General features: G+C 61.0%; 57 protein-coding genes and 1 pseudogene (2 of these 58 only partly in view). 46 read left to right on the top strand and 12 right to left on the bottom strand.

Annotated elements, in window-relative coordinates:
• The 21 genes from HNQ36_RS08970 to HNQ36_RS26550 all read left to right on the top strand — a co-directional run.
• Positions 1–310: the end of a ShlB/FhaC/HecB family hemolysin secretion/activation protein gene (locus HNQ36_RS08970; RefSeq protein WP_081758536.1), read on the top strand. 1,412 nt of this gene lie to the left of the window's left edge; the window shows 310 of its 1,722 coding nt (coding positions 1,413–1,722); its start codon lies off the left edge, out of view; it ends in the stop codon at positions 308–310.
• Positions 310–2,343: a DUF2341 domain-containing protein gene (locus HNQ36_RS08965; RefSeq protein WP_024921621.1), complete on the top strand. Its 2,034-nt coding sequence runs from the start codon at positions 310–312 to the stop codon at positions 2,341–2,343. Before HNQ36_RS08970 ends, HNQ36_RS08965 begins: the two co-directional genes overlap by 1 nt.
• 5 nt (positions 2,344–2,348) lie before the next feature.
• Entirely contained in the window at positions 2,349–2,753 is a 405-nt protein-coding gene (locus HNQ36_RS08960) for an ExbD/TolR family protein (RefSeq protein WP_024921620.1), read from the top strand.
• 62 nt (positions 2,754–2,815) lie between these two features.
• Positions 2,816–2,953: a hypothetical protein gene (locus HNQ36_RS08955; protein WP_160166490.1), complete on the top strand. Its 138-nt coding sequence runs from the start codon at positions 2,816–2,818 to the stop codon at positions 2,951–2,953.
• Between the two features lie 19 nt (positions 2,954–2,972).
• Positions 2,973–3,542 (top strand): hypothetical protein, encoded by a 570-nt coding sequence (locus HNQ36_RS08950; protein WP_024921619.1) that lies wholly within the window; start codon positions 2,973–2,975, stop codon positions 3,540–3,542.
• Entirely contained in the window at positions 3,539–4,288 is a 750-nt protein-coding gene (locus HNQ36_RS08945; protein ID WP_184083900.1) for an energy transducer TonB, read from the top strand. Before HNQ36_RS08950 ends, HNQ36_RS08945 begins: the two co-directional genes overlap by 4 nt.
• 41 nt (positions 4,289–4,329) lie before the next feature.
• A complete protein-coding gene (locus tag HNQ36_RS08940) occupies positions 4,330–6,207 on the top strand; it encodes a putative porin (protein WP_024921617.1) in 1,878 nt (625 codons plus the stop codon).
• Positions 6,208–6,209: 2 nt separating this feature from the next.
• Entirely contained in the window at positions 6,210–6,821 is a 612-nt protein-coding gene (locus tag HNQ36_RS08935; protein WP_034459607.1) for a hypothetical protein, read from the top strand.
• Between the two features lie 26 nt (positions 6,822–6,847).
• Positions 6,848–7,867: a peptidylprolyl isomerase gene (locus tag HNQ36_RS08930; protein ID WP_244434405.1), complete on the top strand. Its 1,020-nt coding sequence runs from the start codon at positions 6,848–6,850 to the stop codon at positions 7,865–7,867.
• Positions 7,868–7,875: 8 nt separating this feature from the next.
• The gene (locus HNQ36_RS08925) at positions 7,876–8,640 is read left to right on the top strand and encodes a hypothetical protein (RefSeq protein ID WP_152544212.1); all 765 of its coding nucleotides are present in this window, start codon (positions 7,876–7,878) and stop codon (positions 8,638–8,640) included.
• A 41-nt stretch (positions 8,641–8,681) separates the two neighbouring features.
• A complete protein-coding gene (locus HNQ36_RS08920) occupies positions 8,682–9,197 on the top strand; it encodes a YbjN domain-containing protein (protein ID WP_024921613.1) in 516 nt (171 codons plus the stop codon).
• Between the two features lie 49 nt (positions 9,198–9,246).
• Positions 9,247–21,555 carry a filamentous hemagglutinin family protein gene (locus HNQ36_RS08915; RefSeq protein WP_184083898.1) on the top strand — a complete coding sequence of 4,103 codons (12,309 nt, stop codon included), beginning with the start codon at positions 9,247–9,249 and terminating at the stop codon, positions 21,553–21,555.
• Positions 21,545–22,012 (top strand): hypothetical protein, encoded by a 468-nt coding sequence (locus tag HNQ36_RS08910; protein WP_024921611.1) that lies wholly within the window; start codon positions 21,545–21,547, stop codon positions 22,010–22,012. The genes HNQ36_RS08915 and HNQ36_RS08910 overlap by 11 nt, the downstream gene beginning before the upstream one ends.
• A 40-nt stretch (positions 22,013–22,052) precedes the next feature.
• Positions 22,053–22,781, top strand: a complete 729-nt coding sequence (locus HNQ36_RS08905; RefSeq protein ID WP_081758550.1) for a lytic transglycosylase domain-containing protein — start codon at positions 22,053–22,055, stop codon at positions 22,779–22,781.
• Between the two features lie 118 nt (positions 22,782–22,899).
• Positions 22,900–23,355 carry a hypothetical protein gene (locus HNQ36_RS26150; protein WP_024921609.1) on the top strand — a complete coding sequence of 152 codons (456 nt, stop codon included), beginning with the start codon at positions 22,900–22,902 and terminating at the stop codon, positions 23,353–23,355.
• 59 nt (positions 23,356–23,414) lie between these two features.
• Positions 23,415–24,362 (top strand): DUF2167 domain-containing protein, encoded by a 948-nt coding sequence (locus HNQ36_RS08895; protein WP_024921608.1) that lies wholly within the window; start codon positions 23,415–23,417, stop codon positions 24,360–24,362.
• A gap of 388 nt (positions 24,363–24,750) precedes the next feature.
• A complete protein-coding gene (locus tag HNQ36_RS26145) occupies positions 24,751–24,894 on the top strand; it encodes a hypothetical protein (protein ID WP_244439025.1) in 144 nt (47 codons plus the stop codon).
• Between the two features lie 452 nt (positions 24,895–25,346).
• Positions 25,347–26,090 carry an STN domain-containing protein gene (locus HNQ36_RS08885; protein WP_184083896.1) on the top strand — a complete coding sequence of 248 codons (744 nt, stop codon included), beginning with the start codon at positions 25,347–25,349 and terminating at the stop codon, positions 26,088–26,090.
• Positions 26,087–26,767, top strand: a complete 681-nt coding sequence (locus tag HNQ36_RS08880) for an energy transducer TonB (protein ID WP_184083894.1) — start codon at positions 26,087–26,089, stop codon at positions 26,765–26,767. The genes HNQ36_RS08885 and HNQ36_RS08880 overlap by 4 nt, the downstream gene beginning before the upstream one ends.
• A gap of 152 nt (positions 26,768–26,919) precedes the next feature.
• A complete protein-coding gene (locus HNQ36_RS08875; protein WP_024921604.1) occupies positions 26,920–27,462 on the top strand; it encodes an RNA polymerase sigma factor in 543 nt (180 codons plus the stop codon).
• 299 nt (positions 27,463–27,761) lie between these two features.
• Positions 27,762–28,739, top strand: coding sequence for a FecR family protein (locus tag HNQ36_RS26550; protein ID WP_024921603.1), 978 nt, complete (start codon positions 27,762–27,764; stop codon positions 28,737–28,739).
• Between the two features lie 155 nt (positions 28,740–28,894).
• On the opposite strand, the gene HNQ36_RS08865 is transcribed toward HNQ36_RS26550, so the two are convergent.
• The 5 genes and pseudogenes from HNQ36_RS08865 to HNQ36_RS08855 all read right to left on the bottom strand — a co-directional run bounded on the left by HNQ36_RS08865 (position 28,895) and on the right by HNQ36_RS08855 (position 31,164).
• Positions 28,895–29,557: a hypothetical protein gene (locus tag HNQ36_RS08865; protein ID WP_210311955.1), complete on the bottom strand. Its 663-nt coding sequence runs from the start codon at positions 29,555–29,557 to the stop codon at positions 28,895–28,897.
• A gap of 158 nt (positions 29,558–29,715) precedes the next feature.
• Positions 29,716–30,267: pseudogene (locus tag HNQ36_RS08860) on the bottom strand (haloacid dehalogenase type II); the annotation flags it as partial.
• Positions 30,268–30,279: 12 nt separating this feature from the next.
• Complete coding sequence (locus HNQ36_RS26420; protein WP_283814021.1) at positions 30,280–30,414, bottom strand: hypothetical protein; 135 nt, start codon at positions 30,412–30,414, stop codon at positions 30,280–30,282.
• Between the two features lie 56 nt (positions 30,415–30,470).
• Entirely contained in the window at positions 30,471–30,680 is a 210-nt protein-coding gene (locus HNQ36_RS26135; protein ID WP_081758540.1) for a GDCCVxC domain-containing (seleno)protein, read from the bottom strand.
• A 25-nt stretch (positions 30,681–30,705) separates the two neighbouring features.
• Positions 30,706–31,164 carry a DUF6789 family protein gene (locus tag HNQ36_RS08855; protein ID WP_024921600.1) on the bottom strand — a complete coding sequence of 153 codons (459 nt, stop codon included), beginning with the start codon at positions 31,162–31,164 and terminating at the stop codon, positions 30,706–30,708.
• Positions 31,165–31,318: 154 nt separating this feature from the next.
• On the opposite strand from HNQ36_RS08855, the gene HNQ36_RS08850 reads away from it, so the two are divergent.
• Positions 31,319–31,648 carry a hypothetical protein gene (locus HNQ36_RS08850; RefSeq protein ID WP_184083892.1) on the top strand — a complete coding sequence of 110 codons (330 nt, stop codon included), beginning with the start codon at positions 31,319–31,321 and terminating at the stop codon, positions 31,646–31,648.
• Positions 31,645–32,277, top strand: coding sequence for a TlpA disulfide reductase family protein (locus HNQ36_RS08845; RefSeq protein WP_184083889.1), 633 nt, complete (start codon positions 31,645–31,647; stop codon positions 32,275–32,277). Before HNQ36_RS08850 ends, HNQ36_RS08845 begins: the two co-directional genes overlap by 4 nt.
• A 14-nt stretch (positions 32,278–32,291) precedes the next feature.
• Here HNQ36_RS08845 and HNQ36_RS08840 read toward each other — a convergent pair whose 3' ends face one another.
• On the bottom strand, positions 32,292–32,852 hold the full coding sequence (locus HNQ36_RS08840; RefSeq protein WP_024921597.1) for a peroxiredoxin-like family protein: 561 nt from the start codon (positions 32,850–32,852) through the stop codon (positions 32,292–32,294).
• A gap of 154 nt (positions 32,853–33,006) precedes the next feature.
• Here HNQ36_RS08840 and HNQ36_RS08835 point away from each other — a divergent pair, with 154 nt between their 5' ends.
• The 11 genes from HNQ36_RS08835 (at position 33,007) to HNQ36_RS26130 (ending at position 39,668) form a co-directional block, all read left to right on the top strand.
• A complete protein-coding gene (locus HNQ36_RS08835; protein ID WP_184083887.1) occupies positions 33,007–33,387 on the top strand; it encodes a thioredoxin family protein in 381 nt (126 codons plus the stop codon).
• A 1-nt stretch (position 33,388) separates the two neighbouring features.
• On the top strand, positions 33,389–34,108 hold the full coding sequence (locus tag HNQ36_RS08830) for a cytochrome c biogenesis CcdA family protein (RefSeq protein ID WP_024921595.1): 720 nt from the start codon (positions 33,389–33,391) through the stop codon (positions 34,106–34,108).
• 397 nt (positions 34,109–34,505) lie between these two features.
• Positions 34,506–35,246 (top strand): DUF6969 family protein, encoded by a 741-nt coding sequence (locus tag HNQ36_RS08825; RefSeq protein ID WP_184083885.1) that lies wholly within the window; start codon positions 34,506–34,508, stop codon positions 35,244–35,246.
• Between the two features lie 126 nt (positions 35,247–35,372).
• Positions 35,373–35,714: a BufA1 family periplasmic bufferin-type metallophore gene (locus HNQ36_RS08820; protein WP_184083883.1), complete on the top strand. Its 342-nt coding sequence runs from the start codon at positions 35,373–35,375 to the stop codon at positions 35,712–35,714.
• 49 nt (positions 35,715–35,763) lie between these two features.
• Positions 35,764–36,651: an MNIO family bufferin maturase gene (gene bufB / locus HNQ36_RS08815; RefSeq protein ID WP_184083881.1), complete on the top strand. Its 888-nt coding sequence runs from the start codon at positions 35,764–35,766 to the stop codon at positions 36,649–36,651.
• Positions 36,635–37,423, top strand: coding sequence for an HvfC/BufC N-terminal domain-containing protein (locus HNQ36_RS08810; protein WP_184083879.1), 789 nt, complete (start codon positions 36,635–36,637; stop codon positions 37,421–37,423). The genes bufB and HNQ36_RS08810 overlap by 17 nt, the downstream gene beginning before the upstream one ends.
• Complete coding sequence (locus tag HNQ36_RS08805; protein WP_024921589.1) at positions 37,420–37,929, top strand: DoxX family protein; 510 nt, start codon at positions 37,420–37,422, stop codon at positions 37,927–37,929. Before HNQ36_RS08810 ends, HNQ36_RS08805 begins: the two co-directional genes overlap by 4 nt.
• Positions 37,926–38,558 carry a sigma-70 family RNA polymerase sigma factor gene (locus HNQ36_RS08800; RefSeq protein ID WP_024921588.1) on the top strand — a complete coding sequence of 211 codons (633 nt, stop codon included), beginning with the start codon at positions 37,926–37,928 and terminating at the stop codon, positions 38,556–38,558. Before HNQ36_RS08805 ends, HNQ36_RS08800 begins: the two co-directional genes overlap by 4 nt.
• Positions 38,555–39,223 (top strand): NrsF family protein, encoded by a 669-nt coding sequence (locus HNQ36_RS08795; RefSeq protein WP_024921587.1) that lies wholly within the window; start codon positions 38,555–38,557, stop codon positions 39,221–39,223. Before HNQ36_RS08800 ends, HNQ36_RS08795 begins: the two co-directional genes overlap by 4 nt.
• A gap of 15 nt (positions 39,224–39,238) precedes the next feature.
• Positions 39,239–39,364, top strand: a complete 126-nt coding sequence (locus HNQ36_RS26415) for a hypothetical protein (RefSeq protein ID WP_283814020.1) — start codon at positions 39,239–39,241, stop codon at positions 39,362–39,364.
• 13 nt (positions 39,365–39,377) lie between these two features.
• Positions 39,378–39,668 (top strand): carboxymuconolactone decarboxylase family protein, encoded by a 291-nt coding sequence (locus HNQ36_RS26130; protein WP_246395319.1) that lies wholly within the window; start codon positions 39,378–39,380, stop codon positions 39,666–39,668.
• A gap of 628 nt (positions 39,669–40,296) precedes the next feature.
• Here the strand turns inward: HNQ36_RS26130 and HNQ36_RS08785 are convergent.
• The 3 genes from HNQ36_RS08785 to HNQ36_RS26125 all read right to left on the bottom strand — a co-directional run bounded on the left by HNQ36_RS08785 (position 40,297) and on the right by HNQ36_RS26125 (position 42,284).
• A complete protein-coding gene (locus tag HNQ36_RS08785) occupies positions 40,297–40,905 on the bottom strand; it encodes a hypothetical protein (protein ID WP_184083877.1) in 609 nt (202 codons plus the stop codon).
• A 190-nt stretch (positions 40,906–41,095) separates the two neighbouring features.
• A complete protein-coding gene (locus HNQ36_RS08780; protein WP_184083875.1) occupies positions 41,096–41,872 on the bottom strand; it encodes a hypothetical protein in 777 nt (258 codons plus the stop codon).
• Between the two features lie 100 nt (positions 41,873–41,972).
• Positions 41,973–42,284, bottom strand: a complete 312-nt coding sequence (locus HNQ36_RS26125; protein WP_246395318.1) for a hypothetical protein — start codon at positions 42,282–42,284, stop codon at positions 41,973–41,975.
• A 925-nt stretch (positions 42,285–43,209) separates the two neighbouring features.
• On the opposite strand from HNQ36_RS26125, the gene HNQ36_RS26545 reads away from it, so the two are divergent.
• The 12 genes from HNQ36_RS26545 (at position 43,210) to HNQ36_RS08715 (ending at position 55,839) form a co-directional block, all read left to right on the top strand.
• Complete coding sequence (locus HNQ36_RS26545; RefSeq protein WP_160166489.1) at positions 43,210–44,541, top strand: beta strand repeat-containing protein; 1,332 nt, start codon at positions 43,210–43,212, stop codon at positions 44,539–44,541.
• A gap of 93 nt (positions 44,542–44,634) precedes the next feature.
• Entirely contained in the window at positions 44,635–46,170 is a 1,536-nt protein-coding gene (locus HNQ36_RS08765) for a beta strand repeat-containing protein (protein WP_152544209.1), read from the top strand.
• A 111-nt stretch (positions 46,171–46,281) separates the two neighbouring features.
• Positions 46,282–47,469, top strand: a complete 1,188-nt coding sequence (locus HNQ36_RS08760; protein ID WP_024921582.1) for a hypothetical protein — start codon at positions 46,282–46,284, stop codon at positions 47,467–47,469.
• Positions 47,470–47,637: 168 nt separating this feature from the next.
• On the top strand, positions 47,638–48,294 hold the full coding sequence (locus HNQ36_RS08755) for a hypothetical protein (protein ID WP_184083873.1): 657 nt from the start codon (positions 47,638–47,640) through the stop codon (positions 48,292–48,294).
• 116 nt (positions 48,295–48,410) lie between these two features.
• Positions 48,411–48,731 (top strand): curli-like amyloid fiber formation chaperone CsgH, encoded by a 321-nt coding sequence (gene csgH, locus HNQ36_RS08750; RefSeq protein WP_024921580.1) that lies wholly within the window; start codon positions 48,411–48,413, stop codon positions 48,729–48,731.
• A complete protein-coding gene (locus HNQ36_RS08745) occupies positions 48,728–49,354 on the top strand; it encodes a hypothetical protein (RefSeq protein ID WP_024921579.1) in 627 nt (208 codons plus the stop codon). The genes csgH and HNQ36_RS08745 overlap by 4 nt, the downstream gene beginning before the upstream one ends.
• A gap of 306 nt (positions 49,355–49,660) precedes the next feature.
• Entirely contained in the window at positions 49,661–50,239 is a 579-nt protein-coding gene (locus HNQ36_RS08740) for a curli assembly protein CsgF (RefSeq protein WP_347339950.1), read from the top strand.
• An 80-nt stretch (positions 50,240–50,319) separates the two neighbouring features.
• A complete protein-coding gene (locus tag HNQ36_RS08735; protein ID WP_152544213.1) occupies positions 50,320–51,369 on the top strand; it encodes a CsgG/HfaB family protein in 1,050 nt (349 codons plus the stop codon).
• Positions 51,370–52,684: 1,315 nt separating this feature from the next.
• Positions 52,685–53,296, top strand: coding sequence for a cation-translocating P-type ATPase (locus HNQ36_RS08730; RefSeq protein ID WP_184083871.1), 612 nt, complete (start codon positions 52,685–52,687; stop codon positions 53,294–53,296).
• Between the two features lie 80 nt (positions 53,297–53,376).
• The gene (locus HNQ36_RS26645; protein WP_081758546.1) at positions 53,377–53,535 is read left to right on the top strand and encodes an HAD family hydrolase; all 159 of its coding nucleotides are present in this window, start codon (positions 53,377–53,379) and stop codon (positions 53,533–53,535) included.
• Positions 53,536–53,679: 144 nt separating this feature from the next.
• Positions 53,680–54,330, top strand: a complete 651-nt coding sequence (locus tag HNQ36_RS08725) for a cation transporting ATPase C-terminal domain-containing protein (RefSeq protein ID WP_210311954.1) — start codon at positions 53,680–53,682, stop codon at positions 54,328–54,330.
• A 543-nt stretch (positions 54,331–54,873) separates the two neighbouring features.
• A complete protein-coding gene (locus HNQ36_RS08715) occupies positions 54,874–55,839 on the top strand; it encodes a LysR substrate-binding domain-containing protein (RefSeq protein WP_210311953.1) in 966 nt (321 codons plus the stop codon).
• On the opposite strand, the gene HNQ36_RS08710 is transcribed toward HNQ36_RS08715, so the two are convergent.
• The 3 genes in view from HNQ36_RS08710 to trbG are tightly spaced (at most 11 nt apart) and all read right to left on the bottom strand, a layout consistent with a single transcriptional unit that may run on beyond the window.
• Positions 55,763–56,008, bottom strand: coding sequence for a DUF2274 domain-containing protein (locus HNQ36_RS08710; protein ID WP_024921573.1), 246 nt, complete (start codon positions 56,006–56,008; stop codon positions 55,763–55,765). The two genes, HNQ36_RS08715 and HNQ36_RS08710, sit on opposite strands and share 77 nt — an antisense overlap.
• A gap of 11 nt (positions 56,009–56,019) precedes the next feature.
• The gene (locus HNQ36_RS08705; protein WP_184083865.1) at positions 56,020–57,216 is read right to left on the bottom strand and encodes a TraB/TrbI/VirB10 family type IV secretion system protein; all 1,197 of its coding nucleotides are present in this window, start codon (positions 57,214–57,216) and stop codon (positions 56,020–56,022) included.
• On the bottom strand, positions 57,201–57,671 hold the final stretch of the coding sequence (gene trbG / locus HNQ36_RS08700) for a P-type conjugative transfer protein TrbG (RefSeq protein ID WP_024921571.1). Its footprint extends 516 nt past the window's final position; only the last 471 of its 987 coding nucleotides appear in the window; the start codon falls outside the window, past its right edge; the stop codon is at positions 57,201–57,203. Before trbG ends, HNQ36_RS08705 begins: the two co-directional genes overlap by 16 nt.

Genomic DNA, 57,671 nt, shown 5'->3' with positions numbered 1-57,671 from the left:
GCGCAGCCCCAATATAGGCCAATTGTTGCAAAGCCATGTAAAGGACGAGACCGGGCAGGGGGCGCCGCGCTTCACGACCTTCAACGACTGGCGGTTCTTTGCCTTCGCCGATGGCGCGCGTGCGGAGACGTTGAAACCATTGCCGGACCAGCAGTCGCACTTCAACCTGTGGAGCTACGGCGTCGGCACGCGCTTCAAGTTGTTCAATTACGTCAATGGCGTCGTCGCCTATTCTGTGCCGATGGTCACGCAAGCGTACACGCGCGCCAACGATCCGCGTTTCAATTTCCGCATTTGGGGTGAATTCTGATGACAACGAAGCTGGGTCGGTGCCGGGGTGAGATGCGTCCGCGTAAACCAGGTTTTATTCGGCGGGCGACCGGAAGGGGCATCGCCGCGATGTTGTTCGGGCTTGTTGGCGCGCTGACATTGTCGTCACCGGCGAAAGCGTGGTGGAACGATGAATGGTCGATGCGCAAGAAGATTACCATCGACGCCAGCGCGTCGGGCGCCAACATCACCGATCCGATCGGGACTACACCTGTTTTGATCCGGCTGCATGCGGGTAACTTCCGTTTCGCCTCGGCGAAGGATGACGGCAGTGATCTTCGCTTCGTGGCCGGCGACGACAAGACGCCGCTCAAGCACCACATTGAGAAGTATGATCCGCTGCTGGCCGAGGGCCTGATGTGGGTCTCGGTGCCAAATGTACAGGCGGGTGCCAAGATCGAGATCTGGCTCTACTCTGGTAACAAGAAGGCGGCTTCAACGAGCGACGCCAAAGGTACCTATGATCCAGACACGCTGCTGATCTATCACTTCAACCAGCGCGGCACCCCCTCGCTGGATTCTTCGGTATGGGCCAATAACGCGCAGAGCGTGGGGCAGCCTGCAGACGGGTCGATCATCGGCACGGGTCTTCGTCTGACGGGGGCTGCGCCGCTTGCACTGCCGGCGTCGCCGTCGCTGGTACTGCCTTCGGGCAGTCCCTTCACCTTCTCGGCCTGGATCAAACCGGCTGTGTTGCAGCCGAATACGGCACTTTACAGTCGCCGTGATCCAGGCGCCGGCAATGCGCTCGTGATCGGACTTGATAGCGGCGTGCCGTTCGTCGAGGTAACCAATGCCGGCACCGTTCAGCGTAGCGGCGCGGGCGCGCCGGTTGCGCCGAACAGCTGGCATCATCTCGCGGTCATTGCCAGCAACGGTCAAGTCACGCTGTCCCTTGACGGAGCGCCTTACGCGTCGGTGGCGGCATCGCTACCGGCCCTGAATACGATTTCCCTGATCGGGGGTGACACCGCGACCTCCGGTGCCGCGCCCGTGGCGGTGCCGTCCGCAACCGAGCAGCCCGATACCCCAGCTGCGCAGGGGGCGGACGGCAGCGCGGCGCCTGCGGCAGATGTGCCTGCGACCACTATCGTTCCAGGTATGGCAGGCTTCATCGGCGATCTCGACGAACTGCATATCGACAAGGTGGCGCGGCCGGCAGGCTTTATCAGGTTCGCTGCTATCGGGCAGGGGCCGGAAACGGCCAAGCTGATTGCCTTTAGTGGTGATGAAGAGACCGCAAGCTGGCTCTCCGGCTACTTCGCGGTGATCCTCAAGTCGGTGACCCTCGACGGCTGGATCGTGATTGGCATTCTTGTCATCATGGCGGTGTTGAGTTGGGTCGTGATGTATGACCGCACCACCTATCTCGGCAAGCAGGCTAAAGCCAACGCTGTGTTCATGAAGCACTTCCGTGAAGTTGCAGACGATCTGACGGTGCTTGATCAGGCGGACGACAAGAGTGCGGCGACGCTGGGCGGCCGTCTGAACGCGAACGACGCTGAGACGATGAAGTTGTCTTCACTATATCGCATTTATCACATCGGTGCGCAGGAGCTTCGTCATCGTTTTGCCCGCAGCGGGGTCCGTGCGCGGTTCCTATCGGCTGCCTCGATTGCCGCGATTCGGGCTTCGCTCGACAGCGGCGTGGTCAAGGAGATCCAGCGGCTCAATCGGCAGATGGTGGTGCTGACGATTGCCATTTCCGGCGGTCCGTTCCTTGGCCTGCTTGGCACTGTGGTCGGCGTCATGATCACTTTTGCTGCGATCGCAGAATCTGGTGACGTCAACGTCAATGCGATCGCGCCCGGCATCGCGGCGGCGCTGGTGGCAACGGTCGCGGGTCTCGGCGTCGCGATCCCGGCGCTATTTGGCTACAACTACCTGATTTCCCGCATCAAGGAATTGACCAACGACATCCAGGTGTTCGTCGATGAGTTCGTCACCAGAATGGCGGAAGCCTATGATGCCGAGCGCCCCGATCCGATCGATCACCGCATGGCGGCGGAGTAATCACCATGCAGGTGCAGAGCGACTCCAAGCCGTACGATGACATCAACATCACGCCGATGCTCGATCTCGCCTACGTGCTGCTGGTGATCTTTATTATCATGACCACGGCGACGGTGCAGGGGCAGAAGGTTAATCTGCCGAAGGCTTCCGCTGCGCCGTCGCTGGCGACACAGACCACCAAGGCGATCACGGTGGCGAATGACGGCAAGATCTTCCTCGACACCATTCCGGTGACGCTGCCTGAACTCGAGCAGCGGCTGGTGCAGCAGAAGGCGCTGACACCTGAGTTTCCGGTGGTTCTGCGCGGTGATGCGCAGGCGCAGTACCAGAGCGTGATGGATGTGCTCGATCTGCTTGGCCGGATTGGTCTCAACCAGGTCGGGCTTGCGACGAAGCCATTGGTGAAGTGAGGCGGAGACCGGCGTGCGCACGATAGGCAATCATCCTGAGTCCAGCATCGCAGGGAGAACGCATGACACTGTATCAGCTTTTCATGTGCTGGCTGATCGTCAACGAGCTCGTCGTGGTCGTGGTCATCTTGCGCGCGGCGGATCGGAAAGGTTCGGCGGCACCGGCTACGGAGAGCCGTGCGATGCGACCAGTCCGCTAGTGAAGTGAGGGAGGATCAGATGCAGGCCGCATCCACGCAGAATATTGCCGAACTCGCCGGTCCCGGCGGAGGGCTGCTGCCGCGTCTGCGGGCGTGGTTCGCAAGAGGCACCACGATGTATGCAGCCGTGCTTCGTCACGATGGCGCGGCGGAGGATGCGCGGGTGGTCGATACCAGTGTCCGTAATGGGGGTGTCGATCGGCGTGGCGGCACGATGCAGGCCGGCGTGCCTGCGCCGGAGCAGGGCGCTCAACGGCCGACAGCCGTCCTGTTGCCGTTTCCGATTCACGGCGAGGCGCTGATGGTCAGGCTGGCGGAGCAGTTGCGCGCGCGCATTGCACGCAGTGGCGTCAATCGCGATTCATTCGTGTTGACGATGTGGCGGCGGCGGTATGTGCGCCTCATCATCGATGGCGCGGCTCAACTCGAGTTTTGCCCCGAGACGGACATCTATCGTCTTGTCATCGGCACCGAGCGAGACATACGGATCATCGTCGAGACAACGGATTTCGACTCCGTGGTGAGATTCATCGCGCAGTATGTCACCGACCGCCTTTCCGGTGAGTTGACAGGAGAGGTCGCGTCGTGAGCCTGCTGGCCAAAATCAGGAATCGGCTGAACGTAAAAGCGGACACCTCGGCCAACGAGGATGGCGAGGGCCGCAAGCCGAATCTGCGCTATGGCGGGGCGCTGGCCGCGATCGCGCTGGTGCTGAGCGGGACCATTTATCTGTTCGTCGGCCACGACGACGCTCCGCTGCCGCGCCAGGTGCGCGAACTGGCCGTCACCGTGGTGGTGCCGCCCCCGCCACCTCCACCGCCCCCGCAGAAGTTGCCCGAGCAGAAGATGATCGAGCAGCCCAAGATGGCGGAACCCGAATTCAAGGAAGACAAGCCGGTCGACACGCCAAAGGATGAGCCGGCCAAAGATGCCAAGAACGACGATGCGCCGGGGCCGCTCTCGCTTGACGCGATGGCGACTGGACCGGGTGATCTGTTCAATCTTGGCGGTAAGCCTGGCGGCAGCCCGTATGGTGGAGGGGGCGGCGGCGGTAGTCGCTGGGGGTGGTACGGCTCGATTGTGACCGCGCAGGTGGAGTCCGCGCTGCGTTCCAACCCCAAGACCCGTCTGGTGGTTGCGACTATCCAGATCCGACTGTGGGCCGATGGCTCGGGCCGGATAACCAGGGTTGTTCTGACGCCATCGACTGGTGATGCCGAGGTTGATGCAGCGATTCGAAACGAGGTGCTTGGTGGCCTCGCGCTCCGCGAACCTCCGCCCAAAGACATGCCGATGCCGATCGTTACGCGCTGGATCGCGCGGCGTCCGAGTTGAGCTTCCGAGAAAGAACCATGCGTAGAGTGACTGGGGGACTAATGTCTGTGACTATGTTGAATGTGCACCAGCGACCGATGTCGCTTGCTGTCTCGTTATGCGCGCTGATGTGTGCATCGTCGGCATTCGCTCAAAACGCGATAAGCGAGGACAACACTCGGGCGAGCCGGGAGCCGTCACGGAGACCGACCGTCTCGCAATCAGCGCCGACATCACCGAGCACGACCGTCAACCTGCTCAATCTCATGGTGAAGCGCAAGATTGTTTCCCAGGAGGAGGCCGACGCCCTGATCAAACAGGCTGAAAATGAAGCTTATGTATCACGTCAGGCTGCGAAGGATGCGACGGCCAAGGCTGACGAGGCGGCCAAAGCCGCAACGGTGGCCACAGCGGCCGCCAATCCTCCTGGAACTAGGCATGTTGCCTATGTCCCGGAAATCGTCAAACGACAGTTACGCGAAGACATTAAACGGGAGGTGATGGCAAAGGCTGAAAAAGAAAACTGGGCGTCGCCTGGCCTCTATCCGGAATGGGCGCAACGTATCCACTTCTATGGGGATGCGCGCGCGCGCTATCAGGGCGCTTTCTTTCCGACCGGAAACAATCCGCTCGGCCTTTACAACTTCAATGCCATCAACACTGGCTCGCCCTTCGACAACAGCATAGGCAATCCGTACTACCCACCGACTTATAACACGGCGGAGAACCGCGATCAGTTCCGTTTCCGCGCGCGGCTCGGCATGGATGCGGACCTGTCCCATGGCTTCACCGCCGGTTTGCGGCTTGCCACGGGCGAGAACAGCTCACCGGTTTCGACCAACCAGACATTCGGAGCAAACGGGGGCAATTTTTCGAAGTATGCGCTTTGGCTCGATCGTGCAAACCTCAAATGGAAAAACGAAGACCTTGCGCTATCAATCGGTAGGTTCGACAGCCCGTTCTGGTCGCCGACCGATCTCGTCTGGCACCGCGACCTTGGATTTGACGGGGTCGCTTTTCAGGCCAAGCACGAAGTCATGCAGGGCTTCACGCCTTTCGTGGCTGCGGGTGCGTTCCCGATCTACAACACCGACTTCAATGCCGGCATCAACCTCAGCACTCAGGGTGCCAGCGCCGGTGATCCCAACGCGGGCCTGCCGAGAAAGTTCGCGAGCCAAGACAAGTGGCTGTTTGGCGCTCAGGCCGGGCTGAAGGGCAAGATTGATGAGGTCCATTCGTTCACCATGGGCGCTGCCTATTACGACTTCACCAAGGTCCAGGGTCGCCTCTCTAGGCCATGCACCGTGGCCTCCACTGCAGACGTTTGCGACACCGACATCCTGCGTCCGTCCTTCGCGCAGAAAGGCAACACCTACATGCTGCTGCGCGATATCATCGCGGATCCAATCGGAATCGGGAACGACAATGGCACGAAGAGCCAGTACCAGTATTTTGGGCTCGCAAGCCAGTATCGTCCTCTGGTCGTTAGCGGTCAGTTCGACTTCGGCGAATTCCATCCGACCCACATCGTCGTTGATGGCGAGTACGTGATCAACACTGCCTTTAATCGTGCCCTGTTGAACCAGACCGCGGTGAACAATCGCGGCCCTGATATCGCGAAGGGCGTGCCAGGCCCCTTCCAAGGCGGAAACCAGGGTTGGCTCGCGCGCGTGACCGTAGGCGACAAGCAGATCAAGCGGTTCGGCGATTGGAATGTTCATGCCGGTTACAAGTACCTCGAATCGGATGCGACCATCGACGCGTTCGTGGACTCCGATTTCGGTCTTGGCGGCACCAACCTCAAAGGTTATTTCGTCGGCGCGAACGTCGGTCTCAGCGACAATGTCTGGGCCAGCCTGCGCTGGATGAGCGCAAATAGTATCGCCGGCGCGAGTTATGCCGTCGATGTTCTCCAAGTTGACGTCAGCGCGAAATTCTAATCATGACCAGGCGAATCTTCATTGTCGTGGCGACTGTGATAGCGGCTCTTGGCGCGGTCGCGAGCGCCCCTGCACAGTCGCAGTCGCAGTCGGAGGCCGATCGTCTGCGCGATGCATTGCGTGCTGCGACGGCGCAGGCCCGCCAGCTCGAGGACGAGCGTGCCGCGCTTCAGGGCAAGATCGCTGAGGCCGAACGCGAGAAGGCAGCGGCCAAGGCCCAGATCGATGCCGCGAAAGCCGAGGTGCGGCGAGTCCGGAAGGAGCAGCGTGAGGCGATCGATGAGTTCAACAGACGGCTCGCCGAGCGAGATGAGACGCTCGAGAAATGGAAAGCCGCCTATGAAGAGGCCGCGACTGTTGCCCGCACCAAGGACGCCGAGCGTGCAAGGTTCGAAGGCGAGGCCAAGGCCTACAAGGCAAGCGCAAAAAGCTGTGGCGGCAAGAACAAGGAACTCCTGAAGGCCGGTGGCGAGCTGCTGGAGCGCTACAAGTCAGTGACCGTCGGCGACGCATTCGTAGCGCAGGAGCCGATGTTCGGCCTGGGTCGGGTCGAAGTGCAAAACCAGATTCAGACCACCTGCGACCGGATCCTCGACCAGCGGGTGCAACAGTGATGAACTGTGAAACAAGGAGCAGGGGCGTGACCAACTGCATCGCAATGCTGACGCGGGTCGCCGCGGGAGTGATCATGCTCTGTGGCCTAGCAACGCAAGGCGGTGCGCAGACGCCGCGACCGGCCCAGCCGGCCCAGGCAAGACCCGTTGTGGTGCAAACGGCGCCGGCGACCCAACCTGCGTTCACGGCCGTGACCCAAGGCGCGGTCCCACCACGCACGAGGTCGGCCGACATCGTCGCGCGGGTTGGCAACTCCGAGGTCTCGATCGAGGAGATCATGGCCTATGTCGCAAACCTCAGCGCGCGCGAGCAGGCCGCGGTCAACCAGGATCCGGCATTGTTGAGCCAGGCCGTCCGCGCGCTCCTCGCCAACCGCCTAGTCCTGCAGGAGCTGCTTTCCAAGAAGTGGGATCAGCAGCCGAACGTCGCGGCGCAGCTTGATCGCTTGCGGGAGACCGCGCTGGCCGAACTCTATTTGCAGTCGGTCTCCGTGCCGCCGGCAAATTATCCGAGCGACGACGAACTGCAGAAGGTCTACGACGCCAACCGGGACGCTCTCTTGGTGCCGCGTCAGTTTCAGCTCGCGCAGATCTTCGTAGCTGTACCCAAAGGCAGCGATAGGGCGGCCGAGGACAACGCAAAAAAGGTGGTTGACGATCTTCAGCGGAAGCTGAAAGTCGGGAGCGACTTCGCTGGCCTCGCTAACGAGAACGGTGCAAAGAATGGCGGAGATCTTGGGTGGATCGCCGAGCAGCAAATTCGTCCTGAAATTCGCAATCAAGTCATGGGGCTTGCGAAGAATGCCCTCTCTGAGCCGATCAGACTGGACGACGGTTGGCATATTCTCAAGCTGATCGACACGAAAGCGTCCTATACGCGCACGCTGCCTGAAGTAAAGGAAGCGCTCGTTCAGCAAATGCGCAGCGAACAGGCGTCCGTCCTGCGCCGCGCCTATCTTGCCGATCTCCTCAAGAAGTCGCCGCCCGCCATCAACGAGATCGCCTTGTCCAAGGTCTTGCACGACGCCAGCGGGGCGAAACGGTGAGGGGTGCGATGTCGTCAGTATTGAGAAGGGATATCGAGACGATTCGAAGGGCGCTTGCTGCTCGCGGCTATAGGAGCGAGGTGGCGTCCATATGGCGTAGAGGCGAGCTCCGTCCAGGAAGTGCGCTCGCCATCCAGTTTGGCGAGGCCACCGCGGCTGGATCGAACGGCCATTCGCGGCTGTTCATTGATGGCATCGTCCAAATCAACGCGGACGAGCAGGCCTCTCAAGGTCTGGTCCATCTGGTGATCGAGAAGGCGGACCAGGTGATCACCGACCGTTCACTTGAGCTTAGCTTGAAGATTGATCTGCATTTGGCCATAGACGCAAACTGTCGCTTGCCGAATGAATTGCGACTTGGCGTGTCCGCAATTCAAAGCGGATACGCCTATCGGCATCTTGTGGGGTTGCTCGCGGATGCCAATGAGACCATCAGGTCTCTCCCGCTTGGTCAGCAACGGAGAAGTGGCGGTAGCCCAGCCGCGAGCATCGAAGCACGTATGGTCGGCGATCTCGCTATCGGTCGCACTGGGCTTGCGCAGTCGAGTCTGCAGACCTTCTCGCAAAATTACCGGGACAGTGTGCTTTCCGCCTGTAATTGGCTGCAACAACGCGCTCTGCCGGAGCTTCGACTCGTCATGCGTGACCTGGCGGGAACGCGATACGGATCCAAGCGTCAGCCGGGTCGGTCTCCGATCGCGAACGACCCTGTTGTCCTTCCCGGGTTCCATGAAGCAACCAACTCGGTTCTCGAACCGCAGACGGCCCAATAATTGGGCTGCTTGACATCGATCATCTTTCAGGGAGACCGCACGTGACCGAAACGATCCTCACCGAAATCACTCTTCAGGCGTTGCGCGAGGCGTTCCAGGACGCCGGCTTCCGCGTCGAAGAGCTGAACGATCCGGTAGCCAATCTGCCGTATCTTCGTTCCGCAACCGGTGGCATGCCGTTCGATGTTCGCCCCGGCAACCGCTCGGCGATCGGGACCGACAGATATGTGGATGTCGGCTTGATCACCGTGTTCCAGGTACAGGGCGAACTCCCACTTGAGATCGTCAACCGCTGGAATGCGACGCGCCGTTTCGGTCGCGTTCAAATAAGTCCGCCATTCCTAGCCCTGCATTTAGATATCTCTGTAGCGGGCGGTGTCACGCATCGATTTCTGCGCACCCAGCTTGAGCTCTGGGACCATCTGATCCAGCAGCTCATCAGCTATCTTCGTGACGAGCTGCAGAAGCTTCCGGCAGCAGGATCCGCTGTATCGGCAGATCAAAACGCGACACCGGAAATGATCCGATCCAGCTTCGAGTTGCCCGCTGACGCATAAAGCAGCCCACGATAACCGTAAGATGCGCACAGCCTAACAGGAGACCGCCATGTCCGTCCGCCGCTCCCATCGTCGTCACCGGAAGCACAACCGCAGCAATGAAAGCAGTGGAGTGAGCGCGGTGCGGAGCGGAGGATATTTCAGGCTGTCGCGCAGCGCGCTGCTTGCCAGCGCAAGCATCATGGTTCTGACGCTGGCATCACCGGCGCGCGCGGTGCCGATCGGGCAGGGCTCGGGATCAGCAGCATCGCCACTATCTGCCGCGACCTACGCGGCACAGCAGGCACAGCAGCAAGCACAACGGGCAGCAGAGCAGGCGCAGCGCGCGATGTCGCGGGCACGAAATATTCTGCAGGACATGCAGTCGGCACAGGTAGCAGCGCGTGCGGCTGCACAGCAGGCCGCGTCAGTGGTGCCCAATGGTTTGACTGCGGGAGGTCTCGTGGCCAATCCCGATCTGGCCTTCAAATGGACCGGCGCCAACGGGCCGACACAGACGACATCCGGGGATCGGACCATCGTCACCATCCAGCAGACCGAGCAGAAGGCGATCGCCAACTGGACGAGCTTCAACGTCGGAGCGAAGACGACGGTCAATTTCGATCAGCAGGACGCAAGCTGGAGCATCCTCAATCGCGTGCAGGATCCGAGCCTCGCGCCAAGCAGTATCCTCGGGACCATCAACGCCAAGGGTACTGTCTACGTCATCAACCAAAGCGGCATCATTTTCGGCGGCACAAGCCAGATCAATGTCGGATCCTTGGTGGCCTCATCGCTCTGGCTCAACCAAAGCCTTTATGCGAATGGAATTCTAAACAACTCCACTGGAGAGTTCCAGTTCTCAGCTTTGCCGACCATTAAACCTCCGACCGATCCACTCGACACGGCGCCGTCTGTCGGCGCGGTCGGCGAGGTCGTCGTCGAAAAAGGCGCGTTCCTAAACGCCGCTACCTCGGGCGCGCACCAGGGCGGGCGCATCATGCTACTCGGTCCCAACGTCAGGAACGAAGGCGTGATCTCGACGCCGGACGGCCAGACCATTCTCGCAGCGGGCCTTCAGGTCGCGATCCGTGCGCATGACGCCAGTGATCCTAGCTTGCGCGGTCTCGATGTTTTCGTCGGCAAGGTTAGCGATCCTTCGCTTGGCGTTGTTGATACTGCAGGGAGCAGCCTGGCGGCGCGCGGTGTCATATGGAACGGCGGCTTAATTACCGCCCCGCTTGGCAACATCAGCCTAAACGGCGCGGCCATATATCAGGATGGAGTGACGCTGGCTACCACCTCGGTCGCGCTCAACGGACGGATCGATATCAACGCGGCCTACGACGCCGCCATCTTCTATGGGTTGCCGGGCGGGGCGTCGTTAAAGGACATCTATCCCGAAGGATTATACTTGGCGCCGCGCAAAACAGGCTTGGTTGAATTCGGGTCGCGGAGCCTGACCTCGGTCCTGCCGGAGATCGACAGCACAGAAACTGTACAGCTTTCCTCACTTCAACAGAAATCCCAGATCAATGTGCTGGGAAGCGCAATCCATCTCAAAAACGGGACGGACACCGGCGGAACATTAGTGGGAGCAACGATTCTCGCGCCGTCCGGCAAAGTTAGTATGAGTGCCGGCGAATTCCTCGATCTCGGTGATGCAGATATTGCAGATGAATATCGCACAACCAGGCTGCCCGGGATATCGCAGTTCTTTATGCCCTCCGGCAAGAATGGCGTTCTCCATCAAATCTATCTTGACTCCGGTGCGCTGATCGACGTCTCCGGCCTGGTGAACGTCCCGGAATCGGTCGCCAACACCGTGATCCAGGCGGAGCTGCGCGCGGCTCAACTCGCCGACTCGCCGTTACAGCGCGATGGCGCACTGCGCGGCGCCACCGTCTGGGTGGATCTGCTGCAAAGCGGCGTCTTCAACGGCAAGAGCTACATCGGCACACCGTTTGCCGACATTGCCGGCTTTATCGATCTCGTCCCGCACACAGTGGCGCAGCTCTCAGTCAACGGCGGCTCCGTGAACCTGAACGCGGGCGATGCTGTGGTGGTGCGCGATGGCGCCCGCATCAGTGTGGCGGGCGGGTCGATCGCCTATCAAGGCGGATATGTTCACGAGCAGTCGCAGCTCCTTCTGCAGGACGGCGGCTACGTGGCGCTGTCTCAAGCAACCCCTGATCGTGTCTATACTGGATTGGCTGGCGGATTCACGCGCAGTCACTCGCGCTGGGGGAGGACGGAAACATATTCGAGTTCGCTGCGCCCGACGATGCAATATCGCGACGGCTTCATGAAGGGCGGCGACGGCGGAACGCTTTCGATTATGGCGCCAGCGATGGTACTCGATGGTGCGCTCAATGGCGCCGTCTTGACTGGTCCCTATCAGTTGACGGCGGCTTCGGCTCCGAAGCCTTCGACGCTGAATCTCTTGTTGGGCAGTATCGCCGATTTCGAAGCAGGCAACGCCAAGCCATTTTTCACATCGAGCGCCGCTAACGCTCAGACGTTCAACGGAGTGTCGTTCGGCGTTGGCCCCGACATTATTCTGGGCGCGGCGCGCGCATCCGGCGGACCCGTCCCTACTGAGTTCTCCCAGCCTTTGGCCGCCGCAGACAACGCCACACTCAAGATTGATGCGTCTGTTTTCGGCGTCGACGGTTTCGGAATCGCTAATATCGACAATCAGAGTGGCCGGGTTTTGGTGCCCGCCGGAGTCAACCTCGGTTATGCCATCTCACCCTTGTCGGGACTCAGCATCACGGCGCGCGGTATCGACGTTCAGGGCGACATCACCTACCATGGGGGACAGGTTGTCCTGACGGGATCGTTGCTTCCGCTGGACTATCTGACGACGACACCGCCTTCCGTAACCAATCCTATTCGGTTCGAAGATCTGCCCTCCATCGTGGTATCGGGCCGCATTGATGTGTCGGGTGCCGTCATCGACGCCGCACAGGCTGCAGCATCTCCACGGATCACTGCGGGGGGGGCGATCAGTATCTCTGCAGGAGGAATAGGGATTGGGAGCCTCGGTTCTCACGTGCCACCGACGTCTTTTGCCTACCCAATGGGTATCGGTGGGAGCGTCTTGATTCGGGAAGGCAGCGTTCTCGACGTTTCAGGCGGCGTTCTCGTCAGCAGTTCGAGCAAAATTTCCTACGGTAATGCCGGAGCAATCAGCCTCCTCGGATTGGCTCCCTCTACCTTTAATGCGTTGATTGAAACGGCGCCGTGGATAGCAACCGGGGGCGGAACTGGCTCCTATCGAACAACGTTGCTTACCTCCGGTGAGTTGAGGGGGTTTTCCGGCGCAGCAGGCGGATCGCTCGCGCTCCAGGGCAGGGCCTTCCAGATTGGTGGCGCGGCTGCCGAAGACGTGACTGTGATCTCGCCGGACTTCTTCGATCGAGGGGGCTTCAGCCGCTTCGCACTGACCGGGTACTCTGCGCTCGGCCCCGATGGAGTCACAGTTGTTCCCGGTATACATCTGGTCGCAGGGATAAAGATCGAGCCCAAGGTGCAGAAGGTCGCGGCATCTTTCAGCGGCTCGCATGAAATAGGGCTGTCGCCTTATCTGCCCGTGGATGAGCTCCGCGATCCGGTGTCACTGACGCTGAGGGCAATCAACAACAGTCCCGCGCGTGGCGACATCCTCATAGGGGAAGGCGCTGCAATCTCGCTCAAGCCGGGTCGCACCGCCAATACGATCAAGGGCTCCTCCATCGCCATCAGTGGTTCCACGGTCACCGTGCTTGGAACGCTGACTGCGCCCGGAGGGAAAATCTCGATTGCCGCGGGATCGACGGCAAAGATTAACGAGAGCGGCGAGACTCTTACGCATACGCTGCACCTGGGCGCCAACAGCAGCCTGAATGTGGCTGGCGCCACCGTGCTGATTCCGGATGCGCGCGGATTGCGCACTGGCGCGGTGCTTGCTGGTGGCAGTATCACGCTTCAGGGTGACATTGTTGCCGAGAAGGGCAGCACTCTCGATGTTTCCGGTACCCGTGGTGTTCTCGACCTCCCGTCGAGTGCTGGAAGCGGACTATCTGCTAAATCCGTGGCGACGTGGATAGAGAGCGATGGTGGCTTGTTGTCGATCATAAGCTCGGGATTGCTGGTCGTCGAATCTACGCTCCGCGGTACTGCCGGCGGCGTGAACGCTGTGGGTGGCGTGCTTTCCGTATCATCATCGGTAAATTTTGGAGATAGCCGCATAGGGCCGTCCTCCTTCGTCCCCTCCCTCATCGTCACTCAGGACGATCAGCAACTGCTCAACGGAATCACGTTCGCACCCGGAAATGCGACAGTACGGACCGCGCTGCCGGGCAGCATATGGTGCGCCGTCGGCTGCCCGGACAGTGTCGTGTCCCGCGGGCATTTCTCCATCGACCGGTTCGCCAGCGGTGGCTTCGACACCCTGCGCTTGAACAGCGACGGCGGCGCAGGTGCCGTGCTGTTTCGAGGCGATGTCACGATTGACGCCCGTCGGAGCCTGATGGTGAGCCAGCTGGGCAACGCGATTTATGCTGACGGCGCGGTGACGTTGAGGGCGCCTTACGTCGCGCTCGGCAGCTCTTATCGGCCTTTCGCTCCAAGTGATGCTGCCTTCCTGCTGCCCAACCTCGACGCTGGCATTTTGGGTGCGATTCCGGCACATCAATTCGGCCCCGGCAGCCTGAGCGTCATCGCCCAGAAGCTGATCGACATCGGCAATCTGGCGCTGGAGAATATATCCACAACCTCGTTCGACGTCAGGGACGGAGACCTGCGCGGGTTCGGCGTCCTCGATGCCGCAGGGAGCGTGGTGATCGCGGCGGGGCAAGTCTACGCGCCAACCGACGCGCGGTTGCAGATCATCGTCAATCCTTCGAACGCCGACGAAGGCCGCTTGACGATCAGCGGCGGCGCATCGCGGCCAACGCCGCTGTCCGTCAATGGCGGGATCGAGCTTTACGCCCGTACGATTGACATCTCGGGCACCGTACGCGCGCCGTTCGGCACCATCAATGTCGGTTTCGATCCCGCGGAGCCAGCGCCTAAGGATCCCATCACCGGAGCGGATATTCCGGGTGTAAATACCCTGACGCTGGCGGACGGCAGCCTGCTTTCGGTGTCAGCGGATGGCTTGGTGATGCCTTACGGGGGTCTGGGTAAGGACGGCTCATGGATCCCGCCTTTCGCTCCCATCTCTCCGGTGCCGCCGATCAACACCTCGGGCGCACCGGAAAAGGTCGTCAGCCTTCTCGCCGACAAGATCAACTCGAAGTCCGGTGCCAGGATTGATATCGCCGGCGGTGGGGACCTCTACGCCTATCAATGGACGCAAGGCAATGGCGGCTCGACCGACATCCTAGCCAAATCGGACGCCTACGCGGTGATCCCGGGTTACGGCTTCGACTATGCGCCGCACTATTCCAACTCCGCCTCGGGCTATGTCAATGCGGGACTCGGCGTCGGCAGCCAGATCTATCTGGCTGCCGGCGCAGGCCTTGCTGCGGGCACCTATACGCTGCTGCCGGCGCGCTATGCGCTTCTCCCAGGCGCGTATCTCGTGACGCCAAGCTCCAGTTCGGCGACAGGCACCGTTTCCATAACGCGGCCCGACGGCTCAGCGATGGTCGCGGGCTATTTCAGCAATGCGCTGGACGGCAAGGCGCTGGGCGCGATCATGCCGAAGTACTTCGAGGTGGCGCCGGGCACCGTGGTGCATGCCCGCGCACAATATGATGATTTCCGTGCCAACACCTTCCTGGCCGACGCTGCGGCCAAGGCCGGCATAACTCCGCAGCGCCTGCCGATGGATGGCGGCCGTTTGCTGATCGCGGCGGCCACCGAGCTGCTGCTCCACGGCAGGGTACAGTCGGCAGGTGCGTCGGCTGCCGCACTCGGCGGGTTCGTTGATATCGGAAGTTCCAATCCGAATGGCATCGCCATCCTTGGCGGTACCGCCGAGCGGAGCCTTTATACCGGCTGGGTGACGATCGAAGCCGCCGATCTCGGCGCGTTTGGCGCGAGCAGCCTGCTCGTCGGTGGCCACCGGGACGGCACCGGTAACATCACGGTGACGAGCGCCAATCTCATCCTCGACAATCGGGAAGAAGCCCTCTTCGGGCAAGACGTTGTTCTCGTCTCGCGCGGGGCTCTGACACTGAAGGACGGTGCGCGGATCGAGGCTCGCGGCGCTGCGACGGGCGGGGCCGGCCAGCCCTTGAGCATCGGTCGCGACGCGGTGGCGGGGAGCGGCAATGGCTCAGCCGTTCGCGTCAGCACTTCGGCTGACGCGCGGCTGACGCGATTTGGCTATGATAGCTCCACCACGCCAACGCTGTTGGTTGGCCGCAATGTGCAGCTGATCGGCCGCGACGGACAGGGGCAGCCGAGTGCGGCTGGCTCGGTGATCTTGAATTCCACGGGCAATACGGTGATTGATCCGTCCGTCGTGATCAAGACACGCAGCCTGCAGGAGGCGGGCCAGCAAGTCACGCTAGCGCTCGACGGCAGCTACACGCTTCCCTCCAATCCCGGCATCGTCCTCACCGGGCAGGCGCTCAGCCAGTTGCTGACGGAGGCCGAGCGCGTGATACTGACATCCTACCGGACGCTCGATATCTACGGCCATGGCGAATTCGGCACCGTAGGGCAGGGCAAGCTCGCCTTCGAGGCCGCGCAGATTCGCGGCTTCAACACCGGCGCTGAGGGTGTGACTTTTGCCGCTGACACGGTGAGCCTCGGCAATCGCGAGCGCGGGATTGCTGCGTCAGCTGATCAGGCAGGAGCAAGTGGTGCGTTTCGCCTGAACGCCAACACTATCGAGCTCGGGGCTGGCGCGCTGGCGATCGACCAGTTCACGGGCGTGAAGCTTGATGCGGCGCGTGGAGTCCTGACCTCTGGGGCGGGCGGGCTTTCTCTCGGCAGTGATCTTGTCGTGGATACACCGCTCGTTACCGCAGCCAAGGGTGTGGATTACACGATTTCGGCCAATGGCCGGGCGATCTTCAACAGCACACTAGGGCAGACCGCTACGGTCGAGGGTGGTCTCGCCGCCAAGCTCACAGTGCTCGCGACTACGATAGAAGCCACGGGCGCAACCTTCCGGCTGCCGAGCGGTCGTCTCAGCCTGCACGCGCTCGATGGCGACATCGCTCTCACGGACACCGTTCTCGATGCGTCGGGAACGGAGCAGGTGTTCTTCGATGTGATCCGCTACTCCGGTGGTGGCGGCGTAGCGCTGACCTCGGATGCAGGTTCGGTTCGCCTGACGGGTGGTAAAGTTTCGGTGGCGGCGCCGCAAGTGGGTGGCGATGGCGGGGAGTTCGATGTCGACGTCAGGAACGGCGAGTTCATCGTCAGCGGAACGAGCCTCGAAGGTGGCGGTGGGGCCAAGGGCGTGGGCGGGCGTTTCAAGCTCGACACGAAGCGCCTCGTCGGCACTGCCGCGCTTGATGCCATGTTGGATCGGGGTAGCTTCTCGACCTTGCGCAACGTTCGGGTGCGCAGCGGCGATGTCATGCTCGACGGGCTCGCCACCGCTAAATCCTACTCGCTCTCGGCGGATGCCGGGGCCATCACGGCGACGGCCCACGGACAGATCCGTGCCGGCGGACCAACGGGAGGCACGATCTATCTCGCGGCGTCGGACGATATTACACTACAAAGCGGCTCCTTGCTCGACGTCTCGGCCGATGCGTTCGACAATGCGGGCAAGGGCGGTACAATCTGGCTCGAAACCCGTGGCGAGGGAGCTAACGGGATCGACATCCAGACTGGATCGCGCCTTGATCTTGCCGTCGCGGGCGGCCCGGGCGGCGTCCTCCATCTGCGTGCGCCTCGCACTGACGCGGCAGACGGTGCCGTAACCACCTCTGGCGCCGGCACATCGATAAAGATCCAGCCGGTGAACGGCACGGTGTCGAACGCCTCCTCAATCGTGGCCGAGGGATTCAAGGTCTATGCGCGTGCCAATGGCGCAATTGACGGCGTCGTTCAGGCGTTGGCAGACAACGACGCGAAGGCCTATCTCGGCGCCGCCGGAAGCGACGCCAATACGACAGCGATCAAGACCCGGCTGTTCGGCTCGCAGCCAGCTCTCGCTGCCATCGCCCAGATCACACCCGGCGTAGAGATCCAGAATGGCGACCGCAGCGCCGTCGCCTTCAAATTGAACGGCGCGGGCAGCCTGATTTCCTTCGACGGGGGTACGACCGCGACCGTCGTCGCGGGAACCGGAGCTCTGACTGTCTCAACCGCCGGCTACTGGATCGACGCAGCCACAGGGAAGCGGACGAGCTTTGCCGCCGGAGCTACTCTGACGGGTCTTTCCGCTAACGCCAAGATCATCACCGTGGGGGCAGGAACTCTGACAGCTGGCGGATCGGTGAGCCTTTCGGTTCCCGGCAATATCAATCTGACCGGGCTGAAGAACGCTGATATCACGCCAGTTGCGGGCGGCGTCGTCCTGTCGTTGGCCTCGACTGCAGATGCGACAGCCAACACCATCACCCTGCCGGCGGCCACGCCGTTCACGCTTCCATTTGGAACCTCAGGTGTTCCAATCAAATCATCTGCGGCAGGCTCCTACAAGCTGCCCAGCGGAGTCACCACCAATTTTCTCGCTAACGCGAATCTAAATAGTTTGGTTCCCGGAACCATCGTTACACTCAATGCGCCAGGCACTTTGACACAGCAATTCACAGTCAGCAACGGAGCGACGGCGATCACGCTGCCCGCCGACACGACGGTGAGCAACGTCACGCTCACGCTGAGCCAAACCAGCGGCGCGAATGTCGCGGTGCTTTCGAGCGGCAGCCTGGCGCTGGGCAGCGCCGCGAGCACAACGACATCCGACTGGAATCTCTCGACCTGGCGTTATGGTCCTGACCGCGTGCCGGGCACGCTCACTTTACGCGCTACCGGTAATATCGAATTCTACAATACATTGACCGATGGATTCACCAGCACCGGCGTCACCTATCCGAGTGCTGTATTGCCCGGAGCGTCCGCATCCGCCACAAGTCGTCTACATTGGGGCGCTATGCTGGATCTGCTGATGCCAGCAGGCTCGGCCTCTTGGTCCTATCGTGTTATCGCGGGCGCTGATCTCTCGGCAGCCGACTACCGAGAGCGCCTGCCTCTGGCGGAGCTTGGGACCACAACCGGTTCGATAACGCTCGGCAAGAACGGTGCGGATTACAACGGTTTTGCTTCCTATGCGCCAAAATCGGCAACTGCAAGTGTGTCTAACGACCGGGTGCCGTACTATAGCTCGACAAATTTCTTCCAGGTAATCCGCACTGGGACCGGCGATATCGATCTCCTTGCAGGTCAGGATATCCGGCTCATCAACCCGTTCGCCGCGATCTACACCGCTGGCAGCCGGATCGTTCCCGATCCAGCCATCTTCGATGCACCGACCACAACATATCAGGCCTTCAATACAGCCTCCTACAATCTTGGTTATGCATTCCCCAAGCTCGTAACTTATCCAGCTCAATATAGTGATCATGGCGGCAACGTCACGCTGGTAGCGGGGAATGACATCCGCAGGTTGACCGGCTACGGCGCGGTCGGGAGCCGGACGTTCGTCGACGCGTCCAGCCTGGAATTACCAAACAACTGGCTCTATCGGCGCGGCTATATCGACCCGGCGAACGGCATGTTCGATATGGCGACCCCGTTCACGGATGGCTTGGGTAAGCCGACCGATAAAGCATCGACCACATGGTGGGTCGATTTCAGCAACTTCTTCCAAGGTGTCGGAACACTGGGCGGCGGCAACGTGAGACTCCAGGCCGGCCAAGACATCGTCAACGTTGACGCCGTCGCGCCGACTAATGCTTGGACTCCAAAGAACGTGCTGGCCGCGACGGCGCCGCTCACGGAATATGGTGGCGGCGATGTTTCCGTGATCGCAAGCCGTGATATCAGCGGCGGCGTCTACTACGTCGAAAAGGGCAAAGCGATCCTGGATGCCGGCGGCAGCATCCATTCCAATCCTGCGCGGAACACCGTAGATGCCCTAGCGTGGGAGTCGGGCTTGAAGATTTCGGCGGCGGGCGTCGTTGTCAGCGAGTTCACGAGAAATCTCATTCTCGATCCGGACTCCTGGCTGCCCACGACCCTGTTCCTTGGGAAAGGCGATATCGAGATATCCGCGGCGGGCGACATTCTGGTCGGGCCAATTCTCAACCCGTTTGCTTTGCCGCAAGGGATACTCAATAACTTGGCCCAGAAGACGTATTTCAGCACTTACGCGCCTACAAACAAGGTCATGGCGACCTCCCTCTCAGGGGATATCACCCTGTCGAACAAAAAAGGTCGCGACACGGTCGGCTCGCTTGCTAGTTACTACGAGCAGATGTTCGCTGTGCACAGCCTGTCTCCTTTGGCGTCGAGGCGTGGGTGGCTCCGTCTCGGGGAGGTGACATCTTTCGCGGGCCAGGACGTGTTCAGCCAAGTCTATCTGACCAAGCCGTCGACACTTCAGCTTGCAGCACTGTCGGGTGACGTATCTATTATTGGACCGCTGCTGCTCTCGCCGTCGCCAACCGGCACTCTCGATCTGCTGGCCTCTGGGAATATAAGTGGCTACAATTTAATAACGGACACAACTGGCTCCAGCATTTCCAAGTATGGCGTCGAAGCGCAGGTCACTCTTTCCGACGCAGACTACCTTCGCATTGCAAGCCCGCTGTCACCTCGGGCCACTTCTGGGGCGGGCAGAGTCATCGCAAGCCCGTCTTCATCCGCCGATGGGCTGTCTATCTCGGGTGCCACAAATCAAACCCTTGCCGACAAGCTTGCTGCGCACGGCAAGCTGACACATCGGGATGATTGGGAGCCGGTTCGCCTCTATGCACGCGGTGGTGATATCACCGGTCTGCAAGTGATCTCGCCCAAGCAAACCCGCCTGATCGCCGGACGCGACATTTCGGACATTGCCCTCTATTTGCAGAACCTGCATGAGACGGACATCAGCATCGTGTCTGCTGGTCGCGATATCGTTGGCTATGCGCCGAACTCGCTCGCGCGGCTGGCATCGTTGCCACTCGTTACTGTGATCTCCCCCTGGACAACTGTTGTCCAGATGGATTCGCCGCAGGCTGGTGATATCCAGCTCGGCGGGCCAGGCAGCCTTCACCTGCTGGCGGGACGCAATATCGATCTCGGCGTGGACGCTCGTGCCGGGACCGCGACTGCGCCTCAGAATGGAACCGCAACCGGCATTGTCACGATCGGCAATCAGTCCAACCCGTTCCTGCCGTTATCGGGCGCCTCCATCACCATGGCGGCCGGTCTTGGTACAATGGCGAAAGATATCGGCGGACCTGGCCTCGACTACGGCGCCTTCGAGCGAGATTTCCTCGATCCTGCGACAGCGGGTGACAGGGCGGACCGCCTGCTGTCGAAGCTTGGCAAGGCGCTCAATTTGTCGGACACCTCGCCCGCGACGGTGTACGCAGCGTACAAGGCTGCAGACGAGAACAAGAAGCGTAAATGGGCGCTCGAAGCCTTCTTTATCGCACTCGATCAGTCCGGTCGGGACCATAACGATCCGGACGCGATCCATAGGACTTATGAGGACGGCTTTGCCGCTATTGCCGCGCTGTTCCCGGCCAACGACGAGGCGAGAGGCAGCATCCTGCTCACATCGCGCCAGATCAAGACAGCGCGGGGTGGCGACATCAATATGCTAGTGCCCCACGGTGGAGTCGAGGTTGGCTTTACCTTGGTCGGGTCGCAGCCGCAGGAGCAAGGCATCCTTACCGAAGGTGGCGGCGACATCCGCATCTTCGCCGACGGCAGCATCCTGCTCGGCACCTCTCGCATCTTCACCCTGCGCGGCGGCAATATCCTGATCTGGTCGAGCTTCGGGGACATCGCCGCCGGCGCGGCCTCCAAGACCGTCAAGGCGGCACCTCCGACCCGCGTGCGAATCGATCCCGATACCGGGATTGTCGAGAACGATCTCGCGGGCCTTTCCACCGGTGGCGGCATCGGTACTCTGGCTGTATTCCCCGACGCACCACCAAGCTGGATCAATCTCATCGCACCCAACGGTGCGGTGGATGCGGGCGATGCGGGCATCCGCGCGTTCGACATCAATCTCGCCGCGCGCCTCGTGCTGAACGCCGCCAACATCCAAGTGCAAGGCAACTCGACGGGAATCCCGACGGTGCAAGCGCCGCCTGTGGCCGCGCTCACGTCAGCCTCAAACGTCGGAGCCTCCACGCAGCAGTTAGCGCCGCAGCAGCCGAGCAACAACGGACAAGCCTCGGTCATGATCGTCGAGATTGTCGGCTATGGGGGATCGCAAGGCTCGGATCAGGACAATAACGACGAGCGGAAGCGTAATGCCCCATAAGCAGCCGCTCGCTTTGTGGTGGAAGCGGGGGCTTCACCTCCTCGGGGCACTGACGGGCGTTATCGCAAGTGCGGCGACGCCGTCGCCCGCCGCTGCTCAAGGGACCGCCTATCGCTCCGCCGCGAGCGCGCCGGCGACGTGGCAAAACTTTGCCGGCGAGCTGAAAGGCAGTTTCGAAAACCGGCTCGCTGGTGATGCTGCTGCCGCGCGCCGCCTGCACGAGGCCTTAGCAAAGCATGATAAACATTCGTCCGAAACCCTTGTGGTTCGTAGTTGGGTCACATCCGCCGGCAAAATCGAGCGATTGGAGTTCGACGGGATTGACGACGTAGACATTATCGTCGGTCTGCGCGCACTTCTCGCCAGTGTCGTTGTAAGCCCGCCGCCTGCCGATATGCTTCAGCCGCTGCACCTTCACCTGTCAGTCCGCTCCAGCGATCAATCGCACGAGGAGTAGTGGCATGTGGGTAAAGCGATGTGTGCTCGCCATTCTGATCATGGCTACGTCGACCGACGTTTCCATTCGATTTGCCCGTGCCGAGTCCATCTTGAGCCCGCCGGCCTCGGAAAGCCAAGCGAATCCATCGACTAAAAACGCGGATACGCAGGAGTCGAAAGCTAATGCCTCCACCCCGAGGAGTGTGCATGACGGCGGTGCGCTGCCTCAGGGATACGGTATGCGGGCAGACTATCGCGCTCTGATCGAAACAGAGGCCAGACGCGAGGGCCTCGCGCCGGAAGTCGCGGAAGCCGTGATGGCGGTCGAGAGCGGCTACAACCCGGCGGCGATTGGTGGCGTCGGCGAAATCGGCTTGATGCAGATTTTGCCATCGACTGCACGGATGCTTGGCTTTGCCGGCAGCAATGCCGAGCTTGCCGCGCCCGCCAACAACATCCGTTACGGCGTCAGGTATCTGGCCCAAGCTTGGCGTCTGGCGGGCGGTGACCTATGCACCGCCACGATGAAGTATCGCGCCGGGCATGGCGAGAGTCGATTTTCCTATCGTTCGGTCAACTATTGCCTGGCGGTGCGCAGCAAGCTGGTGGCGCGGGGCTTTCGCGTGACCGGCACCGTTCCGGTGGCGACGTTCGGGCAGCCGGACACCAGCGGGGGTGGGGATTGTAGACGCAAGTGCCTGAGCGGTGGGCGCATCGGCACTGTTAATCTCGCCGCGCTCAACACAAGGCTCAGCGCGCTGGTCGTGCAGGTCCGGACAGGGCGATAGCAATGATGACAACGGCGCCGATCTTCGTACCCCGTTCGGCTCGGCAGTGGGCGCTAGTGAATCTTGTCGCCCTTCATATCAAAGCGAATGCGACCGCGACGCAGGTGAGGGTCATGCGATGAGGGCGCGGAAGATCGATCCGGTTATCGATGCTGGGATTTGGAAACGAGTGGCGATTGTAATCGCAATCGTCATCCTTGTGGCGCTGGTCATGATCGCTGGCGCCAAAGCGCAGACGACCTTGCCCGAGATATTCGTCAGTCCGCCCGATCTTCCGCCGAAAAGTGTCCTGGGCGCCGGTCAAAAGGGCAGTAGAGACGGCGAGGCGGGAAACGACGGCAAGGCGGATGGCAACCAGTCACTCAAAGAGATCAATGAGCAACTCAGGCGCAAGACTGACGAGACCAATCCGGTTCTCAATACCCCACCGCTGGACGCACACTCCCCCGACACCAAAACCGGCATCGTTAATATCCCAGGAGTCCAGCAGCAATACGGGCTGAATTTCGGACATTCAGCCACGCCGTTCAGGCCGCCGCCCTCGACTTTCAACACGCCGCTCGGACGACGATAGAACGGGGTATGCCACGCCAGTTAGTCACTTAGGTCATACAGCACACTTTGGAGAGGTCGATGAAAAGACAGGTCGGAGCTGTTGGAGTTCTGCTTCTGGCGCTATTTGCTGAATGTGCCTTCGCCGAGTCGGCGCCTCCGAGTGAGGCGTCGCGAAGAGCAGAACTGAGCACCGCATTGCAGGCGGCTGGGCAAGCAGGAACCAAAGGGCCTGCCGATGTTTCCCTGATCGACCAGGCCGCGCTCAAGCTTTCGACCGGCGACCTTTTCGTCCCGAAGGAGGAAGGCGCGCGCCTGCTGCGCGCCTTCGGCAATGTCGTTAGCGAAACTAGTTTCGTTGGCCTTGTCGTCGGCCAATATCAGAACGATCTGTCGATTGTGGTGATCCGTCATGTCAGGGATGGTTACATCAAGGACGACGACGCCAAGAGCTGGAACGCTGACGACCTTCTGAAGAACCTAAAAAGCAGCACCGAGGAGGCCAACAAGGATCTGGTAGCGCGCGGATTTCCCGAACGGCAGGTGATCGGATGGGTTGAGGCACCGCATTATGATGCCGTCACACATCGCCTGGTTTGGTCGGTACTTGGCGCGGATAAAGGAGCGCCGAGCGACACTCCCAAGAACATCAATTACAACACCTACGCGCTGGGGCGTGATGGCTATTTCAGCCTGAATCTGCTGTCCGATTCGGATCGCATTTCAGGCGAGAAAGCATTCGCCCACCGGTTGCTTGCCGCGCTCGCCTACAATGATGGCAAACGCTACGAGGACTTTAACGCCTCGACCGATAGCATTGCCGAGTATGGGCTTGCGGCGCTGATCGGCGGAATTGCGGCCAAGAAGCTCGGCCTGTTTGCGTTAGCGATCGCCTTTGTGCTCAAATTCGCGAAGGTCATCTTCGCCGGAGCCGCGATGGTCGGCATTGGCGTCATAAAATTCTTCCGCCGTAAGACGAGAGATGACAAGACGGCGGATAGGCCGTTAGACGCGCCAGACGCCGCATGAAGGCGCTGTTTTTCATACTGCTCCCAGGCCTCAAATGAGGCAAGATCGCTACCGCTGGCGGCAGCATCTGTTGTCGCTTGCGGTCTATGCCGCGATATGGGGTAGGCGCTTTGCGGCGCGTTTTAACAGGTTGCTGCTGGCCCACGAGATGGGACACTATGTGGCGGCGCGCTAGCGCGGCCTGAAGGTCGGCGGGCCGGCCTTCATTTCGTTCGTTGGTGCCTGGATCGCATTCAAGGATCAGCCGGTTGATGTTGAAACCGAGGCCTATATCGCGCTTGCCGGCCCGGTTGCTGGAACCATTTCCGTTCTTACGGTGTATTTGTGGGCGCGGTCGGAAACCAGTGGCCTGCTGCTCGCTATTTCCTATTCAGGCCTGTTCCTCAATTTGTTTAATCTGCTTCCGATCTCGTCGCTCGTCGGCGGGACGGTGACGGACATCGTCAGCCCGCGTATCTGGCTTCTCGGCGCGCCGATGCTGTACCGGCCAAGCCCCACGCTGATCATTGTCGCTGTTCTTGCCCCGCCGTAGGTGATGAAGGCTTGGCGATATGCCCCCCAGCGCCGGAGAGCGCCACTTACTATACCATTCTGCCTCGAACCAAGCTCGAATATGGCGCAGTCTATCTTGCGCCCGCGGCGCTGCTGGCAGCTTTGACATGCGAGGTCCATGAACTGATGGGGCCAGTTCACCCGTTCTGTTAAGTGATGAAAGCCCGGTGCGTCGTCCCCGCCATGGCGCGGCACCTTTGTCACGGTAATCGGAGCACGGGGATTTGAATTCTAACGCTGGTTTGGGCTATTGAACCTGGATCATTGGCGGTCCTCATTCGGATCAATAGACTACTGTCATCAAAGGGATATACTGTTATTACTCAGTCGGACCGCAAGCTGGTTAGTCCGCCATGAAGGTCGCGCGGTTCTAAGGCGGCCTTTCCTTTACGGCGGAGATTTGACGAGCGGACTTAAGTGAAGGACACGCCTTTGAACGCGGAAGTAATGGCGGCGAAATCGCCTACTAAGTCGCACCTGACAGCCTTAGTTATGATCACGCTGTTGCTGATTCCGGCGCTCGTTTTTTCTGCGGGTGCCATCGAATTGAATTCTAGGTTGCCGCTGCAGCCTTTGGCGTTCGATATCCCCGCCCAGCCTCTTGCGGCGGCCTTGCACGCCTACAGTCGAAAAGTTGGTGTTCAGGTGCTTTACGACAGTCGCTCGGCTTCGGGCCAACAGTCTGTTGCAATCCAAGGATACTTTGCTCCAGATGAAGCGTTGATACGTCTTCTCGGCAACACTGATCTAGATGTGCGGCGTGCTAGGACGGATGCAATTACGCTGGTCGCGCCGGCAGTCATCGAGCATGGGCTTCCGCCGGTCAATCCGCTGACCGACGCCGATCTTGTACTCGGCGAATTGCGTGTTCGGGCGAATGTTCGGCCAAACGATCTTGAGAAATTTGCCGACTATAGCGAGACTGTCCGCTCCGAAGTCCAGCGAGCTTTGCTTAAGAATCCGCAAAGTGCAACGGGTAATTATCGAGCTGTTCTTGACTTGTGGATCGATCCCACGCGCACTATCCGCAAGGCCGCGCTCCTGCAATCGACCGGAGATGCTGTGCGCGATTCCGCTATCACAGGCACGCTACAAGGTTTGCTGATCCGCCAGCCGACGCCCGCTGATGCTCCCCAACCCATTCGCGCCGTCGTCGCTGTGAGCACGGCGAAATGAGGCCGCTTGCTACCGACGATAGCGCAGACCTAACGCCAGCCTCGACGTTCGCGCGGCTGATATTGTTTCCCGCGTTCGTTGGTATTCTCTTTATTGGCGGCGTCGCCTGGTTGCGGCTCGAACTCGCTGCGGCAGGCGGCACGCCTGAACAGATCCCGCTGGTGCAGGTCCATCTCATGCCGCGCCTGGACTCGCTGTCTATTCCAGTCGATTCAGAACAGCAATCGCTTGCGATTGCGACGCCAAGCCCCGTGCGTGGAATAACCGAAGCACCATCCTCTATATCCGACCGAACGCTGACAAGGTTTCCGGCAGAGGAATCCGCACCGCCCTCCGATCCGCCGATGCCGTCAGCGGGTCTGAAGGATATCCCGGATCCCATACAGGATGATGCGAAGACAACGTTCCGGACAGAACTTGCGCGCCACATTGCGCGGTTCCAGCGGTATCCAAAGGGGGCTGAACGGCAACATCTACAAGGGACGGTCCGGGCCGTGTTCTCAATCAACCGTGCCGGCAAGCTGCTTGGCGTACGGGTCAAAGGTAGCTCCGGTCAGTCTGTGCTGGACCATGCTGCCCTTGAAACCATCCGCCGAGCCCAGCCGCTGCCCCGGATCCCTCCGGCCTTGTCGGATACGTTGAACGTAGAAGTGACGCTCGGATTTGACCCGTCCTGAGTCGTTTCCTGTGCCGAACGTGGCGCGAATATAACGCCTGCCGTCGCATAACGGGCAGTCGTCCGACTGTCATAAATCTGTAATTCGCGACCTTTATCAGCAAGTTACCCTTGGAGTGTTGGGCTCCCGGGGCGCGTAGGGGGGCCGCGAAATTGGCAGAGTCCAATCAGACTAGGCTGAAGCGGCAGCTCGCTGAAAATTACGACACCTTGGTCAAGCACCTCACAGGGCAATTGGGGTCTTCCGAGTTCGCTTATGAGGTGCTGCACGAAACATTCGTGCGCCTTGATCGCGTTCCAGATGCGACACTCGTCGAAAAGCCCGCCGATTACGTCTTTCGCACCGCCATCAACGTTGCCAAGAACCTTCGAAAAGCGCGGACCTATCGTGTCCCTGCCTCCGAGATCGACGCGCTGCTCGAGGTAACCGACAACAGGCCAAGTCCGGCCCAGATCGCCGAGGAGCGGTCCGACTTCGAAGCCTTCGAGCGTGCGCTCCGCGAGCTTCCCGAACGCCCGCACCATGTGCTCCGTATGATGTCGCTCGAAGGCAAGACCGCCGAAGAAACGGCTGAGGCGCTCGGCGTCAGCGTGCGCACCGTTTCCTCAGACTACCAACACGCCTTGCAGCATTGTGCCAAGAGCATCGACCGCCGCATTTCTCCCCGCCTAGGCGGTCCGAGGCGGCGGACCTGAATGCGAGGCGAAAGAGCTCCGAGAGACGCCTATTCCGGACAAGGACGAACAGCGGCGCAGCCGCGCCATGCGGATCCGCCTTTCGGATTCTTTTTCATGATAGACCCTTCCCAGTTGTCTAAGAAAGAAAGGAGATAGTTGTTTGGTTCGGTTGGAGGAAAGCGGCCGTCCCAAAGAGGTTGGGAAGGCAATGGGTTTGCGCGCCAATGGCCCGGGTTGACGAGAATCATATATACCGAGGCGCCTTCGGCCGCGAAGGGATGTGTCGTCGGCTCTTGCGCGAATAGTGAGCGATCGCAGTGACCCTCCCTCCCGAAACACCAGGGCCGGACCCGCTACTTGACGAGGCGATCGTCTGGATCGTGCGGCTCAAGACCGAAGAGATTACACGCGCCGATATCGATGACTTTCAGCGCTGGCGAGCGCGGAGCGCAGCGCACGAAGCCGCCTTCCAGCGAGCAGCCCTTATCAATTGGCGGGCAGGCGTGGTCGCGGGCAAACTCACCGCGCCGTCGGCGCGTGTCGCCGGCATTGCGACAAGCCGCGGCCGCCTCAGCCGGCGCGCCCTAATCGGCGGCGGTCTTGCCGCCGCTGCCGTGGCCGGATACGCTGTCATCAGGCCTCCCTTCAACCTGTGGCCGTCATTGCAGGAATTGTCGGCTGACTACCGCACGGCAAAGGGGGAGCAACGCACGGTCAATGTCACCCCGGAAGTCTCGTTCGACCTCAACACACTGACCAGCATCGCCCTTCGCTCGAAGCAAAATCAGCCGACGATCGAGTTGCTGTCCGGCGAGGTCGTCGTCAGCACCCGCCGTCCGCCGCAAGGCGACTTGATCGTACTCGCTGCCGGTGGGCAAATCATCGCGAGCGAAGCGCGCTTCAGCGCACGCTGCCTTGATGACGTCGTCTCTGTTGTTTGCCTGAATGGTATCGTTAGTGTGCAGCAGGCTGGACAATCCACGCGCATCGTTGAGGGAGAACAGGTTTCCTATACAGGTAGTGGCCTCGGTGCCCGCGTGAGCGTCGATCCCGTGCAAGTGACTTCATGGCAAACCGGCTTGCTGATCTTTCGTGATCGACCGTTAGCCAGCGTGGTCGAGGAGATCAATCGATATCGCCCTGGCAAGATAGTCGTCGTCAGCGCCGCGTTGCGGCAACGTATCGTTAACGGCGACTTCGAGATTGCCAAGCTCGACACGTTCATCACCCAAGTGCAGCAGCTGACGGGGGCCCGCGCCACCGAATTGCCAGGCGGGCTGGTTCTCCTGAGTTGATCTCCTTCCTCCCTGCGGTGGGGCTAATCAACCCGACCGTTCCAGAGATTATTTGCCATGGTGGATTTGATGCGCCGACGGTGCGCATCAGTTCGAGAGCGTCGGCGTGCCGAGGGGGCCCCCCGGCCGCTCCCCTCAAGTGGGACACTTTAGGCTTACTCCGGCCGCGCGATGATCTGATGTTGGGCGTCCAACCCGATGCGGCCGCGCTCCAGTCCGTGTGACTGGCCCCCGCTGTTGTAGATGACGAGGACAGCATTGTCGTGGGTCGGCATGCTTGGCAATGTCACGGTGACGCTGGCGGTGCCGTCGGCCTTCGCGGTGAAACTGTTCGTCTTCCCGGCGCCGTCCATCGGCGTGAAGCTGATCGGATTCGTGTCGAAGTGGTTCTCGAAAAGGCTGTAGCTCGCGTTCGGCTGCAGGTTCTTGAACGTCGCCTCGAGCGTCACCTTGCCGTCCTTCTCCGTGATGGAGACGGTTCCGGTGGCGGCCAACCATGATTGGAGATTGAAGCCTAGCGGCTTGTGCTCGGCGTTGAACAGCTTCGACGTCTTGGGATCCTGGTCGATGAACGGCGGCCGAACGCCGGCGACGTGCTTGATGCCCTGCGGACCGGTGGCTTCTGCAGCGGCGGAATCCTCGACGAAGACCTGCGGATCGAGCACCTTAGGCTGTTTCGTCTCTGCGGAGAAGAAAGCGGCGTGCGTGACGAACTCAAGCTTCAGGGGCGAGGCCGCGAAGACGCCTCCGACGGAAGCGAAAAGCAGCCCGGCCGCGGCGGCCGAGAGGACGAGACGTCGTTCGAGCGTTTTGTGCATTGGAGTACCGTTACCTTTTGAGGTGACCGAACGAGCACATCGAGCCCGCCCGGCGCCATGGAAGGCACCTAGCGGACACGGAGGCCCGACCTTCAGTTCGTTGCGATCCCCTCGAAGTTACGTCGCCCTTGGCGAAAAACTTCGCGAATGGCCGCCCTCTAGCTGCCTGTGGCGACCCCGATCAGTTCCGAAAGACCCGCGAGCGTCCGGATTTCCCGGTCCGGTCGGCCCGGAAGGCGCTCCGGCCGCTGTCCGTACCGGTTGCACCAGACGACCCTCATGCCGAAGGCTGACGCCGCATAGGCGTCCCACGAATTCGACGAGAGAAAGCAAATCTGCTCCGGCGGAATCCCGAGCCGGTCGACCGCATAGCGGTAGACAGCGGAGTCGGGCTTGTACACGCCGACTTCCTCGACCGAGAGCACCGCGTCGAGCAATTCGTGGATGGCTGCGTTCCGGACGGCCCCGTCAAGCATCGCGGGAGATCCGTTCGAAAGGATCGCCGTCCTGAGGCCTGCCGCCTTCAATCGCCGGAGAATGTCAGGCGCCTCCGGAAAAGCCTCGAGTTTCAGATACAGGTCCATGAGGCGGTCGCGAAGGCCTGGCCGATCGATCTTCAATGTCTCAAGGGCATAGTCCAAGGCGTCGCCCGTCACCTGCCAGAAGTCCGCATGTCGTCGCTGTATCGCGCGCAACCAGGTGTATTGAAGTTGCTTGTCGCGTCAGAGGACGGTCAGCTTGTCGAGGTCGGCGCCGAGCATGTCCCGGCAGCCACGTGTTGCGGCGGCGAAGTCGAACAAGGTGCCGTAAGCGTCGAAGACGCAGGCCTTCACGTCGAATTGAAGCGTCGAAGTCATTCGGAACGTTCCTTAAGGGACCTGGTCAGGTGCCTTCCCGCCGTGAAGCAGAGACGCTAGGCTTGCCTGCAACAAGCCTCGGAGTCCTGACGCGGCGGGCACGGCACCGTTCCGTAAGAGCAGAATACGCAGCAGTCGCCGTCCTTGGGCTTCAAGCGGACGCCGCAGTGCCTGCAGTCGTAGAAGAATTGACAGGCGTCCGTCGGCATCCGCTCGGTCGACTCGTTGCCGCAGTTCGGGCACCGAATGGTGGAATCGAGGGTCATGTTTGCTGCTTACTCGATCCGCGTTTCAGGTGCGCGCGCCCTGCAGGGCACTGGTATCTTCCGGCCGCTCGAGCACATAGACGGCGCCGAGAACGAAGCCGAATACGATATGCAACATCAAGGTCATGACCGGTGCCATCATCCCGAGATGGGATCCGAAGAAGCCGGCGCCGGCCATCGGCATTATCGCGACCATCATGATGAGCCAGGCACCGACGGCGAACACGATGCCTCTCAGCCAGTGGCTCTCGCCGGGGAGGCTAGTGTTCAGCCACGCGAACAGCGTGCCCCAAAGCACTGTTCCGATCATGGAGTGCATCGCCCAGCCTACGGCCGGCGATGCACCGAGCATGTCGGCGACCATCTTGATCGGGTTGAGCTCGGGCATCACGCCCATCATCGCCTTTATCGCCATGAGGCCAGAAAGAACGACGGTGGCTACGAAGCCTGCCACCATTCCTTTCATCCAATTTCCTGTCGTCATCGCATCTCCTCCATCTGTCCGTCGGCGACGAACCGTCACCGCACCGTTCGACGGGAGGGGCGAGATGGTTACGCCACACTTCGCGCGCGACGGCAGGTAACCTTTCGCAGGATGCGGCGAACCAATCCGCAGGTATCGTACGGAAAGTCGGAGCATGTTGCGCCACGTCCGGATCACGCATCGAGCGAGCGGCGAGGTCATCGCGGAGGGGCCGATCGGATTCTTCGGAATCACACCTTTCGAGGGCAACTACTACATCGCGCGGAAGTACCTGAAGACTTCGCGGCTAAAGCCGAATTGGATTCCCGGGTTCTGCGTCTACAAGTTCCTGTACGTGTGGCTCGACCTGCGTCTTCCAGACGGGACCCGCGAACCGTCGATTGGATGGTTGTACTGGCTGCCCAATCCGCTGTTCTTTTTAATCGCGTTCCGACCGGCCGTCCCTCAATCGTCGCCGGCGTTATCGGTACAGGAGATCGCTTGAAGCAGGAGGGCACCGGCGCCGGTCCAGGTGCGGCGCGGATGCCGTCGCGTCGCACGCTCCTGCTGCGCGCGTTGGCCAGCATGGCCGCCGGACTCGCGTCGGGCGAGGCCGCCGCGGTCGAAGACGACGTTCCCAATTTCGAATCCGGAAGATACCAGTTCACCATCGTCCGCCCTCGAGAGCAGCTGCCGTCGGTCAGGCTATTCCGTCTCGGTGGTGGCACGACCGACCTATCGTCGCTGCTCGGCAAGCCACTCCTCGTGAACTTCTGGGCATCGTGGTGCGCTGCCTGCCGCATGGAGTTGCCCGCTCTCGACAGGCTGTATCGAAACGCCTGGCGGGGTAGGGTGCATGTCGTCGCGATTTCGGAAGACCGCGGTCCGCGCGAAACGGTCGCGCGCTTCGTGAAGTCGCTCGATCTGAAGGCGCTTCCGATCTTTCTCGATCCCAACGGGTACGTGGCGTACTCGGACCGCGACAACGCCAAGAAGGCGCCGTTCGCGCTCTACGGCATGCCGATCACCTACGCCGTCTCGAGCTCAGGCGCGGTCGTCGGCTACATACCGGGCGATGCGGACTGGTCGTCCGCAGCGGCGGACGACCTCATCGCCTATCTGAGCAGAACGTAAGAGCTGGCGACCCGCTACGCTGTCTTACGGAGGTCCGCCACTTCGCCGCGAGCGGGATAATTGTTCTTCACGACGAAATCGATCGCCGTCAGGATGTCCGAGAAATGCGGCCTCGCGAACGGCATGGTCTGCACGCTGCCAAAGTAAAGGGTGCCGTCCGGCTTCACCAGGTAGATGGCAGGCTCCGAAAACAGCGCGGGCTCATCGACGCCGGCCGAGGTCTTTCCGCGCCCCGACGATACGTAGAGCCCCCAGTGGCGGGCCGCGTCGAGGGAAACTCCGTAGCCGATACGCAGCCGCGACAATCCCCACGTCTGCAGGGTCTGCTCCGCCCGCTCCTTGTCGTCGGTCGATAGCGCCACGACCGAGACGCCGCGCTTCTCGAACTCGTCGAGCTTGGACTCGAGGTCCTTCAACTGCATCTTGCAGATCGGGCAATGAAGGCCGCGATAGAAGACGAGCAGCGTAAAGTTGGCCGGCTTTTCAGATGCGAGATCGAATTGTCCGCCGCCGGCGAGATCGACGCGCAGCGCTGGCACGGCTTGGCGCGGCACGAGGGGAACGAGATCGCTCAATTCGGTGTCCTTTCAGTGATGGCCCCGATGGCGACCATAGTTCGAGACACGCGCACAGGCACGTCCGATATTTTTCCGACTCCCGCGTAACCTTTCTTCGTGGCCGGCGAACCTTGGCGTCGAGACGTCTCAACGCCCAAGGAGAACCCACCTCATGTCCTCGAACGTCCTTTGCAAGGCTATCCTGTTCGCCGCGGTTGTCGCGATGCCCTCGCTCGTGAACGCCGGAGAGCCTTTCGACGCCAAGGCCTTCCAGGCCTCTCAGGCCGCCGGCAAGTCGGTCCTCGTTGACGTCACCGCGCCGTGGTGCCCGACCTGCAAGCAGCAGAAGCCGATTGTGCAGGCGATCGAGAAGGAACGTCCGGATCTCGTCGTGTACGATGTCGATTTCGACACCGCGAAGGACGTGCTGCGGCAGTTTCGCGTTACGCAGCAGAGCACGCTGATCGTGTTTAAGGGGCAGAAGGAGGTCGCTCGATCCACCGGCGAGACCGATCCTGGCTCGCTTCGTTCGCTGGTGGCGAAGGCCTTTTGAGGTGTCCGCAAATCTAGCGTTGGGCTACGCCGCCGGCGCGCTGTCGACGCTCTCGCCTTGCGTGCTTCCGATCCTTCCGATCGTGTTGTTCGGCGCGCTCGAGCGGCATCTGTGGGGTCCAGTCGCGCTTGCCGCGGGGCTGGCGGTTTCGTTCGCCGCAGTGGGGATTGCGCTCGCCTCGGTCGGCTTCAACATCGGTATTGATCCGGAGACGCTACGGCTCGCCGTCGCGGCCCTGATGGGCGCGGCCGGCGTGGTCCTTCTGGTGCCGGCGCTGCAGGGCAAGGTGGCCTCCATCGCGTCTCCGATCGCCGGCAGGGGCCAAGTTCTGCTCGACCGGCTACAGCCGTCCGGCATCTGGGGGCAGTTCGCGCTGGGCGCCGTGCTCGGCGTGATCTGGTCGCCGTGCTCGGGGCCGACGCTCGGCGCCGCGATCGGTCTCGCAACGCAAGGCGACGATCTCGGGAGGGCGGCGTCGACCATGGTGGCCTTCGCGCTCGGTGCGGCGACGCCGATCCTCGCGCTCGCTTACGGTTCGCGCCAGGCGATCATGGTGCGGCGGGACTGGATGGCGCGCGTCTCCCGCATCGGCAAACCGCTCATGGGGGCCGCCTTCTTCGGCATCGGGCTCTTCGTGCTCACGGGTCTCGACAAGGTCGTCGAGACCTCCCTGACGAACGCCATGCCGGAATGGCTGGTGAACGTGACGACGCGTCTGTGACGCCCGTCGATTTTCAACCCGAGGAGAAAACGCATGCCTACGCTGAAGAAGACACTACAGACCCTGGGATCGATCGCTGCCGTCGGCGGCATGATTGCGTCGACACCGGTCCCGGCGGCGGCCCAGGGGGCGAACCCCTGCGCGCCCAAGACGAAGTCGTCCAATCCGTGTGGGCCGAAGGCCAAAAAAGCCGCCAATCCGTGCGCGGCGAAGGGGAATCCGTGCGCGCCGAAGGGGAATCCGTGCGCGCCGAAGGGAAACCCTTGCGCCGCCAGGAAGTAACGAACGCGGGTTCGTTGACGTATCTCGTTCAGCGATGTTGCAGGATCGAATGGAGAAGGCGGCGGGCATCGCGAGATGACGCCGTCTTCGGCCATTCAGGCTTTCAAGGTTCATCATGATCGTTCGACAGGCGAAGGTACCTTTTGCTGACGAGGCGCCGATCCTTTCGCCGGAGATGCTGTCGCGCATGGCGACCGCAGCGGAGACCGTCGTCGATTGCATGCGCGAGCTTCACGAAAGCGGGAGCAACCTGGTCGTGGAGGCCCTGCGCGGTAGCGAGGAGTTCGTTGAGTGGGAACACTATCCACGCGACGACGTGCGCGATCCGGATACTCATTCCCAATTCTTCTTCCACGCGCACGCCCTGGACGACCGGGAGCGACCCGACTATGCCCACTTCCACGCGTTTATGGGCGCGGCGGGAATGCCGCCTGGCGTTGTTCCGGCGAAACTCGATGGCTACAGCTCACGATCCGCAGAAGATGGCACTGCGATGTCCCATCTCGTTGCGATCTCGATGACGCCGACGGGCATGCCGGAGCGACTGTTCACCACGAACCGCTGGGTGACGGCGGAGACGTGGTACTGCGCGGGCGACGTGATCGCGATGCTCGATGGATTTGCCGTCGGCGGGGCGCGCCCCCTCGACCGCTGGATCACTTCGATGCTGGTTCTGTTCAGACCGCAGATCGAGCGGCTTCTCCACAAACGCGACGCCGCGGTCGATCGTTGGCGTGCGGCGCATTCCGACTGCAACGTCTTCGAGGATCGGCGTCTCGAAATCACGTCCTCGATGGATATCTCGCTCGAGGCGCACATCGTGTGGCTCGACGCACGGTTGGAAGGCGGTGGGTGACGCCGCGCGCGTCCGCGGAGGTAACCTTTCGGGCGCTGCCACGAATATCGATACAGACGGGAAGATCACCCCGTCGGACCAGCGACCATGCACTTCGCAAAGTCGCCCGAACCCGGAGGAACTCGAATGTCCAATCGCACGCTCAATGCAATGGTCGCCGGCGCGTTCGCCGTCGCCGTCGGAACGCTCGCCGCCACATCGGCCACCGCGCAAAGCAAGGCCGACATGGAAAAGATGATGAAGGAGAAGCAGGCCCAGACCATGAAGGCGATGGAGGGCGGCAAAATGGAGAAGTGCTTCGGCGTGGCGCTCAAGGGCCAAAACGACTGCTACGCCGGAGCCGGCACGACCTGCGCCGGAACTAGCACAATCGACTATCAGGGCAACGCGTTCAAGCTCGAGCCCAAGGGCACCTGCACGACCATGAACACGCCGAAGGGCGCCGGAAGCCTCACCCCGAAGGCCTGACGAATCCCGGGCGGGCCGCCATGGCCCGCCCTCAATAATCGAGATCGCCATGCGCTTTCACTCGTCGTCACCAGAAGATCGCATACCGGCGCGTGCCGGCGTCGGCCTTAAGGCCGAGCACTACCGCACGATCATCGATACGGCGCCCGACATCGGCTTCTTCGAGGTGCATGCGGAGAATTACATGGGCGCGGGCGGTCCGCCGCACCGCTATCTTTCGGCGATCCGGGAGCGCTACCCCTTGTCCCTTCATGGCGTCGGATTGTCGATCGGAGCGGACCGTCCGCTGGACAAGGATCATATCGCGCGGCTGAGACTGCTCCGGCAGCGTTATAGACCCGGTCTATTTTCCGAACATCTGGCGTGGTCGACGCACGACGCCGGTTTCCTGAACGACCTGCTTCCTGTGCCGTACACGTCCGAGACGCTCCAGCGTGTCGTCGAGCATATCGACCAGGTCCAGACGGCCCTCGGCTGTCAGATGCTTCTGGAGAATCCGTCGACCTACGTCGCGTTCGCCGAGAGCACCTACGCGGAGACCGATTTCATCGCCGAAGTGGCTAAGCGCAGCGGCTGCGGCTTGCTGCTCGACGTTAACAACGTCTTTGTCACATCGACCAATCAGCAATGGGATCCAGTTGCCTACATCGAAGGCTATCCGCTCGCCAGTGTGAAGGAGATCCACCTCGCCGGAAACGACCGACAGGCCGACGAGACCGGCAGGCCGCTTCTCATCGATACTCACGATCGCCCGGTCGAGGATGCCGTCTGGTATCTCTACGAACTCGCGGTGCGGCTCGTTGGTCCGGTGCCCACGCTGATCGAGTGGGATGCACAAGTGCCCGCCTGGTCGACGCTCGCCGCGGAAGCGAAGCGGGCCGAGGCGATCATGTTCGCAAACCGGCCGGAGAGGCCACGCCATGCCGTCGCTTGCTGAACTGCAGCGCGGCTTCGCGGCCGCGTTGATCGATCCCGCGCTTCCGGCGCCGGCAGGCGTGGTCGGGCCGGACGGCAAACCGAGCTCGAGGCGTTTCGCCGTCTACCGCAACAACGTGATAGTCGGCCTGACGCAGACACTGCGGGATGCTTACCCCGCCGTGCATTGCATCGTCGGATCGGAATTCTTCCTCGCCTTGGCCCGCGCCTTCGTCGTCGGCGATTTGCCCCGGTCGCCGATGCTCTTCGACTATGGCGCGGGCCTACCCGATTTCATCGACCAGGTCGAACCCGCCTCCGTGTTGCCTTATCTGGCCGACGTGGCGCGTATCGAGAGGGCCTGGATCGAGGCTTACCATTCGGCCGAGTCCACGCCGGTCGGTCCTTCGGCGTTTGCCGAGATCGATCCGGACCGGCTTCCCGCCATGAGTCTTGTGCTGCATCCGTCCGTCCGGGTCGTCCGCTCGCGCTTTCCGGCACTGACGATCTGGCAGATGAACGTCGAGGGCGGCGTTCCCGGTCCGGTCGATTTGGCGGCCGGCGGCGAAAACGCGCTCGTTGTCCGGCCTGACGCCGACGTGGAGGTCCGATCGATTCCGGACGGTAGTCCGGAGTTCATCCACGCGCTCGCATCCGGAAGGTCGGTGCTGGCCGCGTTCGAACAAGCGCTCGTCGCCGACCCGGGCTTCGACCTGGCGGCGAACTTGACGGATATCATCCAGGTCGGCGCGGTGATCGGCTTCGAGACCGCACGGGAGCCGCTGAAGCCATGAGTTCGCTCGCGACAATCTCTACCGTCGAGGACGTCGTGCGTGGGGCGACGGAACGCCTCGCGCAGGTCGCCCTCGTCGTGGCGCCGCCGTTGCTGCGCGTCGCTTTGGCACTGCCGTTTTTCAAATCCGGATTGACGAAGTGGGACGGCTTCCTGTCCCTGTCGCCGGCGGCGTCGTTCCTTTTCGAAGACGAGTTCAAGCTGCACATCTTCGGACACGCGTACGATTTTCCTTTTCCCGCCGCGTTCGCGTACTTCGACGGCATCGCGGAGATCGTATTGCCGGTCTTGCTGATCCTGGGGGGCGCGACGCGCTTCAGCGCGCTTGCGCTCCTGGTCATGACGGGGGTGATCCAACTCGTCGTGCCGGAGGGTTGGGCGAATTTCCATTTGCCGTGGGCGGCGCTCGCCGTCGCCCTCATGGCGCTCGGTCCCGGCAAGCTTTCGCTCGATCATCTCGCCGCATCGCTTTGGCGGCGCAGGGTCCCTGACGGAGGCCGTCCATGACCGAGCGAAACGGTCGTCCTCCGCGGCTCAGGCTCGTCGGAAGCGAAGGCGACGCTGCGCCGGCCGCCCGCGAGCCCGCCGCCCGCGACTCCGACTGGGCGATCCTGATGGCTCATGCCCAGGACGGCGACAGGTCGGCTTATCAGCGCCTGCTTCGGGAAATCGCTCCGTACCTGCGTTCGCTGGCGGCGCGCCGCCATCGCGACCCGAGCGACGTCGAGGACGCGGTGCAGGACATCCTGCTGACCGTTCACGCGATCCGGCATACGTTCGATCCGACAAGGCCGTTCGGTCCGTGGCTGGTGACGATCGCGAACCGGCGGTTCATCGACCGGCTCCGGCGGCAGGGACGCAAGCGCGATCGGGAAACGCCGCTGATGCCCGAACATGAAACCTTCGCCGAGCCTCAGGCGAACCTTGAAGAGAGATCCGACAGACACGAACTCGAAAAGGCGATCGACGAGCTTCCCCCAATGCAGCGCAAGGCGGTACAGCTACTCAAGCTCAAGGAGATGTCCCTGAAGGAGGCCTCGACGGAGAGCGGCATGTCGATCGCGGCGCTGAAGGTGAACGTGCACCGGGCGGTGAAGAGCCTGCGGAAGATTCTCGGCGATCGGAGCGAGCCATGATTGCGACACCTGATCTCATCGAATCTCTCTCGAAGAACTTGAAGCCGGTACGCCGGCTGCGTTCTCCGGTGATGCGCGCTGCCTGCTGGCTTCTGCTCGCGGCGGTCGTCGTGGGTCTCCTGGCGGTCAGTCAGGGGATCCGTCCGGATCTCGCGACGCGGATTCATGATCCATCGTTCGCCGCCGGCATGACCGGAGCGATCCTGACGGGCATGCTCGCCGCAGTCGCCGCCTTCCTGGTGAGCCTGCCGGACCGGTCGCGCCTGTGGCTCTTTCTGCCAGCGCCGGCAGTCGTCCTTTGGCTGGCGAACATCGGCTACCAGTGCCTCGGCGATTGGGTCTCGTTCGGCCCCGACGGCGTCTCGATCGGAGAGGCGACGCGTTGCCTCGCCACCCTGGTGCTCACCAGCCTGCCGCTGTCGCTCGCGATGCTCGTCATGCTGCGCTACGCGGCACCGCTACGTCCGACCGCGGTGACCTGCATGGGCAGCCTGTCGGTGGCGGCGATCACCGCGACGGCCCTGTCGCTCTTCCATTCGGGAGACGCGACACTCATGATCATCATGTTCAACATCGGGACGGCAGTGATGTTCGTCAGTCTCGGGGGGCTGTTTGGACGCCGCATGATGCAATGGATCGCACCGCGCCTTTCGATCCGCGACTAGCCGGAAAGGATCTCCATGGCTCATCTCCCGTCGTTGCCCGCCAAGGCCACGCTGCTCGACGTCTTCAAGACGTTTCCGGAGACGAACCGTTCGCCGCTCGAATTCACGATGCGCTACTGCACGGGCATCGCCATTCACTGAGGCCGAATGCGAGATGATCGCGGCCTACGTATCGGGTCTGAACAGTTGCCGATACTGCCACGGCGTGCGCACGGCGACAGCCGAACGTCTCGGTGTTCCGCAAGGGGCGGTCGCAGCACTGCTGGCCGACGATGCGCAGACGGACATTCCGGCGAAGATGCGGCTCGTGCTGGCGGTCGCGGTTAAGCTCACCGAGCGGTCTGACAGCGTGACGAAGTCCGACGTTAATGCGGTCTTTGCTGTGGATGGGACGGCCAAGCGTACTACCACCTCGTCGCGACGGTGGCGCTCTTCAACTATATGAACCGGCTCGTCGAAGGCCTCGGCATCGAGCTCGATCAGGCCTACGCGGACGTCGCCGCGTAGCGCCTCGCCGACCGTGGCTATTGCCCGCTGATCCAGATTCCGGGCACAATGAACTGTTCTACAGTCGCCACCGACAATGGATATCTCTGCATGGCACTTAGCGGACGAGGGCGGCGCCCTAAATATCGTTGTGAATGATATTTGCGACCGCGTATCAAGGGATATCATTCCTGACCTCGATGAGCTGAACGACACGGTGCGTCGATCTGATGAAGTCAAACGCAGATAGGAATTTTGGGGCGGGAAATTATGGATCGCCGCGAAGGTTCGAGTTGTTGGCTTTCTTCCACAAGCACCTCGGAAACCGAGGTAAGGCCAAGTTATATCTTGAGGAGGCTAAGAAGCGTCCGAGGAGATGATCAGAAAGAATGCAAAGTATTTAAAAGAGATTCCAAAGAACGCTCCGATATTTTTGCAGATCAGAGTGATTTGCGATGCGCTCAGCGAGATTGGTTATGGTTAGAGTGCCCAAGGTGCGCTGAGGCGCGGACCACACATCATCTCTCCGGGTACAGACGAGATGGCCAATGGACGGAACGCCTTGGCTCAGAGATCGAGCCGACTCGTTATAACATGAAGCGAAGGCCGGTGGCGCGATGGAGCGCCTTCAGGTTCTCCGGCGTCTGGCAAACGATAAGGCAATCTTGGCCAAGGCTTTGCATGGCAAAGCGGAGCGAAGAGCCCGTTGCTTTCAGACGCTCCTGCATCTCTAGGAAGATTTTTGGGTCGGTCCAATCATTGTTGACCGTGAGCTCGATCCGCTCGGTCCTGCCGGCGCTTTTCAGCTCGACCCAGGCGACGCCTTCCTCCACATCGACGTAGTCCTCAATCTCATTGAAGGAGAGACCGCCCCTGGTCATGCGGCAAAGCCTCTTGACGATGGTCTTATAGGCGCCGTGGCCCTCGATGAACTCGACGTCGAAATACCAGACGTCATCGCTGGGCGGATCGAGCGAGACATGGGTTGCCGGATCGTAACCCTCATCGCCCATCGCGATCAGCAGCGATTCAAATCCACCCTTCTCGATGGTAGCAACCGATCGTTCGGGCTCCCATTGAGTCCTCGGTTGATAGAGCGCCTCCGCGGAGACGCCTTCGCGAAGCGAGAGGCCGCAAGCGGCAACTGTATCCAGCATCTGCTGCAGGGATCGTCGTTTCCGAAAACCAAAGAACACGGGTATCTCCCAATCCGATCGATTGCGCAGATGGTCTTTTCCTCAGCCGTTGCGGCGGAAAGCCAAGCGCAGGCTCACAGGCTGAAGCATGACGGTGGGCGGCAGTTGTCTGACCGAGTTGCCAAGAGCGATGATGGTCGAGCGATCAAGCTACTCCCGCACGCCTCTTCTATCTCGGCGAAATGGTGACTTAGTTTTCTAGTTTGCGTTTCGACTGCGCGATTCGGGTCTCCGAATCGACCTGCAAGCCGTGCAGCTTTGACTGGGTTATGGTGATGGCGTCGCGCTCCCCGTAGGCCCGGCGCGGCGCGGCGGGCGACTTCGCTTGGGCTGGGGGAAGTCCCACCTGGGAACCGGGTTCCTTGGCGATCGGCGTGGTCGTGACCTGAGCACCCGGCCGCTTTTTCAGAATATCGGCGATGAAGTTCGCGACATCCGCTGGCGGCACCAGTCGGCCTGGCCGGATCTCGACATCCACGATTCTGCGCGCGACCGGATCGTAGGCACACTCATAGGCGTGGCGGATCCATTGATTTTGCATCGTGAGCACGCGGATGGCGTCGCCGCGATAGCGGACGATGCCGTCGGCACCCGGCTGCTCGGCCTGGGTGAACATTCCTCCGAACGGCCGCGACAGCCAGTCGTAATCAAGCGGCGCCTTAGCCTCGATCAGCGGCACACAAGCCTGCGCTGCAGCATCGGCGCTTCGGTGGACACAGCTGGCATCGCATGCCGCCGCGGAGGGGGCGGCCGGCGGCTCCGCCAGGGTCGGGGGCAGGCTGGGCGAGGATTGTGGAGCCTGAACCGTGCGGACAGGCTTGTCAGCTTGCTGTCCGGTGGCAACAGTAACTCCCATGAGCGAGATCGCCGATCCGAAAAGAGCACTAACGAAAGTTCGGGAGCACCGGCTGCGGCAAGGCACCCAGCGAAATTCGCGATCAGGTTCACTCAGATTGCGCATGTTCATTTTCAACTCGGCAAAACAATATTTCTATCAATTCAATTCTAACATCATTTGCAGCGTAATCAACGCGGGTCGAAATCATACCCTCTGCCGTCACGAAAGCTTAATCGAACTCGCAGTTGTTCATCTTCGTGATCCAGTCGGCGTCCAGGTTCAGGAACGCTTCGGCGACATCGATATGTCTTTTCGCAACGGCTAGCGCCGCCGCTGCGGACAACAGCATGGATTGGTCCCAGGCCGCGTGCCGATGAAGGCTTACATTCTCGACCATTTGCGCAGTTGCGCGGTGGTACTCATCGGCAAGGGCCTCGGGGATATCAGCCCCGCGCCCAGTCCGACGAGCGATTTCAATGGCGGTCGGTAGCTGGAAAAATCCGAAGTCAATCGGGTCTTTCGCATCGTTCGCAATCTGCACGATATAGTGAGCGGCCGCATAGGAAGCCGTATAAACGTCGTCCTGATGACACAGGCTCGACTAGAGACTGAACCATATCTCATTGCGATAGCGGCCCCGGCCTTTGGTCCCGCTGATGAGGCTAGCACCCGCAATAAGTCCGGCACATCGGCGGCACCGCCGTAGGCGTGCTGAACGTCTCCCCAACGCGGATCATCAAGAGACAGCATCAGACTAATTTATCCCCAGCCTGTGCGGCGTTAACCTGTCTCGGACCGGTAGTTCTTTACGGGTGCATAACCTCGCGGAAAGAACGCAGCGTCACTAACGTATGAATAACATACTGCTGGCGCGTCACTTCTCTGGCTGATTTTCAGTTTTGTCAATCCGTTGAGGGCGATGCCGATATCAGAGCAGGCAAGTTCACTATGCCGCATTGCCGCAGGCAAAGATTCGGTGGTGTGGATCGCAGGTGCCTTGGCTGGCCGAGGGGAGCGCTTCAGCCAAGCGCTTCTCAACAATTTTCGATAATTTTTGCAGGTTGGGCCCCGGCCAGTTGTCTTTTAACTGTTCGTTAGTGATTGCGGAGTTCCGCGGCACTGACTCTTGAACTGTTTGAGGGCGAGTGGGGTATTTGTCACAAATCGTTGGGTCGGCATTGCGATGTCACGCGCGAGGGATGGTTCTCGGGTCTGAAGCTGTTTGGACTGACGCGTCTGCTTCCTTTTGCCGGCGCTCGCGTAACGCTTCGGCGTCGAGCACTTCGCGGTGCGAAGAGTCGCCAACCAGAACGGCAGCGCCCCTATCATCAAGCAGCAATGGCGAATTTGGCCGCGGCGCAGCCCCCCGCTCCTCGGAGCGACTAGCCTTGGCGAGGGGCGGCGGAATTCCGCCATCACGATCATCGTTCAATGTCTGAATCATGACTTTTAAGGGAGTTGTCACCGTGAAAAAGCTTCTTCTCACCACCACTGCCATCGTGGCGTTTGCGACATCCGCCTTCGCCGGCGGCTCGTCCACCACGCTCACCCAGATCGGCGCGGGTCACCGCGCTGACATCGACCAATCGGGCGGCACCACAGGCTCCGTGGTTTTCCAGCAGGACAACGGGGGCAGCAGTTCCGGCGCCAACGTTCTCACGATCACTCAGGGAGGCAGCGCCAACAAGGTCTACGGATTGAACATCAACTACGATCCGCGCGGCGGACAGTCCGGTACCGCGAACAGCACCACGGTGAATCAGAGCGGCAACGCCAATCTTGTTGGGGTGCGCCAGGCAGGTGCCAACCAGAGCATTGCTGTGACCCAAAGCGGCAACAACAATGACGCAGCATATCTCTTGCAGACTACCGCCCCGGCAAATCCATCGACGACGCCGAATACACTCTCTCTGTCGCAGTTTGGTAGTTCTTTGGCTAGGTCGTTCCAGACAGGCAGTTCTCTCTCCGCCGCCATCCAGCAGGGGAGCGCAAGCGCCTCGGGCAGTCTGCTGGAGATTTACAATGAGCAACAGGGAAGCAACAACAGCTTTACTGCGATGCAGGCGGGCACAGGTGGATATATCCAGAACCAGCAGGCCGGTACAAACCACACCGTCGCCGTCACGCAGAACAGCTCCGGTTCGGATGTGGTGCGTAACTTCCAGAGTGGCGACAAAAACGATCTGCTTGTGATCAATCAGGGCGGCAACGGGAATACGATCGGCAACGTTCAGCCGGGCACCTTCAATCGTCTTACGGTTGATTTGCAAAACGGCAGCGGCAACACGATCGCGAGCGTCCAGTCTGGCACCTCCAATACCGCACGTGTGGCGATGCAGTCCGGAAGCGGTAACTTCATCTCCAATACTCAGTCCGGCTCCAACGGCAACGCCGAGTATAGCCAGACCGGTTCGGTTAACCGGGCGATTCTGCAAAACCAGGTTGGCGCCTACGGGCAGTTGACCGTGACCCAGGATGCGACCTCGCTCAACAGCGTCGTCGTCGCCTACCAGAACAGCGCGGCGACTGCTTCTGTTCCGAACAAGATCAAGGTCACGCAGTCGGGCGGCAGCGACAACAATGCCTATGTGCTCCAGGGTGCGGCGTTCGGGTCGACGCTGCCTGTGGCGGGCGACGCGTCGATCGGCCTCACGTCCGGTGTGGCCGGCAGCGGCAACACGATCACTGTCAGCCAAACCGGCGGCGCCAATTACGCCGCTGTCAGCCAGGTCGGCAGCAACAACACGGCGACAACAGTGCAGAACGGCACCAGCAACAGCGCGGTCGTCAGGCAGTAGGCCTCAGGCATGCGGCGAGGAATCTGTCAGGTGGGTAGGTGCCCACCTGACGTGCGATAGCGTTTTAGCTAGTATCTTTTGGAGATTATCATCATGAAGAAGCTTCTTCTCACGACCACTGCCATCGTGGCGTTCGCGGCATCCGCCTTCGCCGGCGGCTCGTCCACAAATCTCACCCAGAGCGGCACGGCTCAGAGTGCTGACATCGACCAGTCCGGCGGCATTGTTGGCACGGTCGTTTTCTCGCAGAGCGACGGGGCCGGCACCGGCAACAACGTGATCACCATCATCCAAAGTGGCAGCTCGAACCAAGTCCATGGACTGGTGTCAGCGAACAACCTCGGCGGCGGGCAGTCTGGCACTGTCAACACAGCGACGGTATCTCAGAATGGCGGCTCCAACATTGCTCGGCTCGGGCAGGTCGGCGCTAACCAGAGCATCGCCGTGACCCAGAGCGGCAGCTACAATTACGCGGGCGACCTCATTCAGACGAGTGCCGCGTCGAACACCGCGGCGACGCGGAACTCATTAAATCTATGGCAGTATGGTTCCGGGTCTTCGGCCAGGTCGTTCCAGACAGGCAGTTCTCTCTCCGCCACCATCCAGCAGGGGACCGTAAGTGCGTCGGGCGCTAACCTGAACGTCTACAACTATCAACAGGGAAGCAACAACAGTCTTACTACGACGCAGGCGGGGACGGGCGGAGCGATCGAGAACTCGCAGAGCAGCACGTACCAGACCGCCGGCATCGCGCAGACCGGCGAATACGGCTTCGTGATGAACATCCAGGACACTGGCACCAATAATCATCTGCTTGTGAGCAATCAGGGCGGCATCGAGAACTCTATTGGTAACGAGCAGTACGGCTCGTTCGGCCACGTCACCGTGAACAATCAGCTTGGCTATAACAACGGAGTCAGTGCGCGCCAATTTGGCAGCGGCAATACGTTGACGGTTACCACGCAGGATGGCGAAGGCAACGTGATCGTCAGCTATCAGTCCGCCAACAACGCCAGGCTGACTGTGCAATCGCAGACCGGCGACAGCAACCACATCGTCAACTACCAGTATGACACCTCGAATATTGCTGATGTGGTGCAGTCCGGCACCCGCAACACGATCACCAACAGTCAGTTAGGCAACTCGAACCAAGCCGACTTGGTACAAACCGGCACCAACAACACGATCAGCAATACTCAGTCGGGCTCCAACGGCAACGCCGAGTACACCCAGAGAGGTTCGGGTAACCAGGTGACCTTGATGGAGCAGAATGGCACGTACGGCCGGTTGAGCGTGACCCAGGATACGTCCTCGCTCAACAGCATTGTCGTCGCCTACCAGAACAGCGCGGCGACCGCGGCGGCTCCGAACAAGATCACGGTCACTCAGTCGGGCGGCAGCGGCAACAACGCCTATCTGCTCCAGGGGGCGTCTTTCACGAGCCATGCGCCGGACGTGGGTGCAACAACGATCGCCTACACGGCCGGCGCTCTCGGCAGCAACAACACGATCAACGTCAATCAATTCGGTGGTGGCGCCAACTACGCCGCCGTCAGCCAGGTCGGCAGCAACAACACCGCGACAACGGTGCAGAACGGCACCGGCAATCGCGCGGTCGTCAGGCAGTAAGCCGCAAGGCTTGTCTCGCGAAGTATGTCAGGCGGGCTCACGCCCGCCTGACATTGTCATGAGCTGTACGTCATTTAACATGACAGCGACTTCGATTAAGGAGACTGCGCCATGAGAACGCTGTTGCTGGTCTCCGCATGCGTGTTTGTTCTTGCGCCGGCACCATCCGCGCTCGCTGTTGGCTCGACCACCTTCCTCGTGCAGGTCGGCGTCCAGACGGCCAACATTGATCAAACCAAGGCCAATTTCGGTCAAGTCGGCACCGCCCTCACGGCGTTCACCCAGAACAACACCGGAGGTACCGGCAAAAACATCATCCACATCATTCAGGCCAATACCGGCGCGCCCCATCAGAGTGCCAATAATACGGTAAATGGCGTGCAGTCCGGCTCGACGAACCTTGCCAGCATCTATCAGTATGGCAACACCGGCAGAGTGATCATCAATCAGATCGGTGACAACAACGGCAACTGGATCGCCTTCACCCATACCATCGAGCAGAAAGAAAGCGCAGATCACAATTCGGTGGAGCTGTCGACCACCGGCAACGACAATGATTTCAGCGTCCTGCAGGAAGGTGGCGTCGGCAACACTGCCGCGATCAGCCAGATTGGCAGTTCGAACACGGTGAGCACCACCCAGAACGGGGCCAATCTCGTGTTGTCCGTGGTTCAAAGCGGGCCGAGCAATCTCAATAGCGTTCTGTCCAACCAGCTCGGTAGCCAGCACAGCCTCGCTGTTACGCAGGACGGCGGCGGCGGTCACGCGGCGAACAGCGACCAGAACGGCATCGGTAATTCTACGACGGTCATCCAGCACGGGGCGAGCCAGCAGGTGTTCAGCACCCAGTCAGTCGGTGGCACCGGTGTGCTCGGCAATGCGGCGACCTTCGTGCAGGACGGCTCGGGCAACCAAGCGCACAACACCCAGTCCGGCAGCTCTGGCCGCTTGAGGGTGAACCAGACCGGCCGCGACAACGAGGTGACGCTGAGCGATCAGATCGGCAACGGAAATATCGCGCTCCTGATCCAGTCGGATACCCGCAACATCGTAGTGCTGTACCAGAATGGCAACATCAACAACGCCAGTTCGAGTCAGTCGGGCGGTTACCAACTGGCAACGCTGTCGCAATACGGCAGCAACAACACCATCGTCGGTACGCAGGCCGGCGGCGGTAACAGTCCGGCGCTGGGTAATTCGGCGATCGTGACCCAGGGAGCGGAGGCCGCGCGGAGCAATGGCAATGCCGCCACCTACAGCCAGAGTGGTGCCGGACACTCGCTGACCATCAGGCAATAATCCGCGAGCCCGTGATATTAGCGCGCCGTTAGCTAATATCCCCGGCTTCAGTGCCCTTCGGGGCGCTGAGGTTCGATTTGCTACAATTTGAATGGCCAGTTTAAAGGCGGCTTTCCACCCCTCTGCGATGCTTCGCGCATTGCAAAAATGCGGCAGGGGGAGCGGGTTATGAAGGTCAACATTTTCAGCATGGGTCTGATGGCCGGACTTACAGCGGTGCTGGCCTCCACCACGACGCTGGCGTCGGTTATCAGTACCGGCACCACCGCAGCGAGTTTTGTCGTCTATCAGGCACCCGCTAGCGGCGATGTCATCGTCATCACCCAGAGCGACACCCGTAATCAGGCCACGGTCACCCAGAACGCCGACAGCAGCGCGATCACGATCGTGCAGAACGGCAGCGGCAACACCTTTCAGGTGATCCAGGCGGGCATGCAGAACGCCAGCGGCATGAAGCAGGCTGGGAATGGCAACGGTGCCAGGCTCGGTCAGAATGGCACCGCCTTGTCGGCGACTGTCATGCAGGATGGCGGCGGCAACAGCCTGCGCGCCGATCAAAGCGGCTTCAACCAACTCCTGATCGCGAGCCAGACGGGTCTCGGCAATACCCTATTGGTCAACCAGAGTGGCAACTCCAACCAGATCAACGCCTCGCAGAACGGCAACAACCAGTCTGCGTGGCTGGCGCAGTCCAGCAGCAACAATCTGATCATCGCCAGCCAGGTCGGTAGCACCAATCAGCTCTCGGTAAACCAGGTATCGAACAACAACGTCGCATTTGTTTCACAAAACGGCCGCGGCAACGTGGCTCACATCCGCCAGTAGTTCAGCGCGCCTTTCTTCATTAGCCAAACCGGATATTTGCTTAATAAATCGTTGCAGTCTGCTTGCCCCGACCGCCTTGGCCGGGGTAAAAGTTTTGCCATTGCGGGAGTGGAGCAATGGCCGCCTTGGATCAATCGCCCCAAATTGTGTGCGTCGTCGTGCGCGAAAATGTTGGCGACAAAGTGCAGGTGCGCGGGCGCGTGGTGAGCCCCGAGGCCGGCCAGGGCATCTACTCCCTGCATGTCGTGAGGTCGGGTCCGGCCGGATCATCCAACATCAAGATGGGCGGCCCGGTCACCTTCGACGCGAATACGGAGACTTATGTCGGTCTCGCCAATTTCAATGTGGATCCGAACGCCGACTACAAGACCGAATTCTCGGTTACGGTGAATTATCGGACCTACAATTGCTCGTTGCCAAACGGAGAGTCGAAATGAATTTCAAAGCATCTGCCTCGCTCACAGCGATGGCTTTGGCGACGTCGCTCGCCGCCTCATCCGCAAGCGCCCAGACACTCTTGGCGACGTCGCCCTATACGGACATTTCCCGCTATACGGACACCGGCGCCTATATCGTGAACGCGGCCGCGCCTGGCCTCGGCGGCAACAACGCGACGATCAATCAGAGCGGTAACAGCAACGTGGCCTCGAGCGATGTGACGCTCGGCGCGTTCCGGAGCGGCAATGTCACGTCGCAGGCGCAGGCCGGCACTGCCAACATCTCGACTGTGACGGCGAACGGCAATTCCAACACGCTGGTGACCAGTCAGAACGGCAACGGCAATACCTCGACGGTGACAGCAAACGGCAGTTCCAACGCGCTCCTGACCAACCAGTTGGGCGATAACAACACCTTCAATGTCACGGTCAACGGCAACGGCAATACCTATAGCGGCATCCAGTCCGGAAACGGGAATACCTATACGATCACGACTCCGAACGGGACCAGCAACAACAGCTACAGCTCCAATCAGACTGGCCAGAACTTGTCCTACAGCATCACGCAAACGGCCAGCAATCAGTCGGTCTCGGTCACCCAGACCGGGATCGGACGGAAATGATGCGGCTTCCCCGACGAGGCTCAACCGGGCTTGAGGTCGTTTAGCCGAGCGCTGGCTTCCTAAATTCAGCGTTAGGACTCTCCGCCGATTTCCGCGAGCTTGAGCGGAATGGACCGCAGGCAGGCGGATAGTCGCTGCCTTGGCGGGATGGCTGAAGCCGGCCGGGCGAATCGTAAATTTTTCGCTATTTTTTTGCAGGTTAGGCTGCCGTCAGTTGTCTTCTATCTAGTCGTTGGTGGGCGCGGGTTGCCGGGAAGTGCGGATCGCGCTGCGCTGACATGTGCGTTTTTGGGATAGGGGACGTCCGTGCCAGATCGTCGTGCTGACATCGCACGCAAATGCGATGGGCCTATCATTCAGGCGGCTGCGATAACGACCTATGGATTTTGTCCATGGCCGGTTTTCCCGCTTGGACTGCGGCCTGGAATGCTGGTTGCCGCCGCGATGCTGGTCGTTGCCGCGATGCTGGTTGTTGCGGCATGCGGGCGGGCGGGCGCAGGAACGTTGGTCTATCAGCCGGTCAATCCCTCATTCGGCGGCAATCCGAACAATGGTCCTAATCTGCTGGGCCTGGCTAACGCACAAAACATTCCGCTCGCCAATCAGACCGCAGCACAAGCCGCAGCTGCGGCCGCGCGCGGCAGCAGCAGTGGAAGCTCGGCCCTGACGCCAGGGCAGATCTTTGCGGCGCAGTTGCAGAGCCAGTTGCTCAGCTCATTCGCGAACCAGATCACCCAGGCGATTTTCGGCGCCAACGCCCAGACATCCGGCAATTTCAGCTTTGGAAGTACGTCGATTACGTTCGCAAAAGTCGGCAACCAGATCAACATCGCGATCAATGACGGCACCTCGATTACGAATATCGTGGTGCCGGCGGGGCCTTAGTTGATGAGCGCGCCGGTTTAATTCCGTGACGAGTTGTTTGCCGTGGCTTGGACTTCTTGGGCTCTGGGGGGTTGCGTAAGGTGCGCTTGGGTTGGTTCTTAATTGTCGTCGTGGGCTTGCTGGGCCTGGCCGGATGTGCTCCTCCACCCGCGCGCGAGTTTCTCGAGGAAGCGCCAACCGTAACGCTGCCTTCCGTGACGGCGGCGGAGCTTGAGACATTGCCGCGGGCGAAGCGCAAGGTCGATATCGCTGTCTATCAGTTTGCCGACCTGACCGGCAAAAATGAACCTAACGATAACCTAGCTGTTTTTTCACGTGCGGTGACGCAGGGCGGAACAGCTTTCGCCGTCGATGCACTGCGTCGCGCCGGCAACGGAAGCTGGTTCACCGTGGTCGAACGAACCGGCCTCGCAAGTCTTCTCCAGGAGCGTCAGCTCGTCACCGCAACCCGCAAGGAAATCGATGGAGACAACGCACGGCCGCTGCCGCCGCTTCACTTTGCGGGGTTGATCATTGAGGGCGGTATCATCGCCTTCGATGGCAACGTGGTGACCGGGGGGCTGGGTGCCAATTATCTCGGAATTGGTGGCGATGCAAAGTACCGCAAGGATACCGTGACTGTCGCCATGCGCGTGGTGTCGGTTCAGTCTGGACAGGTGCTGACCAGCGTCACAACCACAAAAACAGTCTATTCCGTGTCGGTTCAGGGCAGTGCGTTTAAATACGTCGCCGTAAACAAGCTACTTCAGGCGGAAGCAGGCATCACGCGTACCGAACCCACGCAACTCGCGGTCCGTCAGGCGATTGATCTGGCAGTTTATGCCACTGTTGTGGAGGGGGCACGCCGAAAGATCTGGCGATTTGCTGATCCCGTTGCCGAACGATCCATTGTTCAGAAATATCTGGCACAAGAAAAATACGAACCATGGGCGCCGGAACACCAGCAAGCCATTCCGGCGTCTCCTGTTGCTGCCGTTTCGCAAGGTCCTGTGCTTCGGGTCCACGGGAATGCCGATAAGCCTGACCCGGCAAATCTTCAGCCCCAAGGCGGCTTGACCTCCGCAGCGCCAGTCAGAAGACAGGCAGCGGATAGCGCATCAGCGCCAGGGATCATCGGAACAGGTGGCTGACGCCTTCTGGTTTTCCAAACGGTTGTGCCGGATATAGCTGCAGCCGTTTGCGGTTCTTTCGATCGGCGGCGAAGCGGAGGCCAACGAGTGGTCCCGTAGGTTTCTTAATTGACCTGCTGTTGCTGAGGACGTTGCTGGCCTCAACAAGAAGTTTGCTCGGTACGTGGTTGGGATAGGTTTACTAAGAAATATGTCATATCGCTATGATGTGTGGCTGCAAGGACATGAATTCGGCATCGCCAGGATGTCTCTTCCTGCAATCCAATCGAGGGATAAGATCATGAGTTCCAAAGCTCGTTTTTGTGTATTTGTCGCGATTGGTGCCCTCCTGTTTCTCGAACCGGGAACAGCACAAGCTCAGTCGCGCTGGCCAAACACCCAAAACGTTAACGAATGCACCCAGCTCAATGATCCGGATCAAACGCGACGCTGCATCGAGGCGTATCAGGGGGCGCAAACAGACCCAGTCGCTGCTCCCCGGACGCCGAGCACCCCCCTTCTGTTGCCGATGCCGAGTCAGCCGGCAACCTCACGCAGAATTCCGCCTCCGCCAGGTCGCTGAGACAGAAACCGCGCGGTCGTTGTCCGAGTCAATTTGTAGCTGCGCCCGAGCGAGTTTCCTTAGCGATCTGCTCAGATCTGATCGCCGCGCGATCCGTGCGAACCAATACAAGTTGGGGCAGCCCATAACTACGCGGACGCTTGCTGCGGGAATCTGCTGCCGGGGCGGTCAATTTCATTGCCAAAACGGCTTGAGAATAAAGAGTGCCTCAAATTGTCGCTGAGCTTTTTTATGAGACGTCGCCGATCACATCCGGCATGACTTCCATGAGGCGATCACGCTGTGGCGAGGGAGAATTTTCGTTGCAATTCCGAGGCGCACCAGCTCGCCAGCAAGCAGCCGCTAACTTGTGACGATTTGCGCAACGAACACGTCATCCTCGGCCCCGATCTCGGCGCGCTCCTGCCGCACAAGCCCAACCGTGCGGGGGCCACTGCCAACGATCCATTATCACAATATCGAACATCACTCGGTGTCAATGGATGAGCAAACGACACTTCAGCAGGCGACAAACAGTCATGAGCGCGAGCAACTGTAGCAGTTTGAGATTCTGCCAATCGCTGAGGTGACAGCGCTTGTCTCATTGGTGCGCATTGCCGCACTGCGGAAGCATATATTCGGTTTCTGCTCCTATCCTGGTCTACCGGCCCTATTCATGGTCTTGCCTTTCCGGCCCGCGCTTAGACAGCGCTGCAAACGGTGGCGGGCGGCGGAGTATGCACCGGCAAGACTGGCACCTTGACGGAAAACCGCATGACGATCGTCGCCCTTGGCGCTGCGGGCGAGGGATGGTGGACGGGAGACGGCGAGCCAGCCGGCGCTACGGCTGAATTCATCCGATACGGCATCCTTGCGAACGCGCGCGATCCATTCGACCCGACCGAGAAGGCATTTCGCGTGCATGGCAGTGACACGTTCGCGGCGAACACACCGTATCGTGGGCTATCACTTAAACGGGAGTACGGTCTGCGTCCTGGTCTACTCGCCGTGACTAATCTTTGGGAATGGGAGGACGACGGCAGCCAGGTTGCCGCGACGAAGGGCGCGCCTGAGGCCATTGCCGGTCTGTCCGGGCTCTCGCCCGATGATCACGCCCGGCTCGCCGATAAGGTCAACGAGATGGCGCGGCAGGGGATGCGGGTGTTCGGTGTTGCGATTGCCGAACTGCCGCGCGATATGGCGATGCCGGAAACGCCGCGCGATCTATCTTTCTGCTTTATCGGCCTCGTTGGGCTGGCCGATCCGCTGCGTCCGACCGTGCCGGCTGCTGTCCGCGAATGCCGCTCAGCCAGCATGCGGGTCGTGATGATTACCGGCGACTACATGGAGACACGGCGTGGGCGATCGCGGAACAAGCTGGACTGAACGCGAGCGACGTCGTGTCCAGCGCCGATCTTGACCGCATGAACGACGCCGAACTGGCTGTATGAGCCCGCAGTGCGACGGTGTTCGCACGCACGATACCGGAACAAAAGTTGCGCATAGTCCAAGCGCTCAAAGCCAACGGCGAAATTGTCGCGATGACGGGAGACGGGGGCAACGACGCGCCCTCGCTCAAGGCGGCGCATATCGGCTCGCGATGGGAGGCCGCGGAACCGACGTAGCCAAGGAGGCGGCAGCGTTCGTTCTGCTTGACGACGATTTGCCGCAATCGTTGCTGCCGTCCGCCTTGGCCGCCGCATCTACGACAATCTTCGCAAGGCGACGGCCTAAATCTTTGCGATCCACGTTCTGATCGCCGGCCTGCCTTGATCCCGCTTCTCTTTGGGTTGCCGCTTGTTTTCTGGCCGCTGCACATCGCCTTTCTCGAACTCGTCATCGATCCGATGTGTTCTATCGTATTCGATACGGAGGCAGAGGAGGCAGATGAACCGCCAGCCACGCGCGCCCGGGCAAACGCTCTTTGGGTCTCGGCATATCGCTTGGGAGCTAGTACAGGGTGCACTGATGCTGCTTTGGTCGCCAGTTTGTTCGCGCTTGCGCTGCGCCAGGGTTTGCAAGAGGCTGACGCGCGCGCGTTGACATTCACCACGCTCGTTGCGGCCAATCTCGGCTTCGTCCTCGTCAACCGTTCAAAGGGCGCCTCGCTGTGGGCGGTGTTCCGTCGGCGCAATCCGGCTTTGTGGTCGGCAACGGCGTCGACGGTCGCGATGCTTACCCTGGCAGTTGCCGCTCCATCGGCCCGCGAATTGTTTCATTTCGGGCCACTGCACCCTGACGACATCGCAGTCGCGCGCGGCTGCGGGGTCGCCATCCTCCTGCTGCTGGAAGGCCTCAAGCAGGGGCTCGGCGGGTTAAAGGGCAACCCCGCACGGACGCAGCAATATCGGGTCGGGTCATGGCGCTTGGCTTCACATGCTTCTCGCGTAGGATTTGCTGCCGGTAATCTGACGGGCTGACAAGGCCTGATATCCAGTCGATCCGCGATAGCCCTCGCCGGAAATTTCACGACTCTCTGTCGAAGAGGCCCTTGGATGTAGCCGGAGATCGTGTCCGTCGCCATGATGAGCGTCATGTCGAGGGTATGGATGTATCTGCTCGTCACCGATTGGCCCACCGGCGTGGCGATCGTGACCGCGGCGAAGTCGAGGTCGTCTATATTTGGGCCGAATTAAACGAGATGCGAACTTTCCCCGTGGCTTGATCTTGTTGAGATGAAATCTCCAGTCACGTCTTTGTGCATGCCTGTCCATCCCGAGACTTTGCAGGTTGGAAGCCGCTCAGTTGTCTTTAATAAGATTGTCGTGTTCCGGGATGTTGTTCACTCGGTCGGCAAAGAAATGATGGCTGTCGGTCGCAGGTGAGTGACCAGCGGAAAAACCGGCCCATTGTATTGGGCGAATAGAAAATCCCAAGGCATCGAAGCGGCCTTCCAACCGCAATCCGAGGCCGCGGCAATCCTGTCGGGGGCGTGTGCCGCGATGATCAGGAGCACCGAGCTTGTGACCTTGATCCAAACGCTCGCCGCCGCTGAGCAGGGCAGCTTTTCAAAGGCTGGACAGCAATGCAGCGTTCCCGCATCAACCATCAGCCGGCGCGTCCGCGCGCTCGAGACCCAGATCGGCGTCAAGCTCTTCACCCGTCACCGGCACGGGCTACGGCGCACCGTCGCCGGCGAGGGATTCATCGCGGAAATCCGCCGCGTGCTCAATGACCTCAATCTAGTGCTGGTCAACACCTCCGCCTCCAGGCGCGGACACAGCGGCTCGCTCCGGATCGGACTTTCTGTGTCGCCGTGGCGCGGCCGGTTGCGCGCGGCGCTCGCGGCCTATCGGGACAGGTTTCCCGCAGTGCAGATCCAATACACCGACGGCGAGCGCAAGGATCTGATGAAACGCCTCGATGCCGGCGCGATCGACATCGCGATCGTTGCCGATCACACCCGCCACGGCTCTCACGAAGTCATGGCGTTGTGGCGCGAGAATATCCTCGTGGCCATGCCAAGATCGCATCCGCTTGCCGGCAAGCGGCCGCTGGCGTGGGACGATCTGCGCAAGGAGCACGTCATCCTCGGCCGCGATCCGGGTCCCGATCTCGGCGAACTCCTGCTGCACAAGCTCAACCGCACGGGCCCGATGCCGACGATCCATCATCACAACATCGGGCATGACTTCTCGCTCAGTCTCATCGGGCTCGGACATGACGTGACACTGGTTTATGAATCCGACGCCAGCACGGAGCATTCCAGTATCGTCTACCGTCTGCTCACCGACGGACACACGCCAAGCCTCGTGCCGTTTTTTGCCTGCTGGATGCCCCACAACGACAATCCGGCGCTTCGGACCTTCCTCGACACGCTGCGCGAGCCGATGACAGACCGCTCCGATCCCGTCACGATCGGGGCGATTGATCAGCTGCGAACGGGACGGTCTTCCGCACCTTTCGGAACGCGCGATCCGTCGCCATGAAGCGGGCCAGCATCGGCGCGATCAGTTTGATCGGATCGGCCGACTGCCCTGTGTCACGCGTCAGCACCTCGGCATAGGCAAGAAGATCGCGATGCACGGAAGCGGGCAATTCGATGGTGAGCTTGATCGGCTTGTCGTCCGGTAGCGCTCCGAGCTTGAGCTTGCTCATTGTCATCCTCATCAGACTTTATAAGGCGCAAGGACCAGGTCGCGGTTGACGATGACGCGCACCGGAAATCCCGGCCGGATGGTCAGCGTCGGCTGCACGTTGAGTTGCCGCCGCACCAGGGTCTGGCCGCTCTGGTTGATGGTGTCCTGGCTGCCGGTTCTGAGCGCTCGCACCAGCGAGTTGTCGCCGCTGAGAACCAGTTCGCTGCCGATGCCAAGAAGCGTGGAGATCGCAGCCGCCCCGAGCAGGTTGCCCCAATGGTAATCGACGCCATCTTCGAGACCCGCATAACCCGCGCGGTCCGCGACCGATTGCCGCTCCAGCACGATCGATCGGCCATTCGGCATGATAATGCGATTCCACACCAGGAGCACACGCGACTGCCCGAAGGAGATCTGGCTGTCGTATTGCCCGATCAGCCGCGCACCCTGCGGCACCAGGAGATATTTGCCGGACGGACTGTCATAGACGTTCTCCGTGACCTGCGCGGTGATCTCGCCCGGCAGATCCGAGCGGATGCCAGTGATGAGCGCCGCCGGGATCACCACACCGGCCTGGACGATGTAGCGCGATGCGGGACGCTCAAGCCGGTCTGGGCTCACCGTGCGCTTGTCGGGCACGGCATTGGCGAAGGCGAGCTTGCGGTCCTGCATGTTCTGCAACGAATCCGGATCGAGCGGCGGTTTGGTGTCAGGCGGAAGCGCGTTCGCCGGCGATGCCGCGGGCGTCGTGGCGGCGGACGCGATGGCCTGGCGCACGTTGGTCGAGGCGAACACGCGGCTGACGCGGGCCGCCTCATTCTCCTGCACGATCCGCTGTTCACCTGGATCGAGCCCGGTCGCACCGCCCTGGGCGCCCAGAATGGGCCGGCCAAGATCGCCGGGAAGGGGAGGTCCGAGTTGCGGGACTGTCCGCGGCGGCGGCGCTTCCTGCGGCAGGCCGGTGTAGTCTTTCGGCAGCCTCGCAAGTTCGTCCGCGGTGGTCTTGTGGTCGGTTGAGTAGAGCTCAGTGCCGTTGCCGGTTCGCATACCGCGCGATTGCAGCGCGTAGATCATCGCGCCCAGCACGGCGATGCCGACCACGCTCCCGAGAGCGGCCAGTACTTTTCTGGAAAGTCGCGTCACGCGAGGCGGCTCCGGATGCAGCCGCAACTGCGCGGCCAGCGCATCGTCGGGATGGGAGTGCTGATCGCTCACCACAACCTCCATCCGTCGGTGCGAATGATGCGGACTTTCTGCTGGTTGTCGCCGCCGAGGCGAAGTTCGGCCGCCGCGAACAGCCGGTCGACGATGTAGTAGTTCTGCCGCGTGCGGTAGTTGACGAGTTCGGTCGCGCCATCGCTGCCGATCACGAACAGCGGCGGCATCTCGCCCTGGCTGATGCCCCGAGCGAATTCGATATAGACTTTGGCGCCGTCATCGAACACCTGCGTCGGCCGCCACGGCGGCGCGTCGCCCTCGATCGCGTAGCGGAAGCGCAGCTTGCCCAAGTCAATGCCGCTGTCGATCGGCGCCGCAGCATCCGCCTGTTCGTTCTGCCGGCGCAGCGCGATCAACTGGTCTTGTGGATATTGCCACGACACCGAGGCCATGTAGGTTTTCTCCGTGGAGCGCAACTCCATCAGATAGGTTCGCCGGTCGGTGTTGATGACGAGATTGGTGGT

This window comes from Afipia massiliensis, assembly GCF_014203115.1.
Lineage (GTDB): Bacteria > Pseudomonadota > Alphaproteobacteria > Rhizobiales > Xanthobacteraceae > Afipia > Afipia massiliensis.
The sequence above is the reverse complement of the archived record's forward strand: the minus strand, read 5'-3'. Positions and strand labels throughout refer to the sequence as shown.

Bases quoted from the DNA above. Each gene is read 5' to 3' on its own strand.
- HNQ36_RS08965 (WP_024921621.1), top strand. From the start codon at position 310: ATGACAACGAAGCTGGGTCGGTGCCGGGGTGAGATGCGTCCGCGTAAA.
- HNQ36_RS08960 (WP_024921620.1), top strand. From the start codon at position 2,349: ATGCAGGTGCAGAGCGACTCCAAGCCGTACGATGACATCAACATCACG.
- HNQ36_RS08955 (WP_160166490.1), top strand. From the start codon at position 2,816: ATGACACTGTATCAGCTTTTCATGTGCTGGCTGATCGTCAACGAGCTC.
- HNQ36_RS08950 (WP_024921619.1), top strand. From the start codon at position 2,973: ATGCAGGCCGCATCCACGCAGAATATTGCCGAACTCGCCGGTCCCGGC.
- HNQ36_RS08940 (WP_024921617.1), top strand. From the start codon at position 4,330: ATGTCTGTGACTATGTTGAATGTGCACCAGCGACCGATGTCGCTTGCT.
- HNQ36_RS08935 (WP_034459607.1), top strand. From the start codon at position 6,210: ATGACCAGGCGAATCTTCATTGTCGTGGCGACTGTGATAGCGGCTCTT.
- HNQ36_RS08925 (WP_152544212.1), top strand. From the start codon at position 7,876: ATGTCGTCAGTATTGAGAAGGGATATCGAGACGATTCGAAGGGCGCTT.
- HNQ36_RS08915 (WP_184083898.1), top strand. From the start codon at position 9,247: ATGTCCGTCCGCCGCTCCCATCGTCGTCACCGGAAGCACAACCGCAGC.
- HNQ36_RS08910 (WP_024921611.1), top strand. From the start codon at position 21,545: ATGCCCCATAAGCAGCCGCTCGCTTTGTGGTGGAAGCGGGGGCTTCAC.
- HNQ36_RS08905 (WP_081758550.1), top strand. From the start codon at position 22,053: ATGGCTACGTCGACCGACGTTTCCATTCGATTTGCCCGTGCCGAGTCC.
- HNQ36_RS26150 (WP_024921609.1), top strand. From the start codon at position 22,900: ATGAGGGCGCGGAAGATCGATCCGGTTATCGATGCTGGGATTTGGAAA.
- HNQ36_RS08895 (WP_024921608.1), top strand. From the start codon at position 23,415: ATGAAAAGACAGGTCGGAGCTGTTGGAGTTCTGCTTCTGGCGCTATTT.
- HNQ36_RS08880 (WP_184083894.1), top strand. From the start codon at position 26,087: ATGAGGCCGCTTGCTACCGACGATAGCGCAGACCTAACGCCAGCCTCG.
- HNQ36_RS08865 (WP_210311955.1), bottom strand. From the start codon at position 29,557: ATGCACAAAACGCTCGAACGACGTCTCGTCCTCTCGGCCGCCGCGGCC.
- HNQ36_RS26420 (WP_283814021.1), bottom strand. From the start codon at position 30,414: ATGACTTCGACGCTTCAATTCGACGTGAAGGCCTGCGTCTTCGACGCT.
- HNQ36_RS26135 (WP_081758540.1), bottom strand. From the start codon at position 30,680: ATGACCCTCGATTCCACCATTCGGTGCCCGAACTGCGGCAACGAGTCG.
- HNQ36_RS08855 (WP_024921600.1), bottom strand. From the start codon at position 31,164: ATGACGACAGGAAATTGGATGAAAGGAATGGTGGCAGGCTTCGTAGCC.
- HNQ36_RS08850 (WP_184083892.1), top strand. From the start codon at position 31,319: ATGTTGCGCCACGTCCGGATCACGCATCGAGCGAGCGGCGAGGTCATC.
- HNQ36_RS08835 (WP_184083887.1), top strand. From the start codon at position 33,007: ATGTCCTCGAACGTCCTTTGCAAGGCTATCCTGTTCGCCGCGGTTGTC.
- HNQ36_RS08825 (WP_184083885.1), top strand. From the start codon at position 34,506: ATGATCGTTCGACAGGCGAAGGTACCTTTTGCTGACGAGGCGCCGATC.
- HNQ36_RS08820 (WP_184083883.1), top strand. From the start codon at position 35,373: ATGTCCAATCGCACGCTCAATGCAATGGTCGCCGGCGCGTTCGCCGTC.
- bufB (WP_184083881.1), top strand. From the start codon at position 35,764: ATGCGCTTTCACTCGTCGTCACCAGAAGATCGCATACCGGCGCGTGCC.
- HNQ36_RS08810 (WP_184083879.1), top strand. From the start codon at position 36,635: ATGCCGTCGCTTGCTGAACTGCAGCGCGGCTTCGCGGCCGCGTTGATC.
- HNQ36_RS08805 (WP_024921589.1), top strand. From the start codon at position 37,420: ATGAGTTCGCTCGCGACAATCTCTACCGTCGAGGACGTCGTGCGTGGG.
- HNQ36_RS08800 (WP_024921588.1), top strand. From the start codon at position 37,926: ATGACCGAGCGAAACGGTCGTCCTCCGCGGCTCAGGCTCGTCGGAAGC.
- HNQ36_RS08795 (WP_024921587.1), top strand. From the start codon at position 38,555: ATGATTGCGACACCTGATCTCATCGAATCTCTCTCGAAGAACTTGAAG.
- HNQ36_RS26415 (WP_283814020.1), top strand. From the start codon at position 39,239: ATGGCTCATCTCCCGTCGTTGCCCGCCAAGGCCACGCTGCTCGACGTC.
- HNQ36_RS26130 (WP_246395319.1), top strand. From the start codon at position 39,378: ATGATCGCGGCCTACGTATCGGGTCTGAACAGTTGCCGATACTGCCAC.
- HNQ36_RS08780 (WP_184083875.1), bottom strand. From the start codon at position 41,872: ATGAACATGCGCAATCTGAGTGAACCTGATCGCGAATTTCGCTGGGTG.
- HNQ36_RS08765 (WP_152544209.1), top strand. From the start codon at position 44,635: ATGAAGAAGCTTCTTCTCACGACCACTGCCATCGTGGCGTTCGCGGCA.
- HNQ36_RS08760 (WP_024921582.1), top strand. From the start codon at position 46,282: ATGAGAACGCTGTTGCTGGTCTCCGCATGCGTGTTTGTTCTTGCGCCG.
- HNQ36_RS08755 (WP_184083873.1), top strand. From the start codon at position 47,638: ATGAAGGTCAACATTTTCAGCATGGGTCTGATGGCCGGACTTACAGCG.
- csgH (WP_024921580.1), top strand. From the start codon at position 48,411: ATGGCCGCCTTGGATCAATCGCCCCAAATTGTGTGCGTCGTCGTGCGC.
- HNQ36_RS08745 (WP_024921579.1), top strand. From the start codon at position 48,728: ATGAATTTCAAAGCATCTGCCTCGCTCACAGCGATGGCTTTGGCGACG.
- HNQ36_RS08730 (WP_184083871.1), top strand. From the start codon at position 52,685: ATGACGATCGTCGCCCTTGGCGCTGCGGGCGAGGGATGGTGGACGGGA.
- HNQ36_RS08710 (WP_024921573.1), bottom strand. From the start codon at position 56,008: ATGAGCAAGCTCAAGCTCGGAGCGCTACCGGACGACAAGCCGATCAAG.
- HNQ36_RS08705 (WP_184083865.1), bottom strand. From the start codon at position 57,216: ATGGAGGTTGTGGTGAGCGATCAGCACTCCCATCCCGACGATGCGCTG.